Annotated in this window: 56 protein-coding genes and 1 tRNA gene (1 of these 57 cut by a window edge); 20 read left to right on the top strand and 37 right to left on the bottom strand. The window is 59.3% G+C overall.

The features are described from left to right. Nucleotides 1-197 precede the first annotated feature (197 nt). From arsH to QRN60_RS07270, 13 genes are all read right to left on the bottom strand, one after another. Nucleotides 198-923 (bottom strand): arsenical resistance protein ArsH, encoded by a 726-nt coding sequence (gene arsH, locus QRN60_RS07210; RefSeq protein WP_003502708.1) that lies wholly within the window; start codon nt 921-923, stop codon nt 198-200. Beyond that, on the bottom strand, nt 901-1,323 hold the full coding sequence (arsC, locus tag QRN60_RS07215) for an arsenate reductase (glutaredoxin) (protein WP_112590445.1): 423 nt from the start codon (nt 1,321-1,323) through the stop codon (nt 901-903). The genes arsH and arsC overlap by 23 nt, the downstream gene beginning before the upstream one ends. A gap of 2 nt (nt 1,324-1,325) precedes the next feature. Next, entirely contained in the window at nt 1,326-2,384 is a 1,059-nt protein-coding gene (gene arsB, locus QRN60_RS07220) for an ACR3 family arsenite efflux transporter (protein ID WP_111792850.1), read from the bottom strand. Next, entirely contained in the window at nt 2,384-2,911 is a 528-nt protein-coding gene (locus QRN60_RS07225; protein WP_129565179.1) for an arsenate reductase ArsC, read from the bottom strand. The genes arsB and QRN60_RS07225 overlap by 1 nt, the downstream gene beginning before the upstream one ends. A 29-nt stretch (nt 2,912-2,940) precedes the next feature. Then, nucleotides 2,941-3,303 carry an ArsR/SmtB family transcription factor gene (locus tag QRN60_RS07230; protein ID WP_035212424.1) on the bottom strand — a complete coding sequence of 121 codons (363 nt, stop codon included), beginning with the start codon at nt 3,301-3,303 and terminating at the stop codon, nt 2,941-2,943. 109 nt (nt 3,304-3,412) lie between these two features. Further along, nucleotides 3,413-5,194: a chloride channel protein gene (locus tag QRN60_RS07235; RefSeq protein ID WP_087743908.1), complete on the bottom strand. Its 1,782-nt coding sequence runs from the start codon at nt 5,192-5,194 to the stop codon at nt 3,413-3,415. 21 nt (nt 5,195-5,215) lie between these two features. After that, a complete protein-coding gene (locus tag QRN60_RS07240) occupies nt 5,216-6,040 on the bottom strand; it encodes an MBL fold metallo-hydrolase (RefSeq protein WP_060726205.1) in 825 nt (274 codons plus the stop codon). 2 nt (nt 6,041-6,042) lie between these two features. Beyond that, entirely contained in the window at nt 6,043-6,825 is a 783-nt protein-coding gene (locus tag QRN60_RS07245) for a TatD family hydrolase (RefSeq protein WP_112277808.1), read from the bottom strand. A gap of 11 nt (nt 6,826-6,836) precedes the next feature. Then, nucleotides 6,837-8,387 (bottom strand): methionine--tRNA ligase, encoded by a 1,551-nt coding sequence (metG, locus tag QRN60_RS07250; protein WP_129567337.1) that lies wholly within the window; start codon nt 8,385-8,387, stop codon nt 6,837-6,839. A gap of 112 nt (nt 8,388-8,499) precedes the next feature. Beyond that, the gene (locus tag QRN60_RS07255; RefSeq protein WP_129565180.1) at nt 8,500-9,525 is read right to left on the bottom strand and encodes a DNA polymerase III subunit delta'; all 1,026 of its coding nucleotides are present in this window, start codon (nt 9,523-9,525) and stop codon (nt 8,500-8,502) included. Then, the gene (tmk, locus tag QRN60_RS07260; protein ID WP_129565181.1) at nt 9,518-10,192 is read right to left on the bottom strand and encodes a dTMP kinase; all 675 of its coding nucleotides are present in this window, start codon (nt 10,190-10,192) and stop codon (nt 9,518-9,520) included. The genes QRN60_RS07255 and tmk overlap by 8 nt, the downstream gene beginning before the upstream one ends. 137 nt (nt 10,193-10,329) lie before the next feature. Then, nucleotides 10,330-11,502, bottom strand: coding sequence for a D-alanyl-D-alanine carboxypeptidase family protein (locus QRN60_RS07265; RefSeq protein ID WP_080866135.1), 1,173 nt, complete (start codon nt 11,500-11,502; stop codon nt 10,330-10,332). Nucleotides 11,503-11,577: 75 nt separating this feature from the next. Then, nucleotides 11,578-12,666: a septal ring lytic transglycosylase RlpA family protein gene (locus QRN60_RS07270; protein ID WP_099085419.1), complete on the bottom strand. Its 1,089-nt coding sequence runs from the start codon at nt 12,664-12,666 to the stop codon at nt 11,578-11,580. Nucleotides 12,667-12,981: 315 nt separating this feature from the next. On the opposite strand from QRN60_RS07270, the gene QRN60_RS07275 reads away from it, so the two are divergent. After that, nucleotides 12,982-13,320 carry a hypothetical protein gene (locus tag QRN60_RS07275; protein ID WP_020012516.1) on the top strand — a complete coding sequence of 113 codons (339 nt, stop codon included), beginning with the start codon at nt 12,982-12,984 and terminating at the stop codon, nt 13,318-13,320. A gap of 131 nt (nt 13,321-13,451) precedes the next feature. Here the strand turns inward: QRN60_RS07275 and QRN60_RS07280 are convergent. The 4 genes from QRN60_RS07280 to QRN60_RS07295 all read right to left on the bottom strand — a co-directional run bounded on the left by QRN60_RS07280 (nt 13,452) and on the right by QRN60_RS07295 (nt 14,630). Beyond that, nucleotides 13,452-13,541: transfer RNA gene (locus QRN60_RS07280), tRNA-Ser, on the bottom strand. 88 nt (nt 13,542-13,629) lie between these two features. Further along, a complete protein-coding gene (locus QRN60_RS07285) occupies nt 13,630-13,782 on the bottom strand; it encodes a hypothetical protein (protein ID WP_003502736.1) in 153 nt (50 codons plus the stop codon). Between the two features lie 341 nt (nt 13,783-14,123). Next, the gene (locus QRN60_RS07290; RefSeq protein ID WP_284765208.1) at nt 14,124-14,351 is read right to left on the bottom strand and encodes a hypothetical protein; all 228 of its coding nucleotides are present in this window, start codon (nt 14,349-14,351) and stop codon (nt 14,124-14,126) included. A gap of 15 nt (nt 14,352-14,366) precedes the next feature. Continuing rightward, nucleotides 14,367-14,630, bottom strand: coding sequence for a hypothetical protein (locus QRN60_RS07295; RefSeq protein WP_129565182.1), 264 nt, complete (start codon nt 14,628-14,630; stop codon nt 14,367-14,369). A 137-nt stretch (nt 14,631-14,767) separates the two neighbouring features. Between QRN60_RS07295 and QRN60_RS07300 the strand changes: the two genes are divergently transcribed. The 3 genes from QRN60_RS07300 to QRN60_RS07310 all read left to right on the top strand — a co-directional run bounded on the left by QRN60_RS07300 (nt 14,768) and on the right by QRN60_RS07310 (nt 17,451). After that, entirely contained in the window at nt 14,768-15,487 is a 720-nt protein-coding gene (locus QRN60_RS07300) for a hypothetical protein (RefSeq protein ID WP_129565183.1), read from the top strand. 138 nt (nt 15,488-15,625) lie between these two features. Next, nucleotides 15,626-17,107, top strand: coding sequence for a D-alanyl-D-alanine carboxypeptidase family protein (locus QRN60_RS07305; protein WP_080570138.1), 1,482 nt, complete (start codon nt 15,626-15,628; stop codon nt 17,105-17,107). 83 nt (nt 17,108-17,190) lie between these two features. Next, entirely contained in the window at nt 17,191-17,451 is a 261-nt protein-coding gene (locus tag QRN60_RS07310) for a hypothetical protein (RefSeq protein WP_003502750.1), read from the top strand. A 95-nt stretch (nt 17,452-17,546) separates the two neighbouring features. Here the strand turns inward: QRN60_RS07310 and gyrA are convergent, their stop codons facing one another. Next, nucleotides 17,547-20,339 carry a DNA gyrase subunit A gene (gene gyrA / locus QRN60_RS07315; protein WP_060724999.1) on the bottom strand — a complete coding sequence of 931 codons (2,793 nt, stop codon included), beginning with the start codon at nt 20,337-20,339 and terminating at the stop codon, nt 17,547-17,549. Nucleotides 20,340-20,556: 217 nt separating this feature from the next. Here gyrA and QRN60_RS07320 point away from each other — a divergent pair, with 217 nt between their 5' ends. After that, complete coding sequence (locus tag QRN60_RS07320; RefSeq protein ID WP_003502754.1) at nt 20,557-21,186, top strand: MarC family protein; 630 nt, start codon at nt 20,557-20,559, stop codon at nt 21,184-21,186. 126 nt (nt 21,187-21,312) lie between these two features. After that, nucleotides 21,313-22,461, top strand: a complete 1,149-nt coding sequence (locus tag QRN60_RS07325) for an HPP family protein (RefSeq protein WP_129565184.1) — start codon at nt 21,313-21,315, stop codon at nt 22,459-22,461. A gap of 54 nt (nt 22,462-22,515) precedes the next feature. On the opposite strand, the gene QRN60_RS07330 is transcribed toward QRN60_RS07325, so the two are convergent. Both QRN60_RS07330 and QRN60_RS07335 read right to left on the bottom strand, forming a co-directional pair. Next, nucleotides 22,516-22,779, bottom strand: a complete 264-nt coding sequence (locus QRN60_RS07330) for a hypothetical protein (RefSeq protein ID WP_223564850.1) — start codon at nt 22,777-22,779, stop codon at nt 22,516-22,518. Between the two features lie 33 nt (nt 22,780-22,812). After that, a complete protein-coding gene (locus QRN60_RS07335) occupies nt 22,813-23,397 on the bottom strand; it encodes a single-stranded DNA-binding protein (protein WP_003502762.1) in 585 nt (194 codons plus the stop codon). Between the two features lie 264 nt (nt 23,398-23,661). Here QRN60_RS07335 and uvrA point away from each other — a divergent pair, with 264 nt between their 5' ends. Further along, entirely contained in the window at nt 23,662-26,583 is a 2,922-nt protein-coding gene (uvrA, locus tag QRN60_RS07340) for an excinuclease ABC subunit UvrA (RefSeq protein WP_099085416.1), read from the top strand. A gap of 56 nt (nt 26,584-26,639) precedes the next feature. Further along, nucleotides 26,640-27,440, top strand: coding sequence for a DUF72 domain-containing protein (locus QRN60_RS07345; RefSeq protein WP_060724997.1), 801 nt, complete (start codon nt 26,640-26,642; stop codon nt 27,438-27,440). A gap of 6 nt (nt 27,441-27,446) precedes the next feature. Here QRN60_RS07345 and dusA read toward each other — a convergent pair whose 3' ends face one another. Continuing rightward, entirely contained in the window at nt 27,447-28,457 is a 1,011-nt protein-coding gene (dusA, locus tag QRN60_RS07350) for a tRNA dihydrouridine(20/20a) synthase DusA (protein ID WP_111784471.1), read from the bottom strand. Nucleotides 28,458-28,595: 138 nt separating this feature from the next. Between dusA and QRN60_RS07355 the strand changes: the two genes are divergently transcribed. Then, nucleotides 28,596-29,285: a fumarylacetoacetate hydrolase family protein gene (locus tag QRN60_RS07355; RefSeq protein ID WP_107675552.1), complete on the top strand. Its 690-nt coding sequence runs from the start codon at nt 28,596-28,598 to the stop codon at nt 29,283-29,285. Between the two features lie 36 nt (nt 29,286-29,321). Further along, the gene (locus QRN60_RS07360; RefSeq protein WP_087744026.1) at nt 29,322-29,855 is read left to right on the top strand and encodes a gamma carbonic anhydrase family protein; all 534 of its coding nucleotides are present in this window, start codon (nt 29,322-29,324) and stop codon (nt 29,853-29,855) included. Nucleotides 29,856-29,891: 36 nt separating this feature from the next. Here the strand turns inward: QRN60_RS07360 and zur are convergent, their stop codons facing one another. From zur to znuC, 3 genes are read right to left on the bottom strand one after another with little or no spacing between them, the layout of a single operon-like run. Next, nucleotides 29,892-30,305, bottom strand: a complete 414-nt coding sequence (zur, locus tag QRN60_RS07365) for a zinc uptake transcriptional repressor Zur (RefSeq protein WP_003502775.1) — start codon at nt 30,303-30,305, stop codon at nt 29,892-29,894. Further along, nucleotides 30,302-31,120, bottom strand: coding sequence for a zinc ABC transporter permease subunit ZnuB (gene znuB, locus QRN60_RS07370; RefSeq protein ID WP_060725818.1), 819 nt, complete (start codon nt 31,118-31,120; stop codon nt 30,302-30,304). Before znuB ends, zur begins: the two co-directional genes overlap by 4 nt. Beyond that, the gene (znuC, locus tag QRN60_RS07375) at nt 31,113-32,039 is read right to left on the bottom strand and encodes a zinc ABC transporter ATP-binding protein ZnuC (RefSeq protein ID WP_129565185.1); all 927 of its coding nucleotides are present in this window, start codon (nt 32,037-32,039) and stop codon (nt 31,113-31,115) included. Before znuC ends, znuB begins: the two co-directional genes overlap by 8 nt. Nucleotides 32,040-32,143: 104 nt before the next feature. Between znuC and znuA the strand changes: the two genes are divergently transcribed. Further along, nucleotides 32,144-33,136 (top strand): zinc ABC transporter substrate-binding protein ZnuA, encoded by a 993-nt coding sequence (gene znuA, locus QRN60_RS07380; RefSeq protein WP_112977605.1) that lies wholly within the window; start codon nt 32,144-32,146, stop codon nt 33,134-33,136. Nucleotides 33,137-33,318: 182 nt separating this feature from the next. Here the strand turns inward: znuA and QRN60_RS07385 are convergent, their stop codons facing one another. After that, the gene (locus QRN60_RS07385; RefSeq protein ID WP_111784468.1) at nt 33,319-34,371 is read right to left on the bottom strand and encodes a LacI family transcriptional regulator; all 1,053 of its coding nucleotides are present in this window, start codon (nt 34,369-34,371) and stop codon (nt 33,319-33,321) included. A 488-nt stretch (nt 34,372-34,859) separates the two neighbouring features. Between QRN60_RS07385 and QRN60_RS07390 the strand changes: the two genes are divergently transcribed. The 3 genes from QRN60_RS07390 (at nt 34,860) to QRN60_RS07400 (ending at nt 38,985) form a co-directional block, all read left to right on the top strand. Further along, on the top strand, nt 34,860-37,325 hold the full coding sequence (locus QRN60_RS07390; protein WP_129565427.1) for a beta-mannosidase: 2,466 nt from the start codon (nt 34,860-34,862) through the stop codon (nt 37,323-37,325). Nucleotides 37,326-37,450: 125 nt separating this feature from the next. After that, nucleotides 37,451-38,482 carry an L-glyceraldehyde 3-phosphate reductase gene (gene mgrA / locus QRN60_RS07395; RefSeq protein WP_020812819.1) on the top strand — a complete coding sequence of 344 codons (1,032 nt, stop codon included), beginning with the start codon at nt 37,451-37,453 and terminating at the stop codon, nt 38,480-38,482. Between the two features lie 176 nt (nt 38,483-38,658). Beyond that, nucleotides 38,659-38,985 carry an RcnB family protein gene (locus tag QRN60_RS07400; protein WP_003502789.1) on the top strand — a complete coding sequence of 109 codons (327 nt, stop codon included), beginning with the start codon at nt 38,659-38,661 and terminating at the stop codon, nt 38,983-38,985. Nucleotides 38,986-39,219: 234 nt separating this feature from the next. Here QRN60_RS07400 and gnd read toward each other — a convergent pair whose 3' ends face one another. From gnd to ccoG, 5 genes are all read right to left on the bottom strand, one after another. Further along, nucleotides 39,220-40,650, bottom strand: a complete 1,431-nt coding sequence (gnd, locus tag QRN60_RS07405; protein ID WP_003502791.1) for an NADP-dependent phosphogluconate dehydrogenase — start codon at nt 40,648-40,650, stop codon at nt 39,220-39,222. Nucleotides 40,651-40,814: 164 nt separating this feature from the next. Next, entirely contained in the window at nt 40,815-40,973 is a 159-nt protein-coding gene (ccoS, locus tag QRN60_RS07410) for a cbb3-type cytochrome oxidase assembly protein CcoS (protein WP_003502794.1), read from the bottom strand. Further along, nucleotides 40,970-43,264: a cation-translocating P-type ATPase gene (locus QRN60_RS07415; RefSeq protein WP_129565187.1), complete on the bottom strand. Its 2,295-nt coding sequence runs from the start codon at nt 43,262-43,264 to the stop codon at nt 40,970-40,972. Before QRN60_RS07415 ends, ccoS begins: the two co-directional genes overlap by 4 nt. After that, entirely contained in the window at nt 43,261-43,761 is a 501-nt protein-coding gene (locus tag QRN60_RS07420; protein WP_020012542.1) for a FixH family protein, read from the bottom strand. The genes QRN60_RS07415 and QRN60_RS07420 overlap by 4 nt, the downstream gene beginning before the upstream one ends. Then, nucleotides 43,758-45,341, bottom strand: a complete 1,584-nt coding sequence (gene ccoG / locus QRN60_RS07425; RefSeq protein WP_113076297.1) for a cytochrome c oxidase accessory protein CcoG — start codon at nt 45,339-45,341, stop codon at nt 43,758-43,760. The genes QRN60_RS07420 and ccoG overlap by 4 nt, the downstream gene beginning before the upstream one ends. A 120-nt stretch (nt 45,342-45,461) precedes the next feature. Between ccoG and QRN60_RS07430 the strand changes: the two genes are divergently transcribed. Genes QRN60_RS07430 through QRN60_RS07440 form a run of 3 tightly spaced genes read left to right on the top strand, consistent with a single transcriptional unit; the run spans nt 45,462 to nt 46,696 of the window. Further along, a complete protein-coding gene (locus QRN60_RS07430; RefSeq protein WP_003502802.1) occupies nt 45,462-45,866 on the top strand; it encodes an SRPBCC family protein in 405 nt (134 codons plus the stop codon). Nucleotides 45,867-45,876: 10 nt separating this feature from the next. Beyond that, nucleotides 45,877-46,233, top strand: a complete 357-nt coding sequence (locus QRN60_RS07435; RefSeq protein ID WP_003502804.1) for a VOC family protein — start codon at nt 45,877-45,879, stop codon at nt 46,231-46,233. A gap of 16 nt (nt 46,234-46,249) precedes the next feature. Then, nucleotides 46,250-46,696, top strand: a complete 447-nt coding sequence (locus QRN60_RS07440; RefSeq protein WP_003502805.1) for a VOC family protein — start codon at nt 46,250-46,252, stop codon at nt 46,694-46,696. A gap of 56 nt (nt 46,697-46,752) precedes the next feature. On the opposite strand, the gene ccoP is transcribed toward QRN60_RS07440, so the two are convergent. From ccoP to cobU, 5 genes are all read right to left on the bottom strand, one after another. After that, nucleotides 46,753-47,616, bottom strand: a complete 864-nt coding sequence (ccoP, locus tag QRN60_RS07445) for a cytochrome-c oxidase, cbb3-type subunit III (protein ID WP_003502808.1) — start codon at nt 47,614-47,616, stop codon at nt 46,753-46,755. Between the two features lie 3 nt (nt 47,617-47,619). Continuing rightward, the gene (locus QRN60_RS07450) at nt 47,620-47,772 is read right to left on the bottom strand and encodes a CcoQ/FixQ family Cbb3-type cytochrome c oxidase assembly chaperone (protein WP_003502810.1); all 153 of its coding nucleotides are present in this window, start codon (nt 47,770-47,772) and stop codon (nt 47,620-47,622) included. Between the two features lie 13 nt (nt 47,773-47,785). Further along, entirely contained in the window at nt 47,786-48,517 is a 732-nt protein-coding gene (ccoO, locus tag QRN60_RS07455; RefSeq protein WP_003502812.1) for a cytochrome-c oxidase, cbb3-type subunit II, read from the bottom strand. 10 nt (nt 48,518-48,527) lie between these two features. Beyond that, complete coding sequence (gene ccoN / locus QRN60_RS07460) at nt 48,528-50,150, bottom strand: cytochrome-c oxidase, cbb3-type subunit I (protein WP_003502814.1); 1,623 nt, start codon at nt 50,148-50,150, stop codon at nt 48,528-48,530. A gap of 239 nt (nt 50,151-50,389) precedes the next feature. Then, nucleotides 50,390-50,911, bottom strand: coding sequence for a bifunctional adenosylcobinamide kinase/adenosylcobinamide-phosphate guanylyltransferase (gene cobU / locus QRN60_RS07465; protein WP_003502816.1), 522 nt, complete (start codon nt 50,909-50,911; stop codon nt 50,390-50,392). Nucleotides 50,912-51,412: 501 nt separating this feature from the next. Here cobU and QRN60_RS07470 point away from each other — a divergent pair. Together QRN60_RS07470 and QRN60_RS07475 are read left to right on the top strand one after the other, a co-directional pair. Then, nucleotides 51,413-52,105 (top strand): DUF599 domain-containing protein, encoded by a 693-nt coding sequence (locus QRN60_RS07470; protein ID WP_003502819.1) that lies wholly within the window; start codon nt 51,413-51,415, stop codon nt 52,103-52,105. Nucleotides 52,106-52,198: 93 nt separating this feature from the next. Beyond that, nucleotides 52,199-53,164, top strand: a complete 966-nt coding sequence (locus tag QRN60_RS07475; RefSeq protein ID WP_111792310.1) for an acetyltransferase domain-containing protein — start codon at nt 52,199-52,201, stop codon at nt 53,162-53,164. A gap of 155 nt (nt 53,165-53,319) precedes the next feature. Here QRN60_RS07475 and QRN60_RS07480 read toward each other — a convergent pair whose 3' ends face one another. Together QRN60_RS07480 and mgtE are read right to left on the bottom strand one after the other, a co-directional pair. After that, nucleotides 53,320-53,706, bottom strand: coding sequence for a MerR family transcriptional regulator (locus tag QRN60_RS07480; protein ID WP_003495942.1), 387 nt, complete (start codon nt 53,704-53,706; stop codon nt 53,320-53,322). A 71-nt stretch (nt 53,707-53,777) separates the two neighbouring features. Next, the gene (mgtE, locus tag QRN60_RS07485) at nt 53,778-55,205 is read right to left on the bottom strand and encodes a magnesium transporter (protein ID WP_003502821.1); all 1,428 of its coding nucleotides are present in this window, start codon (nt 55,203-55,205) and stop codon (nt 53,778-53,780) included. A gap of 393 nt (nt 55,206-55,598) precedes the next feature. Between mgtE and QRN60_RS07490 the strand changes: the two genes are divergently transcribed. Next, nucleotides 55,599-56,221, top strand: partial view of an FdhF/YdeP family oxidoreductase gene (locus QRN60_RS07490; RefSeq protein WP_165000625.1) — the 5' end (the start) only. Its footprint extends 1,678 nt past the window's final position; the window shows 623 of its 2,301 coding nt (coding positions 1-623); it begins with the start codon at nt 55,599-55,601; its stop codon lies off the right edge, out of view.

Here is a 56,221-nt window from a genome sequence, read left to right on the forward strand (position 1 = left end):
GGGAGTGTGACATTCCAACTTTGCAGAAACACGACACTTTAACTTTGCGGCTACACACAATAATCGCATAACATATATTATGGAACTTATTTGGTGGTGTGGCTTTGGATTTGTGCGGTTGTTGCTCGCTACAGATGCCACTGCGCGATCGATGTGATCATATCTGAAAAGCACGAAACACCACCAGCGCCAACCGATCAGATCGATTTTAGCGAGACTCGTTTTTCAAGCTCCTCTGCCTGCTCTTTGCGTTCACTGTAGCGATCTGTCAGATAGCTGGAAGCGTCACGTGTCAGTAGCGTGAATTTCACCAGTTCCTCGCAGACATCCACGACCCGGTCATAATAGGATGATGGCTTCATCCGGCCTTCAGCATCGAATTCCTGATAGGCCCTTGCCACCGAGGACTGGTTTGGGATGGTGATCATCCGCATCCATCTGCCGAGAATTCGCATCTGGTTCACCGCGTTGAAGGACTGGCTTCCGCCGGAAACCTCCATGATGGCGAGCGTCTTGCCCTGTGTTGGCCGGACCGATCCGACCGCGAGAGGAATCCAGTCGATCTGCGACTTCATGATGCCGGTCATCGCGCCGTGGCGTTCGGGACTTACCCAGACCTGTCCCTCCGACCATTGGGAGAGTTCACGCAACTCCTTCACCTTCGGGTGGCTGGCCGGCGCTTCATCGGGCAAAGGCAGGCCTTTCGGATCGAATATCCGAACCTCGCAACCGAGCCGTTCGAGCAGCCGCCCGGCTTCGAATGCAAGCAGACGGCTATACGAAACCTCGCGCAGCGAGCCGTAAAGGATCAGGATGCGCGGCTTGTGGGTCGAAAACGTCGGATGCAGTGCATCCGGGTCAATGTTGTGCAGGTGTTGCGCCTGCAACGCGGGAAATGTCTCAGGCAATGCGCTTTCCTTCATTGTCGAGGACCTGCTCACCATCCTCCTTGAAGAACGGTCCGTTGAAAGTCTTTGGCAGAATATCCAGCACGACTTCCGATGGACGGGCGAGCCTGGTGCCGAGTGGTGTCACCACGAAAGGGCGATTGATGAGGATCGGTGTTTCTATCATCGCATCAAGCAGCTGATCGTCGGTCAGATCGGGATTGTCGAGACCGAGTTCGGTATAGGGTGCCCCCTTCTCGCGCATGGCTTCGCGCACCGTCATGCCCGCATCCGCAATCATTTTTGCGAGCCGTTCGCGCGTCGGCGGTTCCCGCAGATATTCGACCACGGTCGGCTCGATCCCTGCCGCGCGGATCAGCGCCAGCGTGTTGCGAGACGTTCCGCAGGACGGATTGTGAAAAATCGTGGCATCCATGGTCATTGCCTTTCAGTCATTATCGTTCGGGAAACGGCGGGGGCAGCCTCATACCAATCCTTCGAGCGGTTCACGATCCAGACGACCGAAAGCATGACCGGGACTTCGATGAGAACACCGACAACGGTTGCGAGTGCCGCGCCTGATTGAAAGCCGAACAGGCTGATGGCGGCCGCGACGGCCAGCTCGAAGAAATTGCTGGCGCCGATGAGGGCCGAAGGCCCGGCGACGCAATGTCGCTCACCCGTCATCCGGTTCAGGAGGTAGGCAAGCCCCGAATTCAGATAGACCTGGATGAGGATCGGGATGGCAAGCAGACCGATGACGGCTGGCTGGGCGATGATTTGCTCGCCCTGGAAGGCGAAGAGAAGAACCAGCGTCGTAAGCAAAGCCACCAGCGAAATCGGCTGCAGCCTTGCAAGAACGCGATCCAGCATTCGTGACGTTCCGTCAGTCATGAGCCACCGCCTGATCAGCTGCGCGAGGATGACGGGAACGACAATATAGAGCGCGACAGAGAGAACGAGCGTATCCCAGGGCACGGTGATGGCCGAAAGGCCTAGCAGCAACCCGACAATGGGAGCAAAGGCCACGACCATGATCGCATCGTTGAGCGCGACCTGCGACAATGTAAACAGCGGTTCACCCCGTGTCAGGTTGCTCCAGACGAAGACCATGGCGGTGCATGGAGCGGCGGCAAGGATGATCAACCCGGCAATATAGGAGTCGATCTCACCAGCCGGAAGATAAGGACGGAATAGCCAGCCGATGAAAAACCAGCCGAGCAGCGCCATCGAGAACGGCTTGACGGCCCAGTTGATGAACAACGTCACGCCAATGCCGCGCCAGAATGTGCCGACCTGCGAGAGGGAGCGGAAATCGATTCTGAGCAGCATCGGGATGATCATCAGCCAGATCAGGACCGCAACCGGGATATTCACCCTGGCGATCTCGGCAGCAGCGATGAGCTGAAAGACGCCGGGCATCCAATGGCCGAGCGCGACACCGACAACGATGCACAGGAACACCCAGACGGTCAGATAACGTTCGAAGACGGACATCAGGCCGATTTTCCTTCACAATTGGTGGTTCCTTCCAAAGCGCCGATCTGCCGGAGCTTGGTTTCCAGCGCCATTCGATCGATCGATTGCAGGGGCAGGCTGACGAAAGCCGCGATCCTGTTCTTGAGGAAACGGGCAGCCTGCGCAAAGGCGCGTTGAACCTCGGCCTCAGAGCCGACCACGGCGGCGGGGTCCTCTATACCCCAATGGGCCGTCATCGGATGGCCGATCCAGACGGGACAGGCTTCACCTGCGGCGCTGTCGCAGACCGTGAAGATGAAATCCATCTGGGGCGCATCAGGCCCGGCAAAAACATCCCAGCTTTTCGAGGTGAAACCAGCAGCAGGATAACCCAGCACCGCCAGTTCCTTCAGGGCGTGAGGGTTCACCTCCCCCTTCGGCTGGCTGCCGGCCGAATAGGCGTTGAACCTCCCCTCACCTTCCCTGGCGAGAATGGATTCGGCAAGAATGGAACGAGCGGAATTGCCCGTGCACAGAAAGAGCACGTTATAAATCTTGTCGGTCATGGTTTCGGTCCGTGGTTAGATCGGTGGTCTTACAGGCCCGGCGATGGTGTCGCCTCCGGGCTGCAGCAGGGTGTCAGCTCGGCAATCAGCGGTGCACAAAGTTCGGTCGAACCACCGCAGCAATCCTTCAGCAGAAACAGGGTCAACAGGCGCAACCCGTCAAGATCGGCGCGATAGATGATAGACCGGCTTTGCCGCTCGCTCTTGACCAGACCCGCCCGCGAAAGCGTGGCGAGATGCGCCGACATCGTGTTCTGTGGAACATCGATAAGGCGCGCAAGTTCCCCAGCGGGAACACCGTCCGGCTCGTGCCGCACGAGTATCCGGAATGTCTCCAGGCGGGTGGATTGAGCCAAAGCGCCAAGCGCTGTTATTGCGGTTAAATTATCCATATATCCAGAATAACGGATACAAAAGGATTGTCAAGAAAACAAACGAGGCAGAAGAAATGAATATAAAAATTAATCTTATCAACAAGATGAATAGATTTCCTAATGTATATTATAATTCACCGGACGCCTCGCGACGCCTAAGATCCAGCTCTTCGCTATAACGTCTCAATGTATGGCTTTCCGTGAGCAGGCCCACCGGCCGATTTTCGATCTTGTCGTTGACGACCACCAGCGCCTCGCTCTCCGCCGCATCGAAGGCCGCCGCCGCCTGACGGGCATTCATGGTCGGCAGCAGCACGTCGTTCTTGTAGTGCAGATAGGTTTCGAGGCTGATCTTGCTGGGGTCGCGATCCATCGGGTCGGCATAGATTTCCGGGACAAGGACGACGCCAGCATAACGCCCGTCATCATGGGTCATGATTACCCGTTGCGTTGAACCGAGCGGGAACTTCTCCCTGAAGGCCGGAAGCCCCATGCTGACATTGGCCTTGCGGATATCGGCGCGCATCATCTTGCCGACCGTCAGGTCGCGGATCCAGCCGATATCGTGGGCGCTGCGAATGCTCTCGCCACGCAGGTGAAAACGCCAGGTGGCGAAAGAGTAACCGAACGTGGTGCGTACCACGAGCGAGGTGGTGATGACGGCGGCAAGCACCAGAGCCGTGATCTGGAAGTCACCGGTCAGTTCCAGCGCCAGAAACGTCATGGTCAGCGGGCCACCGATGATGGCGGCGGCAAAGGCGCTCATGCCGATCACGGCATAAACGATGGGTGCTGTCGAACCATAACCGATATAGGGGGCGCAAAGCGCGAAAATCTTGCCGAGCAGCGATCCCATGAACAGCGAGGCGAAAAACAGGCCGCCGCGGAAATTCGAACCGATGGAAATGGCGCTGGCCGCCGCCTTCAGCAGGAACAGTCCGGCCAGCCCGTATATCGTCAGTTCTGCGTCGATATTGAGATGCAGCGCGCCGTGGCCGCTCGACAGCACCTGCGGTGAAATCAGCGCAAGCCCACCCACCGCCACGCCGCCAATTGCAGGGCGTAGCCAGCCGGGAATGGCGCTTTTGCGGGCCGTCTCCTCGATGAAGGACACCGCCTGCATCAGCGTGATGCCGATGGCCGCGCACACGACGCCGAGAAAGATGGCAGGCACATAATCCGCCGGCGTCACGCGGCTGGCATCGACAATATCGATGGAGAGGCCATGGCCGCCGATAACACCGATAACGGTCGTCGCCACCAGCGCCGAAACGATGAGCGGCGCAAGCGTTACGACGGTATAAGTGCCGATGATGAGTTCAATGGCGTAGAACGCCCCGGTCAGAGGCGCATTGAACGCTGCTGCAATCGCCCCTGCGGCGCCGCAGCCGACGAGGATGCGCATGTCCCCTCGCCTCAGTTTCAGCTTGATGCCGATCTTCGAGGCAACGCCGCTGGCGATCTGGGTGTAACCGGCCTCGAGCCCGACGGAGGCGCCGAAACCGTTGGAGACGATATTCTGCACGCAGACAATGATACTGTCCGTCAGCGACAGGCGGCCGCCATGCAGCGCATTTGCCTCGATGGGGTCGACCATGGGTTTCTTGCGGGTCTTCGATAGAATGAAGATGATCAGGCCAAGTACTATGCCGCCGATGATAGGACCGGCGAGCACGATCCGCCCGGAAAGATCGCTGCTACTCAGCCGCTCGACGCCGAAGACCAGCACATGCAGCGCCGTGCTAAGAGCGCCGATCAGCGCCACCAGGAGACCCGCGGCGATGCCGATGAAAACGGCGAGGATCACCAGCCCCAGTTCGCCGCGGCGGAACATGGCCCGCAACCGGCTGGCGCGCAGATTGTCGAAGAAGCTCGCCATACTGGGTGCACGGAAAGGCTTGGTCGACATGCTGTTCCTTTTCAGGCGGCGTCAGGCTGCTTCGATCTCGATCTCGAAACGCATCTGATCATAAGCCGGTTCAACATTATCAGGCGTTTCACGCATCACCGTGTCATAATCGAGCGGAATATGCATGTGGGTCAAGATCGCCCGTCTGGGTGCGAATTTCTCGATCCAGCCGAGCGCCTGCTCCAGCGAAAGATGGCTTGGGTGGTAACGGTGCTGCAGCGCGTCGATGACGAGGACATCGAGACCCGCAAGCTTCGGTAGGCTCTCGGCCGGAAAATCGCTGACATCGGTACAATAGGCAACGTCACCAATGCGGAATCCCAGCGAATGCACATCGCCATGCTGCTGCATATGCACGCCAAAAGGTATCGGCCCGCCTGCCCCGTCGATGATAACAGGCGCGTCGATATCCGCGATGATCCGGGGTTCGACGATGGGCGGATAGCTGCTGCCCGGCGGCGTCTCCAGGCAATAGGCGAAACCGTCCCATATGCGCGCCATGGTGACGGGATCGGCATAGATCGGAATGCGGTTTTGCTGAATGGCGAAATAGATGCGCAGATCGTCGATGCCGTGCAGATGGTCGGCATGGGCGTGGGTGTAAAGCACCGCATCGACCGCCTCCACCTTCGCCGCGATCATCTGCTCACGAAAATCCGGGCCGGTATCGATGACGACAGTTGTCCTGCCGCCATCCGGGCCGATCTGCTCCACCATGAAGGCGGTGCGCGTGCGCCTGTTCCTGGGGTTGTCAGGGTCGCAGGCACCCCAGTCGCCGTTGATGCGCGGCACGCCGGGCGACGACGCGCATCCGAGAACCGTGAAGCGGCGACGGTAGATTGCCACGCCTACACCCTTGTCATCTTCGAAAAGCAGCGGAAGGCGTTTTCGGTGGTGATTTCGGCCATGCGCTCATAGGAAACGCCATGCACCTCGGCCAGAACCTCCGCGGTGTTGACCACGTAGGAAGGTTCGTTGCGTTTGCCGCGCCAGCGCTTCGGCGCAAGATAAGGCGCGTCCGTCTCCACCAGCAGCCGGTCCAGCGGCACGGTGGCGGCGATATCGCGGATATCCTGCGATTTCGGGAAAGTCAGAATGCCGGAGAAGGAAACATAACCGCCAAGTTCGACACCGGCTTTCGCCAGCTCAGGACCAGCGGAGAAGCAGTGCAGAATGAAGGGGAATGCTCCCTTTTCGCTCTCGGCGCGCAAAATAGCGGCCATGTCGTCATCGGCACTGCGGCTGTGAATAACGAGCGGCAGCTTCGTTCTCCTTGCCGCCTCGATATGGCGAAGGAGGCCGGTCTTCTGGTCTTCCGGCTTCTGCGTGTCGTAGAAATAATCCAGACCCGCCTCGCCGATCGCCACGATCTTGTCGTGGCTCTCCGCCAGCCGCACCAGATCATCAGCAGAGATATCCAGTTCCTCGGCTGCGCTGTTGGGATGCGTGCCGACCGAGCAGAAGACCGACGGATATTTTTCCGTGATCTTCAAAAGTTCGGGCAACCGGCGCACCCGGGTCGAGATCGTCACCATCTGGCTGACACCCGAAGCATGGGCGCGGGCGATGATATCGTCGCGCTCAGCCTCGAAATCGGGAAAATCCAGATGGCAATGCGTATCGATCAGCATGGTTGTCGCCTTCACGCTTCCGGCGCGACGTAACGCGGGAAAACCGGCTTCGGCGCTTCGAGCGGCGTGCCCGGAACCAGACGGCCGGCTTCGCCCAATACAGCGAAATCACGCTTGTCGGCGGGAGCGGCAACGAGATCGAGCAGCTTGTCGCAGGATTCTGGCATGAAGGGCTGCAAGAGAATGCCGATCTGGCGCACCACTTCCGCCGTCACGTAAAGCACGGTTCCCATGCGCTCGGGATCGGTCTTCTTAAGCGCCCAAGGCTCTTGCGACGCGAAATAACGGTCGGTTTCCGAGACGACGGCGATAATGGCCGCAAGCGCGCGGTGGATGAGCTGCTTGCCCATCTCCTCACGGCAAATCGCCAGCAACCCGTCGGCGGAGGCGAGCATCGCTTTGTCTTCATCGGTGAACTCACCGGGTGTCGGTATCTGGCCGTCGCAATTCTTGACGATCATCGACAGCGAACGGCTGGCGAGATTGCCGATGCCATTGGCGAGATCGGCATTGATGCGGGTGGCGATACCCTCTTCGCTATAGCTGCCGTCCTGGCCGAAGGAGACTTCGCGCAGGAAGAAATAACGGACCTGATCGAGACCGAAATGGTTCACCAGATTGGCCGGATCGACGACATTGCCGAGCGACTTCGACATCTTCTCGCCCTTGTTGAGCAGGAAGCCATGGGCATAGACCCGCTTGGGCAGCGGCAACTTGGCGCTCATCAGGAAGGCTGGCCAGTAGACCGCGTGGAAGCGGATGATGTCCTTGCCGATGATATGCACGTCGGCAGGCCAATATTTGGCGCGCGGACCGTTCTTGTCTTCGATGTAACCGGTGGCGGTGATGTAGTTGGTCAGCGCATCGACCCAGACATACATGACGTGCTTCGGGTCGTTCGGAACCTTGATGCCCCAGTCGAAGGTGGTGCGGGAAATCGACAGATCCTTGAGGCCGGATTTCACGAAGGAGATGATTTCGTTGCGTCGTTCCGACGGACCGATGAATTCAGGGTTTTCCTCGTAAAGCTTCAGCAGCTTGTCCTGATATTCGGAGAGCTTGAAGAAGTAGCTTTCCTCTTCCACCCACTCGACCGGCGTGCCCTGCGGCCCGTAACGAACGCCGTCCGCGCGCACTTCCGTCTCGTCCTCGCCGTAATAGGCCTCGTCGCGCACGGAATACCAGCCGGCATAGCTGCCCTTGTAGATATCGCCGCTATCGGCCATCAGGTTCCAGATATTGCGCGAGGTCTCGTGGTGACGCTCTTCCGTGGTACGGATGAAATCATCGTTCGAGGCGTTGAGCAGCTTGCCCATCTCGCGGAACTGATCGGAATTGCGCTGCGCCAGCTCTTCCGGCGAAATACCTTCCGCCCGCGCTGTCTGCTGCATCTTCTGGCCGTGTTCGTCGGTGCCGGTCAGGAAGAAAACATCCATTCCATCCAGGCGCTGAAAGCGTGCCATGGCGTCCGTCGCAATCAACTCATAGGCATGGCCGATATGCGGCTTGCCGTTAGGATAGGAGATCGCGGTGGTGATGTAGAATGGTGTCTTGTCTGTCATGACGGTCTATCGACTTTACAGGCTGTTTTTTGGATAGACCGCTCTTAAACCATTGTGCGCAGCAGCGAAACAACAACTTCCCCATTTCGGGTATGATTCCTGATCCCGGCACCTAAACCGAACGGATATCTTCCAGAATGGAAAGCACCATCTGCTTCTTGTCGAGATTATAGGCCTGCGCCACGGTGATGCGTTCCGAAAGCGCCGAGGAAAGCCGCGCATGTCTTTCCGCCGCCGCGATATCGCCCTCCATCGCCGCCGCCCTTGCGCGCTCCATCAGCTCTTCCGTCACATGCTCCATGAAGAAGCCGAGGACGATGTCTCCGTCCTTCTGCGCGAGAATCTCCGCAAGCTTGTGCATCTGCTTGCGCGCGCCCGGCCCTTCGGCTCCCATGACCTCGGCAAAGGCCTCGACGATGTCCGAGCCGCCGTAATTCAGCAGCTTGAGCGCCTGCGCGACGCTGCCCTTGGAGGCGGCAAGCAGGGCATCTCGTTTTTCGCCGGATGGGCTGATACCGAGATAATCGAGCGATTGCACCATGGCCGCGTCGGAAAGCGGCAGGAGCCTGAGCGGCATGCAGCGCGAGCGGATGGTCGGCAGCAATTTTCCGGGCGCGTGCGACAGGACGAGAAACATCGCCCGCTTTGGCGGTTCCTCCAGTATTTTGAGGATCGCATTCGCGGCATTGCGGTTGAGATCGTCGGCGGGATCGATGATGACGATGCGCCAGTTGCCGGTGCCAGACGTCTGCGAGAAAAAGTGCCCTGCCCGCCGCACCTCGTCCACGGTGATGGCTGATTTCACACGGCCGGTCTTTTCGTCCACCGGACGGGTGAGATGCAGCAGATTATGCGAGGCGCCTGCGGTGATCTGCCGGCTGACCAGCGATTGCGGATCGGGATCGGCAAGAAAATCCGGCGCCAGCGACGGATCGGGATGGCTGAGCACATGATTGGCAAAACGGAAGGCGAGCGTCGCCTTGCCGATCCCCTCCGGCCCCTCGATCAGAATGGCGTGATGGCCCTTACCTGAGCGATAGGATTGCGCGAGGAACGCTTCCGCCTCTTCATGGCCAAAAAGCTTCGTGTTCTGCTGTGGCGCAATCGCGCCGTCGAGAACGCCCTGAACCTCACTCATGCGCCGCGCCCGCTGCTATTCCCAGCTGTTCAAGCAAAGGCTCGACGAAGGACAGGACATCCTCCGCCACCTTTCCTTCCGGCTGGTCGGCATTGACGATCCGGCAGCGACGCGGTTCGGCGAGCGCAATATCCAGATAGGCTTCCCGCCGCTTCTCGTGGGTTTCGATTTCCTCTTTCTCGAACCGATCAGGCGCAGCGCCCTCATCCGCACGCTTTCTGGCGCGGGCGAGCCCCTTTTCGGCGGCGATATCGAAAATCAGTGTCAGTTCGGGCACGACGCCGTCAATCGCGATGCGTTGCAGGGTTTCGATGAAGTCCGGCTCCAGATTGCCGGTCGTGCCCTGATAAACGCGAGAAGAATCGAGAAACCGGTCGCAGAGGACGATCTCGCCGCGCGCGAGCGCCGGGCGAATGACCTCTTCGACATGGTCGTTGCGGGCAGCCGCAAACAGGATTGCTTCCATGCGCACGCCGAAGGATTCGGCCGCACCCGACAGGATCACATGCCGGACAGCCTCCGCACCCGGCGAGCCACCCGGCTCGCGCGTCACGACCACCTCGAAACCACGGCCGCGAAGCGCCTCGGCAAGGGTGCGAATCTGCGTCGACTTGCCGGCGCCTTCGCCGCCTTCGAAGCTGATGAACAATCCGGTCTTTTCGGCCAATGTCACGTCCTGCGAGGAATTCACGTAAATGTTGAATTGCCTGTTTACAGCATCGAACCGAAATGTGTGAAGCGCTTTTCAGAAAAACCGGTGCCTGAACAAAAGCATAGGAACAAGGCGATGCGTGGAACAGGCTTTCAGAGCCAGAACAGCAGCAGTTCCTTCAGCGCACCCGTTGCATTCTGGGTAAGCGATCCCTTGCCGACCGCCGCCTTCGTATAAAGCGGAACCTCCCGCAACAGGCGCTCACCCGAAAAAATCCTGAGCGTTCCGGCATTTGCGCCAACGTCCAAAGGTGCATTCAGCGGCCAGCGATAGACGATTCGTCCGGAAATACGCTCCGGATTATTGACTGGCACCAGCACGCTGACATCTTCCTTCGGCGAAAGATCGATATGCGCGACATCGCCGCCATAGACGCTGACCGACCCGACAGCCTCGTCCTTGCTGAAAAGATGGCGTTTCTCAAAGGCCGTCAGGCCCCAGTCCACCACCCGGCGGGCTTCCTCCTGCCGCGTCTTGTCGTCCACGATGCCTGAAAGCGCCAGATAGACCCGGCGGCCTTCCCTCTCGGCCGAGACGACGGCGGCAAAACCGCTGCCTTCGGCAAAACCAAGCCCGAGACCATCGATACCGCTGCCCGGCATCAACAGCGTGTTTTTATTGCGCTGGAAAATCCGGTTCCATTCGAAATCCGGCTTGGTGAAAAGCCCGTAACGGTCGGGATAGGTGTCATGCAGATGCTGGGCAAGGCGCACCATGTCCCTGGCCGTCGTCTGGTTGCCGGGATCGGGAAGCCCCGTGGAATTGGTAAAGGTGCTGCGGCTCATGCCAAGTTCGCCCGCCCGCGCCGTCATGCGCTTGGCAAAGGCGGCATCCGAGCCCGTCATGCCTTCGGCGATGACAATGCAGCCATCATTGGCGTTCTGGACGATGATGCCGGTCAAGAGATCATTGATGCTGACGGAGGATTTCAGCGCCGCGAACATGGTCGAGGTGCGCGACGGCGCACCGCCCGTGCGCCAGGCATATTCCGAGACGGGATAAGCGGTCTCAGGCGTCACCTGACCCTTGGACAGCGCATCCAGCACCACCTCCACCGTCATCAGCTTGGCGAGCGATGCAGGTGGAAAAGGCTGATTCTCATTCTGCGAAAGAAGCACCGTTCCCGTTTCGGCATCGACCATATAGGCCTGTTCGGCCTTGGCGATGAAGGGGGCTGTCTGTGATTGCGCCGGGCCTGCACTGAAAAACGCAAGCGCAGCCGCCGTGACGACCGAACAATAGGAGCGATGAATGGCCTTGCGCATGAAACCGCCCAGTCCTGCCTGCCGCAACCGGCTGCCCGCGATAAAGGCGAGAGGCCGGCCGTATCCTTCAATCCGTCAGCGCGACTTCGCCTGCTGACGCTTCACATGGGCGAGTATCGATTGCTCATTGAGCGCGCCACGATCGACGAGCACGCTGTCAAAGGCGCTCGCGGTCCTGGAAACCGTAGCAGATTCTTCGGAATAGGCCGCGGCAAATTTGGAAGACGGCGTCGGCACGCGCAGATAATTGCCGCCGGGGGCAGCCGGCTCACGCATGAAATTGCCTTCCGGACGCTCGGCCAGGATAGGGCCGATTTCCGGCAGGATCGCGAATTGTTCGAAAACCGGCGCCGGGCCATTGACCAGCGGCATGGCCTGAAGCGCCGCATTCTTCTTGGAACCGACGAGCGCCGTCTGGGTAGAGCCGCCATAATTCGGGTTGGAGGTGGGCGCGGGAACGAAATTCGGAGAGGCCGAAGCCACCATCACGCCCGTTGCGATCTGCCCTTCCGGTGCTACACCCGGCGAACGCGATCCCTTCGGAATGTAAGATGCCATCAGATAGGGCATGTCGTGACCGTCAAGCGGTGCGCGGCCGGCATATTGCACCCGCACATTCGCCGTTCCAGTGGCCTTCATGTCCAGAAGATCGGCCGTCTTGCTGGAAACGTCGATCAGGCGGCCTTCATGGAACGGTCCGCGATCGTTGACGCGCACGAGAACCGAAGCGCCATTCTCCATGTTGGTGATGCGCGCGTAGCTCGGCAGGGGAAATGTCGGATGTGCGGCAGAAAGATGTTCTTTGTCGTAGACTTCGCCATTGGCGGTCAGGCGACCATGAAAGGCGGAACCGTACCAGGAAGCAAGACCGGTCTTGTTGTAACCCGGCTCTTCCTTCGGGAAATAACGGCGGCCCTTGACGGTATAGGCATTGCCGACCAGCTCGCGCCCGCCGCCCTTGGGAATGCTTTTGCCATCGGCCACACGCGGGCTGGCTTTGACGCCATATTCGGATTCGGAAAAATATTCCTTGCTGCGCTTGGGTTTAGGCTTGGTCTCGGACGTCGTGGAACACGATGCAGTCGCAGCGCAAAGCACGGAAATTGCGAGCCACTTCACGCCCGACCTGGCGTTGATGCCGAGTTTCTTGACCGAAGAATTCAAATCGTCTGCCCCACGCTGCTATTGGCTCGGAGAACCGCACCCTCACTTGCCTCGATAATTGCCCCTGCCATCGAAGCACCTAACAGTCGTTTAATCTTGTGCATAACGTGGCGAAAATGCGAACGACTTCTGCAAATTCGATAAAATTGTAACGAACGTGGTTAATGATTTCTATCTTTTAAGCCGATCTGTCGGGCCCAATCTACCCACCTCGGCCTCCCTTCCCGACCGCATGCTCAAGGAACAAATGGACGACGACCGCGTTTTCTCCCCGCAAACAACGAGCTTCCGCCGGTTTCGGCTGAGGGAGGAAACATGATCAAGTTTATGAAAACCACAGGTCTGGCGATTGGCATCGCCCTCGTATCCTTCGCCGCACCAATCCCTGCAGGTGCACAGGACATGGAGCTCAGAATCGGCCCTGACGGCGTTCGCCCCGTCATCCGAGATCGTGACCGGGATGTGGACCGCCGTGGCCCGCCCCGCATGCGCGGTTGCAGCGAACGCGAAGCCCGTGCCGCTGCCCGTGAGGCAGGTTTACGCGATCCCGAGGTCGTACGCGTCACGCCGGGTCGTGTCGTCGTTGAAGGCTTCACGCGCCGGGGACCGGATCGCATCACCTTCGCGAATGAACGGGGTTGTCCGGAAATCTGATCAAATTAGCCGCTCGGAACCCGCCGAAAGGCGGGTTTCCCATTCACGCCGATCTCCAGCCATTCCAAAGCAAAGCAACGCGATCGAAGCATCCTTCGTCGCTGCTCTTTTAGAATCATTTTCGGACTGAATGGCAGATGGGGTGGGATTCGAACCCACGGTACGCTCTCACGCACGCCGGTTTTCAAGACCGGTTCCTTAAACCACTCGGACACCCATCCATCGGTGGTGAGGCTTTATAGCGGTTTGAAAAAGGCCGTCAATCCCGCCCGGGCGAGCGGCGCCGTCCTTCTCTTTATGGTTGGCAGATCATTGCCCCGGGGTCGTTGCCGGCGGCAGCAGGGATCCGTCGCCTGAAGGTATCGACGGCACCTGCTGGGCCGAATCGAATAGCGTCAGGCTCAAAACAATTGCGATCAGCACCAGCAAAAGCGCTACGAAGAAAATTCCGGATTTATCCATGCGTCTGCTCATGTCACGTTATGTTAAAGGCGAATATGTGCAATTCGAGGCAATGCAAAGAATAAAGGGAAAGTCTGTCAAGTTGTCTTACAGATTTACCGAGCTCATCTTTTAAAAATCTGCTGATTGAACAAAATTTATGCGCGGGCGTACTGTTTGGGTCGGAAGTGGCCTATCGCGTCAGCACTCTTGTCACTTATATCAAGCCATCGCTCCCGGGCATTGCCCAACTTTCCCCGAGCGATCAACCTGCCCCGCCTATTTGCGGGGCTTTTTTTTATTTGCGATCACAGAGGCTGAAGCACGCCCGAGGGGCCGGCTACGCGCCAGACGTCCTCCCTTCAGACGCCGATGCCCGGTCCGCCATTGCCATGCCGGCCGTCGCCGCGAAGAATATCCTCGAACAGCTTCAGCAGAGCGGGCGGCAAGGTGTCTGACAATTCCGCGATGATTTCATTGGCGCGATTATAGGAATAGATGGCGCAGAGCGTCAGTACCAGGAGCAGGATCCACGGCCAGATCGGTTTGCGCCTTTGCGGCGCTCCATCAGGTTGTTGCGGTAAAGTCATGCGGGCACCTCCCGTTCAGGCCTTCACGCGCGGCTCGCCTCCCGGCGCATAGGCGGTTTTCTGCAGGAAACGGAATATATTGCCGCACTGGGCGCAACGGATCATGAAATCCGTCGGATCGCCCGAGACGCGCTCAGCGCGAAATCCCCCAGGCATTTCATCGATGCGAAAATCGACGTCACGGCGGCTCTTGTCATCCGATTCCGACGCTTCGGCAAAACCCTGATGACCACATTTGGAACATTCGAGCTTCCGGGAATATCTGTCGCGCGCTGCCATATGCCGTCCTTTGCTTGGTGGTTATCAGGTAGCAGCGGCAAAACATCATTTCAATGCCGATCGCCTCAGGTTAAAGCTTTGCACGGCTATTTCCCGTCCCGGAGAATCATCCGGCGGCCAACCGCATATGGAAGTCCATGAAAGACCAGAAACCCCTGCTTTCATCGTCAGTCATGCTCCGGACCGCCCTCATCGCCGGAATTCTTCTCATCTTTCTCGGCGCGCTCAATGTCGGCATCAAATGGTACGGCGAGCGGATTCTCCAGGCGGGCCATACGGCGGCCACCGAGGACGTGGAGATCGTCATCGGCAACGACCGGCTGAAGCTTGCGAAAAACACCCTGCGAGCGCCTTCCGAGCGCCTCAGCGGAGAACGCGAACGCATCGATCTTTATCTAAGCTGGCCGGACCTCAGGGGCTATGAGGATGCGAATCGCTCTGTTTTCGATGATCCGACGCAGGCGGCGGGGTTGATTTTCATCCAGCTTTCGCAAAGCACCATGTCGGAGGATATGTCCGGTCGCTTCGCGCCGATCTATTCACGCCTGACAGAGGGAGAGCCGGTGCCGCTGAAGCACGGCCTCGTGCTGCACCGTCTGCGCGCCGATTCCGGCTACGGCAAGGAAGTCATATTGACGGGCGAGCGTGAGGGCGGCAACGCCTATGTGGTGCGCTGCCTCCTGCCGCAACCGCCGCAGGAGGCCACTGACAGCGATTGCCAGAGGGATATTCACACCGGACAGGATCTCAGCCTGTTCTATCGTTTCTCCTCCGCCCTGCTGCCACAATGGCAAAAGCTGGATGCGAATGTGAAAAACTATATCGAGCGACGCCTCGTAAAAGACGGAAATCCGTGACACGGCACGGCACAGATTGTGTGCGAAAAGTCGCATTTTATGGGAGGCAGATACCTTTCATAAACCACTTGGTAACGCCATCCCGATAAAGTTTCGTCTCGGAGCATCGGGCGGGGCGTGTCCGAGCGGAACATAAATATGCGATTGAAGAGTTCAGCAGTGTTGAAAAGTCTATCTGGAGCACATTCGCGCAAAGCGGGTGCAACGTCTTTCGTGAGGTTTATTGCGTTAACCCTTGCTGCGGCGTTCATAACCGCAACATCCGTTCAGACCGCAAAGGCCGACCCGAAATATGCGGGTATCGTCATCGACGCCAAGACCGGCAAGGTCCTCTATGGTGAGGATCCTGACGGCCTGCGTTATCCAGCCTCGCTGACGAAGATGATGACGCTTTACCTGACGTTCGAAGCACTCAATACCGGACGCATCTCGCTTGATTCCAAGGTGCCGGTTTCCGCCAATGCCGCCAAGGAGCCACCATCCAAGCTCGGCGTGCGCGCCGGCGGCAGCATCACCGTGGAACAGGCTATCCTTGCGCTCGTCACCCGTTCTGCAAATGACATGGCAACCGCGCTCGGCGAATATATCGGCGGCTCGGAAGACCGCTTTGCCAGAATGATGACCGCCAAAGCCCGTGCACTCGGCATGACCCGCACGACCTATCGCAACGCCAACGGCCTGCCCAACACGGCGCAGATGACGACGGCGCGCGACCAGGCCCGCCTCGGCGTGGCGCTTCGCCAGCATTTTCCGCAATATTACGGCTATTTCTCCACCCGCACCTTCAACTTCGGCAAGCAGGTTATCGGCAACCATAACCGCCTCGTCGGAACCGTGAAGGGCGTGGATGGCATCAAGACGGGCTACACCCGCGCAGCCGGCAGCAACCTTGCCACGTCGGCGCAGATCGACGGTCGCTCGATCGTCGCTGTCGTTCTCGGCGGCCGTTCGAGTGCTGCCCGTGACGCGACCATGCGCAAGCTTGTTGCTACTTACCTGCCGCAGGCATCGCGCGGCGGCAACAGCAACCTGATCGCCCAGACGCGTTCTGCTCCGGTCGAAGAACCCGTTGCCGTGGCTGCAGCTGTGCCTTCCGTGGCCGTCGCAGCGACCGATTCCGGTCTTCCGCATGCAGGTCCCGTTCCGCAAACCCGTTACGAGGAAGCGCCGGTCACCGCCTTTGCGGGCTCCTCTTCCAATGCAGCCGTCAAGGCCATGGAAGCCGCCACCTGGCAGAAGGGCAAGGATCCGATTGCTCAGGCACCCGCTGCACCGGACCGCAAGTTGATCACCAACTCGACCAAGGTGGACAATATTACCACGGCGTCTGTCGCCTCCGCCCCTTCTGTTTCGGCTCGATCCGAGGCTCCGCAAGGCGGCTGGGTAATCCAGATCGGCGCATCACCGGACGAAAATTCCGCCCGCGGCCTGTTGCAGAACGCGCAGGAAAAAGGCGGCGCGGCATTGCGCTCCGCAAAACCCTTCACGGTCGCCTTCAGCAAGGACGGCTCCCAGATCTACCGCGCCCGTTTCGGCGGCTTTGATGGCCAGAACGCTGCGGTGAATGCATGTAATGTACTGAAAAAGAAAGGCGTCAGCTGCTGGGCGTCACTCCAGTAACTGATGTTTCCGCAGGCGGTGCTTCATTGTCGAAACATCGCCTGTCTCCTCGAATTGTGTAATGAGTAGCGAGGCTTTCCAAGATGGCAGTCAACGAGAATTATTCGGACATTGCGTCTGGCAATGGGCATGGCAGCCTGTCGGTTCTGCATCCCATTCACGAGGCGGCAATGCGTATCGCCGATCTCGGTCTCAACCGTTCCAAGGCAAAAACACGCGATCTCGTGGCGCTGCTTCTGTCGCATGGCGCCCGCGCCTGGCGCTCCAATCAGCCGGAAGCAAACATCCACCTTCATGTCGCGAGCCGTTCGGGTCGCGCTCCGGTCCATATTCGGATTCGCTGAAAATCAAACGTAGCTGATACGACAAAAGAAAAACCCCGCGGAGCCTGAGCACCGCGGGGTTTTTCTTGATTGGTACCCGAAGATGACGAGGCGGCTTACGCCTCGTTCTCCGGTGCCTCCGGCGTATCCGGCAGATCGTCGGCGGCATCTTCGCCATTACCGTTCTCTGCTTCGTCGTCGCCTTCCGGCTCGTTGATGCGCTCCACGGAAACCACCTTCTCATCCTTCGCGGTAGAGAAGATCGTCACACCCTTGGTGGCGCGGCTGGCGATGCGGATGCCGTTGACCGGCACGCGGATGAGCTGCCCGCCATCGGACACCAGCATGATCTGGTCGCCTTCGTCCACGGGGAAGGCCGCAACCAGTTCGCCGATCTCGTTGGTCTTCGAGGTGTCAGTGGCGCGGATACCCTTGCCGCCGCGGCCCGAGGTGCGGAAGTCGTAAGAGGAGGAGCGCTTGCCGAAGCCCTTCACGGAAACCGTCAGCACGAATTCTTCACGTGCCTTCAGTTCCTGATAACGCTCTTCGCTCAGTTCACCCTCTTCCGTCACTTCCTCGCCAACGAGTGCGATATCGTCCTCATCGACGCCTGCGGCACGCCGCTCAGCAGCCGAGCGCTTCAGATAGGCTGCACGCTCCCACGGCTCCGCTTCCACATGCCCGACAATGGTCATGGAGATGATGCGGTCGCCTTCGGCCATGTTGATGCCGCGCACGCCGACGGAGTTGCGGCCGGCAAAGACGCGCACATCGTCCACGGGGAAGCGGATGCACTGGCCGAGCGCGGTCGTCAGCAGCACGTCATCGCGGTCCGTACAGGTTTCGACGGAGAGGATTTCATCGCCCTCCTCGTCCAGCTTCATGGCGATCTTGCCATTGCGGTTGACCTGCACGAAATCGCCGAGCTTGTTGCGGCGAACCGTGCCGCGTGTCGTCGAGAACATCACGTCAAGCGTTTCCCAGGTGGTCTCATCCTCGGGCAACGGCATGATGGTGGTGATGCGCTCTCCGGGCTCCAGCGGCAACATGTTGATCAGGGCCTTGCCCTTGGACTGCGGCGTGCCGATCGGCAGACGCCAGACCTTTTCCTTGTAGACGATGCCACGCGAGGAGAAGAACAGTACCGGCGTATGGGTATTGGCAACGAAGAGGCGATTGACGAAATCCTCGTCGCGCGTCGCCATGCCAGAACGGCCCTTGCCGCCGCGACGCTGCGCCCGGTAGGTGGTCAGCGGCACACGCTTGATGTAGCCGAGATGCGAAACGGTGACGACCATGTCTTCGCGGGCGATGAGGTCCTCATCGTCCATGTCGGGGCCGCCCTCGACGATCTCGGAACGGCGCGGCGTGCCGAACTCGTTGCGGATCGCGATGAGCTCTTCCGTGACGATCTGCATGATGCGCAGGCGTGACGACAGGATCTCAAGATATTCGCTGATTTCCGCGCCGATCTTGTTCAGCTCGTCGCCGATTTCATCGCGACCAAGTGCGGTGAGGCGGGCAAGGCGCAATTCGAGAATGGCGCGCGCCTGCTCTTCGGAGAGATTGTAGGTGCCGTCTTCATTGATGCGGTGACGCGGATCGTCGATCAGACGGATCAGGCTTTCCACTTCCTGCGCCGGCCAGCGCCGGGTCATCAACTCCTCGCGGGCCGAAGCCGGATCGGGAGCGTGACGGATGACGCGGATGACCTCATCGATATTGGCGACGGAAATCGCCAGACCGACCAACACATGCGCACGCTCGCGCGCCTTGCGCAGCAGGTACTTCGTGCGGCGGCTGACGACATCCTCGCGGAAGGAGACGAAAGCGCGCAGCATGTCGAGCAGCGTCATCTGTTCCGGCTTGCCGCCGTTCAGCGCCACCATGTTGCAGCCGAAGGAGGTCTGCAGCGGTGTGTAGCGATAAAGCTGGTTCAGGATGACATCGGCATTGGCGTCGCGCTTCAGCTCGATGACGACGCGATAACCCTGGCGGTCGGATTCGTCGCGCAGGTCGGAAATGCCCTCGATGCGCTTTTCCTTGACCAGTTCGGCCATCTTCTCGATCATCGACGACTTGTTCACCTGATAGGGAACCTCGGTGATGATGATCTGCTCGCGGTCGCCACGCATCGGTTCGATGGTCGCGCGGCCGCGCATGATGACCGAACCGCGGCCCGTCTCGTAAGCTGAGCGGATGCCGGAGCGGCCCATGATCAGAGCACCGGTCGGGAAATCCGGGCCGGGAATGATCTGCATCAGTTCGGGCAGTTCGATCGCCGGATTTTCGATCAGCGCGATACAGCCGTCGATGACTTCGGACAGATTGTGCGGCGGAATATTGGTGGCCATGCCGACGGCGATGCCGCCTGCCCCGTTGACCAGGAGGTTCGGGAACTTGGCCGGAATGACGACCGGTTCCTGCAAGGTGCCGTCATAGTTGTCGCGGAAATCGACCGTTTCCTTGTCGAGATCGTCGAGCAGCGAATGGGCGGCCTTTTCCAGACGGCATTCGGTATAACGTTCGGCCGCCGGCGGATCCCCGTCGATGGAGCCGAAGTTACCCTGCCCGTCAATCAGCGGCAGGCGGAGCGACCAGTCCTGCGCCATACGCGCCAGCGCGTCATAAATCGCCGAATTGCCGTGCGGATGGAATTTACCCATCACGTCACCGGTAACGCGGGCGCATTTGACGTATTTCTTGTTCCAGTCGATGCCGAGTTCGGACATGCCGTAAAGAATACGGCGATGAACCGGCTTCAGGCCGTCTCGCACATCGGGAAGCGCGCGGGAAACGATAACGCTCATGGCGTAATCGAGATACGACCGCTGCATTTCCTCCATGATGGAAATCGGTTCAATGCCTGGCGGAAGTTTTCCGCCGCCGGGGGGGCTCTGGTCAGTCAAAACGGATCACATTCTCTGTTAAGAATCGGATGGATTTTTATAGCGGAAACAGCCACGTTAAGCCAATTTCCCGGCGAGTTTTGAACAGTCTTTTGCGTCATTTGCAAGACATACACCGCTTTTCGCCATTTAGGTCAGCAAAAGCGTCGCCACTCCCTTTTAAAGCGATTGCGACTTGCGTAGTCTCACGCGCAAAAAGGCAATAAGCGGGGAAAAAATGGCCAGCAGCGAAACGCTCATCAACGCGCTTACCACACTTCTGGTCACACTCGATCCGCCGGGTCTCGCCCCCGTCTTCCTGGCGCTCACCGCCGGCATGAACCGCGACCAGCGCAGCCAGGTGGCGCTGCGCGGTTCCATCATCGCCTTCGGCATTCTCGCCGTCTTCGCGCTCTTCGGCCTTGCGATCCTCAACCTGCTCGGCATTTCGCTGGGCGCCTTCCGCATCGCCGGCGGCCTTCTGCTGTTCTGGATCTCCTTCGAGATGATTTTCGAGAAGCGCCAGGAACGCAAGGAAAAGACTTCCGAAATCGCCATCACCAAGGACCACCTCCACAATCTGGCGGTCTTTCCGCTGGCGCTGCCCCTGATCGCCGGACCGGGCGCCATTTCCGCCACCGTGCTGCTTGCCGGCTCAATGAAGACCACCGTCGAGATGGTGGTGCTCATCCTGATCCTCGCTTTCGCCATGGCCCTTGTTTATGCCGCGCTCATCGTTTCGGAGCGGATGGACCGCTTTCTCGGCAATACCGGCCGCGCGATCCTTACCCGACTGCTCGGCGTTCTGCTTGCGGCGCTTTCCGTGCAATTCGTGGTCGATGGCATAAAATCGGCCTTCGCGTTCTGAGCCGCTTCGCGACACTAGCGCAATAAATTCCCGCCAACCGCTGAAATGCCGGAAAATCCTCCCTTTAAATCCGCCCTCTGCTTCGGCTAAAAGACGCATGTTTTTTCGGATTCGAAAGTTATCTCCATGCGTTCCACGCTGCGCCGCCTCATCCCGGATGCCGCACCCGTCAGCAACAGGGAAAGGCTACGCTCCGCAACCGGCGCCTTTGTCGGCATCCTGCTGACCGGCCTTTTGGGAAGTCTTGCTCTCCGTTTCGATCCCACCCTGCCAGCCATGATCGCGCCGATGGGCGCTTCGGCCGTGCTTTTGTTTGCCGTGCCCTCCAGCCCGCTGGCGCAGCCATGGTCGATCCTCTGCGGCAACCTCGTTTCGGCTTTCGTTGGTGTGACCGTGGCGCTGCTGGTTCCGGATTTGTTTCTTGCCAGCGCGCTCGCCATCAGCCTCGCCATCGCCGCCATGATAGCGCTGCGCTGCCTGCACCCGCCAAGCGGTGCTGTCGCACTGACTGCCGTCCTCGGCGGCCCTGCCGTGCACAGCCTCGGCTATGGTTTCCTGCTGTGGCCGGTCGCCGGAAATTCGCTGATCCTTCTTGCTTTGGCCCTCGCCTATAACAATGCCACCGGTCGCGCCTATCCGCACGGCCTGAAGCTCGGCAAGGCCGCCCACGGTACCACGGATCCGACACCCATCCAGAAAATCGGCTTTTCCTCCACCGATCTCGACGAAGTGCTGAAGGAATATGACGAGTTCATCGATATCGACCGCGATGCGCTGGAAACCATCCTGCGCAGGACCGAGTTGCGTTCCTACCGGCGTCGCGCGCTGCATCTCGATTGCGAAAGCGTCATGTCACGCGACGTGGTCGGTGTTGCTCCTGACGACAGCCTGCGCCACGCCCATGCGCTGATGCACAGCCATCATTTCAAGGCGCTGCCCGTCACCAATGACAGGGCCGAAATCGTCGGCATCGTCACCCAGACGGACTTTCTGGAAAAGGCGAGCTGGAGAAACGGTCGTCCCTCCATCGGTTTCCTGCAGCGGCTGCGCCTCATCCTCTCAGGCGCAAGCGCACCCAATGATACGGTCAAGGACATCATGACATCACCGGTGAAAACCGTGCGACCGGAAACCTCCATCGAGGAAGCCATCATCCGCTTTGCGGAGGAAGGGCTGCATTATCTGCCGGTGATCGATGCCAGGGGCAAGATGGTGGGCATCGTGTCGCAATCCGATGTCATGGTCGCGATGCTGGCGGACAAAGTCGCGGCATAGCTTGCCGCGACGTGGAAGTATCCTCCTCTCAGGAGGAACCGGCAAAGCCTGAAGTCAGCGTCTCGCCTTCAGGAGGCGCTGCCACAGCGTACCGCCGAAGAACCGACCGAGTACGACAAAATAGGCGATGATCAGCGCGAAGGCGATAAAGGCGGGCGCGCCGTTGAGGGCAAAACCTTCGGGCGTTCGCCCACCCGCGACCGTCGCGACCAGAAATCCGGCGGCGAAAAACGCCGTCCAGAAATCGAGGAAAAAAGCGAGAATGATGCGCCAGGTGGCGGGCTGTTTCGGCTGCACGGTTTCGTCAGTCAAGCTCACCTCCTGTCACGCGTTTCTTGATCCACCGTCCGATCAGAACGGGATGTCGTCGTCCATGTCATTGGAGAAGCCGCCGGCGGGCTGGCTGCCGCCACGGGCAGAGCCGCCGCGCGACGAGGACTGCTGGTCGTAACCGCCGCCATAGCTGGAGCCGCCGCCGCTGCCATAATCGTTGCCGCCGCCGAAATCGCCACCGCCGCTGCGGGCAGCACCGCCGCCCTCGCCGCGACCGTCAAGCATGGTCAGCGTGGAGTTGAAGCCCTGCAGCACGATTTCGGTGGAGTAACGGTCGTTACCGGTCTGGTCCTGCCATTTGCGGGTCTGCAGCTGGCCTTCGATATAGAGCTTGGCGCCCTTCTTGACATATTGCTCGACGACCTTGCACAGGCCTTCGTTGAAAACCACGACGGTGTGCCATTCGGTCTTTTCCTTGCGCTCGCCGCTATTGCGGTCACGCCAGGTCTCCGAGGTGGCGATGCGCAGGTTGGCGATGGGGCGGCCATCCTGCGTCCGGCGGATTTCGGGATCAGCGCCCACGTTCCCGATCAGAATTACCTTGTTTACGCTACCAGCCATCTCGTCATCCTGTCCGCCGGCCATCATGACCGGCAATTGCATTTCAAAAAATTTGCCACACAATAGCTGCCGCCGCCCGCAAAGGGCACCGCAAGCATGGAACTATCCACAAAGAATAATCTTAAGCTGCGGGAGCGGACATTCGCGCTTGCATTTCGTTCCTTTTTTGTTCTATTAAATCGCAGATTTCGAGTCAAGCTTTCCGAAAAGCTGCGACCGAGAGGGAATAGACCTCGACACACCCGGCTGCGTCACTACATAAGGACGCGCTGCCATCAAGCCTGTTATTTTTGTCCGAGCCTTGTCATGAGTGAACTGAAGACGATTTCCATCCGTGGCGCCCGCGAGCATAACCTCAAGGGCATCGATCTGGATTTGCCGCGCAACAAGCTGATCGTCATGACCGGCCTTTCCGGCTCGGGCAAGTCTTCGCTTGCCTTCGATACGATCTATGCCGAAGGCCAGCGCCGTTATGTCGAAAGCCTCTCGGCCTATGCGCGCCAGTTCCTGGAGATGATGCAGAAGCCGGATGTCGACCAGATCGACGGCCTGTCGCCGGCAATCTCCATCGAGCAAAAGACCACCTCGCGCAACCCGCGCTCCACGGTCGGCACGGTCACCGAGATCTACGATTATATGCGCCTTCTCTTCGCGCGTGTCGGTGTCCCCTATTCGCCAGCCACCGGCCTGCCGATCGAAAGCCAGACTGTCAGCCAGATGGTCGATCGCATTCTCGCTTTCGAGGAAGGTACGCGTCTTTATATTCTTGCGCCGATAGTCCGCGGCCGCAAAGGCGAATATAAGAAGGAACTCGCCGATCTGATGAAGAAGGGCTTCCAGCGCGTCAAGGTGGATGGCCAGTTCTACGAAATCGCCGACGTTCCTGCTCTCGACAAGAAATACAAGCACGACATCGACGTGGTGGTCGATCGCGCCGTCGTGCGCCCGGACATGGCAGCACGCCTTGCCGACAGTCTCGAGACCTGCCTCAAGCTCGCCGACGGGCTGGCGATTGCGGAATTTGCTGACAAGCCTTTGCCACCGGAAGAAACCGCCGCTGGCGGCTCCGCCAACAAGTCGCTCAACGAGACTCATGAGCGGGTGCTGTTTTCGGAAAAATTCGCCTGCCCCGTTTCCGGCTTCACCATTCCGGAAATCGAGCCCCGGCTGTTCTCCTTCAACAACCCCTTCGGCGCCTGCCCGAGCTGCGATGGCCTTGGCTCGCAGCAGAAGGTGGATGAAAACCTGATCGTTCCGGAACCGGCACGAACGCTGCGGGACGGCGCGATAGCTCCCTGGGCCAAATCCTCCTCGCCCTATTATAACCAGACGCTGGAAGCGCTCGGCAAGGCCTTCGGCTTCAAGCTCTCCAGCAAATGGTCCGATCTTTCGAAGGACGCACAGCACGCCATCCTGCAGGGCACCGAGGAAAAGATCGAATTCAACTACCAGGACGGCGCCCGCTCCTACAAGACGGTGAAGAATTTCGAAGGCATCGTGCCCAATCTGGAGCGTCGCTGGAAAGAGACCGACAGCGCCTGGGCGCGTGAGGAAATCGAACGCTACATGTCGGCGGCCCCCTGCCCGGCCTGCGCCGGTTATCGCCTGAAGCCGGAAGCGCTCGCCGTCAAGATCAACAAGCTGCATATTGGTGAAGTCACCGAAATGTCGATCCGCACGGCGCGCGACTGGTTTGAAGTGCTGCCGGAAAACCTCAACGCCAAGCAGAACGAAATCGCAGTCCGCATCCTCAAGGAAATCCGCGAGCGCCTGCGCTTCCTCAATGATGTCGGACTGGATTATCTCAGCCTGTCGCGCAATTCCGGCACGCTTTCCGGCGGTGAAAGCCAGCGTATCCGTCTGGCCTCGCAGATCGGCTCGGGCCTGACAGGCGTTCTCTATGTTCTCGACGAGCCGTCAATCGGCCTGCACCAGCGCGACAACGCCCGCCTGCTCGATACGCTGAAACATCTGCGCGATATCGGCAATACTGTCATCGTGGTCGAACATGACGAAGACGCCATTCTGACGGCCGATTATGTCGTCGATATCGGCCCGGCCGCCGGCATTCATGGCGGTCAGGTGATTGCCGAAGGATCACCGCAGGAGGTGATGGCCAATCCGAAATCGCTGACCGGCAAATATCTTTCGGGCGAACTCGGCGTCGCCGTGCCGGCTGAGCGTCGCAAGCCCAAGAAAGGCCGCGAAATCAAGGTGTTTGGCGCGCGCGGCAACAACCTGAAGAATGTCACGGCAGCTGTGCCGCTCGGTGTTTTCACTGCCGTAACCGGCGTTTCGGGCGGCGGCAAATCCACATTCCTGATCGAGACGCTTTATAAATCGGCGGCGCGCCGGGTGATGGGTGCGCGCGAAATCCCGGCCGAGCACGACCGCATCGATGGTTTCGAATTCATCGACAAGGTGATCGATATCGACCAGTCGCCGATTGGCCGCACGCCGCGTTCCAACCCGGCCACCTATACCGGTGCGTTCACGCCGATCCGCGACTGGTTCGCCGGTCTGCCGGAAGCCAAGGCGCGCGGTTACGCGCCGGGCCGTTTCTCCTTCAACGTCAAGGGCGGCCGCTGCGAGGCCTGCCAGGGCGATGGCGTCATCAAGATCGAGATGCACTTCCTGCCTGACGTTTACGTCACCTGCGATGTCTGCCACGGCAAGCGTTATAATCGCGAGACGCTTGACGTCACCTTCAAGGGCAAATCCATCGCCGACGTGCTGGATATGACGGTGGAGGAAGGCGTGGAATTCTTCGCCGCCGTGCCGGCTGTGCGCGACAAGCTGCAATCGCTTTTCGATGTCGGCCTCGGTTATATCAAGGTCGGCCAGCAGGCCAATACGCTCTCCGGCGGCGAAGCGCAGCGCGTCAAGCTCGCCAAGGAACTGTCCAAGCGCTCCACCGGTCGCACGCTCTACATTCTCGACGAGCCGACGACCGGCCTGCATTTCCACGATGTCAACAAGCTGCTCGAAATGCTGCATGCGCTTGTGGAACAGGGTAATTCCGTCGTGGTGATCGAGCACAATCTCGAAGTCATCAAGACGGCGGACTGGATCATCGATATCGGGCCTGAAGGCGGCACGGGCGGCGGCGAAGTGGTGGCGACCGGTACGCCGGAAGACATCGTGAAAGTCGAGCGTTCCTATACCGGTCACTTCCTGAAGGAGCTTCTGGAGCGCCGGCCGGCCGGAAAACGGGAGGCTGCGGAGTAATCCGCAGCTTTCGTCGCAAAGGTTCGAAAGGCCGAAGGCCGGAGGAGGAACAGCATATGTCGACATCAGGCACGATCCGCACCGGTATCGGCGGCTGGACCTTCGAGCCCTGGGAAGGCACGTTTTACCCCGAAAAATTGCCGAAGAAGCGCCAATTGGAGCACGCCAGCCGGCAGCTCACGGCCATTGAGGTGAACGGCACCTATTACAGCAGCCAGAAACCGGAGACCTTCGCCAAATGGGCTTCCGAAGTGCCCGAGGATTTCGTCTTCTCGCTAAAGGCAAGCCGCTTTGTCACCAACCGCAGGGTTCTGGCCGAAGCCGGTGAATCGATGATGAAGTTCCTGACGCAGGGGCTGACCGAACTCGGATCCCATCTCGGTCCCATCCTCTGGCAATTCGCACCGACGAAAAAATTCGACGCGGAGGATTTCGGCGCATTTTTGTCCCTGTTACCTGAGAAGCAGGACGGTATTCGTCTTCGCCATGTCGTCGAGGTGCGCAACCCGACATTTCAGGTTCCGGAATTCATCGATCTTCTCGCCAAGCACAAGGTCGCCGTCGTCTGCGCCGACCATCATGACTATCCGATGCTGCCTGACGTGACGGCCGATTTCGTCTATTGCCGCCTGCAGAAGGGCGAGGACGACATCAAGACCTGTTATCCGAAAAAAGAAATCGACCACTGGGCCGAGCGGGTAAAGACCTATGCCAAGGGCGGCATGCCGGACGATCTACCGCTGATCGCCGCCGAGCGAAAAGTCGAAAAGACACCGCGCGACGTCTTCGCCTTCTTCATCACCGGCGGCAAGGTCAATGCGCCCAATGGTGCGCAGGAACTGCAAAAGGCGGTCTGAGCGCTTTCAGCCCGCCATTTCTTTCGTCGGGCTGAAATCGATTGTCGCAAAAGCGGCCTCGATCACTTCCGGCCCTGCCCCCGGCCGGGTGGCGTCGCTGGAGAGGATTTGCCGAAAACGACGCGCGCCGGGCATGCCCTGAAACAGTCCGACCATGTGGCGGGTGACGTGGTTGAGACGTCCGCCTGCGGCGATATAGTCGGCGGCATAGGCCATCATCGCGTCTCGCAGCGCCATCCAGTCCGGCTGCCGAGCCTCTTCGTCATAGATGCGATGGTCGACATCGGCAAGAATGGACGTATTGTGATAGGCGGCCCGGCCGAGCATCACGCCATCCATATGCTGGAGATGTTCGCTCGCCTGATCCAGATCGGCGATACCGCCATTGATGCCGATAAAGACGTCAGGGTTCTCCCGCTTCATGCGATAGACGAGATCATAATCGAGCGGTGGCACTTCGCGGTTTTCCTTCGGCGAAAGCCCTTGCAGCCAGGCTTTTCGCGCATGAACCCAGACGGCGTCCGCGCCTGCCGCAACAACCCGCTTCAGAAAATCCGGCAAAACCGCTTCCGGCTGCTGATCATCCACGCCGATCCGGCATTTCACCGTAACCGGCACGCGGGCGACAGCCTTCATTGCGGCGACACATTGCGCCACCACATCAGGCTCGCGCATCAGGCACGCACCGAAAGTGCCGGATTGCACCCGATCCGAGGGACAGCCGACATTGAGATTGATCTCATCATAGGCGTAGTCCCCGGCGATCCGCACGGCTTCGGCAAGCTTGGCCGGATCAGACCCGCCAAGCTGCAGGGCGACGGGATGTTCCTGAGGATGATAGCCGAGCAGCCTGTCACGCTGACCATGGATGATGGCGTCGGCGACGATCATTTCGGTGTAAAGCAGCGCGCGCTTCGACAATTGCCGGTGCAGAAATCTGCACCTCGTGTCGGTCCAGTCGATCATCGGGGCCACGGCGAAGATTTTTTCGCCGCTTGCAAGCGCTTGTCTGTACATGGATTAACCTCTTTGCGCCGGCTTCTACAGCAAAGGACCGCAAAAAGCCAGTTTTGCAGGCAGGGTCATTTTGAACTGGAAATCGCCCCGGAATCGCGGGACAAGAATTGCACCCAAAAAAGACGACAGGAAATCCACATGGCCGCCACCGTCATCCCCGCTCCAAAACCCGTTCTCCTGCCCGTTGAAGGCACGGGCGACCTGTTTCCCGTACGGCGGGTCTATTGTGTCGGCCGCAATTATGCCGATCACGCCATAGAGATGGGCCACGATCCTTCGCGCGAGCCGCCCTTTTATTTCCAGAAAAACCCGGACAATCTGCTGCCATCAGGACGGGATTTCCCCTATCCGCCGCTGTCATCCAACGTACATTACGAAGTCGAATGCGTCGTGGTGCTGAAAAGCGGCGGTTCCGATATTCCGGCGGCCGAGGCGCTGAACCATGTCTGGGGTTATGCCGTCGGAATAGACATGACCCGTCGGGACCTTCAGGACGGTCTTAAGAAGATGGGGCGTTCCTGGGAAGGCGCGAAGGCTTTCGAATATTCCGCGCCGATTTCGGCCATCGTCCCCGCAGACAAGATCGGCCATCCCGCGACGGGTGCGATCTGGCTCGACGTCAATGGCGAACGCAAGCAGACGGGCGACCTCGCCCAGATGATCTGGAAAGTGCCGGAAGTGATTGCCGAGCTTTCCAAGCTGTTCACGCTTGCCGCCGGTGACGTCATCATGACCGGCACGCCGGCCGGCGTCGGCCCCATCGTGCGCGGCGACCGGATCGAATGCGGCGTCGAGGGTGTCGGCACGCTTGCCGTGACGGTTGCCTGAAGGCAGTCAGAAAAAACCAAAAGGGAGGACACCACCATGCCGCTTTACCGCCTTGCCGACCGGGTGCCGCAGACCCCTGCCCCGGATAGCTACTGGGTAGCGCCCGACGCCAATGTCATCGGCTCGGTCACGCTCGGCGAGGATGTCGGCATCTGGTTCGGCGCAACGCTGCGCGGCGATAACGAGCCGATCAGCGTCGGGCGCGGCACCAATATTCAGGAAGGCGTGATGGTGCACAGTGATCCCGGCTTTGCCGCTGTCATCGGCGAAATGTGCACCATCGGCCACCACGCCATCGTACATGGCTGCACCATCGGCGATAATTCGCTCATCGGCATGGGGGCGACGATCCTGAACGGCGCAAAGATCGGCCGCAACTGCCTCGTTGGCGCCAATGCGCTGGTGACGGAGGGCAAGGAATTCCCGGACAATTCCCTGATTGTCGGCTCGCCGGCGCGCGCCATCCGGACGCTGGACGATGAAGCCGTCGCAGGGCTCCGCCGCTCGGCGGAAAAATACATCGAAAACTGGAAGCGTTTTTCGAAGGATCTGGCGATCGTCGAGGGATAGGAAACGGCGGGCATCCACGCCCGCCCCGCCTCGAGACTAAGCCGAGCAGGCGGCGCAGAGACCGCGAATTTCAATGGTTGTCTTTTCCGCCTTGAACTTGCTGTCCTTTACCCAGCGCTCAAGGCGGTGGTCGATCTCATGATCGTGAAACTCCGTCACCTGCCCGCAGGATTCGCAGATGGCGAAAGCGACAGTCCCATGGTGGTGCGAGCAGCACTCCGCCTGCGTATGGGTGCAGGCAACAAAGGCGTTGAGGCTCTCAAGCCGGTGCACGAGACCAAATTCCACCAGCTTTTCCAGCGCCCGATAAACCTGCAGCGGCGCGCGAAAACCATCGTCCCGCAGCTTGTCGAGGATCATATAGGCGCTGAGCGGCTGATGCGCGTTTGAGAGAGCATTCATGACCAGCGACTGGTTTTTGGTGAGGTTCTGCTGGGTCTGCACATTCATGACTTGCCTCCTTCATCCGCGGCGCGGGAAAAACCCGGCGCCGGCAACAGGCTTATAACGAAGAGGATCATCGCGGCAACCACGATGGAAGGGCCGGACGGCGTATCGTAAGTGAGCGATCCGAACAAGCCGCCAACAACGGCAACAGCACCGATCAGCGAAGCCACCACCGCCATCACCTCTGGCGTCGCGGAAAAACGTCTGGCGGTCGCCGCCGGTATGATGAGCAGCGAGGTGATGAGCATGATGCCGACCACCTTCATGGCAATGGCGATCACCAGCGCCATCAAGAGCGTAAAGATCAGCTTTGCACGCTCCGGGTTCAACCCCTCGGCCTCGGCCAATTCTGTATTCACGGTGGAGGCGAGCAGCGACCGCCACAGGAAGACCATGGAGACGATGACCACCAGCCCACCGCCCCAGATCAGGGCGATATCGCTGCGGGTAACAGCGAGAATATCGCCAAACAGGAACGAGACGAGGTCGATACGCACCCAACTCATGAAAGCGACGATGACAAGACCGATCGCCAGCGCCGAATGGGACAATATGCCAAGCAGTGCATCGGAGGAGAGCGCCTGCCGGCGTTGCAAGAAGAGCAGCAGGATCGACACGGCCGACGCGACCAGAAAGACGCTGACGATGAGGTTGAGCTGCAACAGCAGCGAGAGCGCGACGCCGAGCAGCGCCGAATGGGCCATCGTATCACCGAAATAGGCCATGCGCCGCCAGACGACGAAACAGCCGAGAGGACCGGCAGTGAGCGCGACGCCGATACCGGCGACCATGGCGCGAATGAAGAAATCGTCAAACATGGCGCTCTCCCTGCCGCTGGCTGGAGGAAATATGATCCTCATGCTCATGCTCATGCTGATGGCCGCAGCCGCATTCGCCATGGTCGCCATGATGGTGGCCATGGTCATGCATATGGTGGTGGCCATCCTCGGGGTGGCAATGATCGGTCACTGAACCATCCGCGTGCTGCACCCGGCCATCGGGCAAATGGGTATGATCGTGATGGTGGCTATAGACGGCAAGCGCCTTGGCTGCCGAGCCGCCGAACAGCCGCATATATTCCGGGCTCTGGCTCACCGCCTGTGGCGTGCCCCGGCAGCAGACATGGCCGTTCAGGCATATGACGGTGTCGGTTTCCGCCATCACCACATGCAGGTCATGCGAGATTAACAGAATTCCGCAATTATTTGAATTTCTGATATTTTTTATCAGATCATAGAGAGCAATCTCACCGGAGAAATCGACACCCTGCACGGGCTCGTCAAGAACCAGCAGATCGGGCTTACGGGCGATGGCGCGGGCCAGAAGCGCGCGCTGGAACTCGCCGCCGGAAAGGTGCTGGACCTCGGCGTTGGCGAGATGCGCAATGCCAGTCGCATTCAGCGCCGCGTCGATTTCACGGGCTGGCAGCGGCCCGGTCAGCGTCATCAGCCGGCGCACCGAAAGCGGCATGGTCCAATCAACGGAGAGCTTCTGCGGCACATAACCAACCCTCAGACCGGCAATGCGCGAGACCTCGCCCTCGGTCGGCTTCACCACACCGATCGCCATTTTTGCGCTCGTTGATTTGCCGGAACCGTTCGGCCCGATCAGCGTGACGATCTCGCCTTTGCTGACGGAAAACTCCACGCCGCGCACCAGCCAGCGGCCATTGCGCTGCACGCCGGCATTGGCAAGGGAAACCAGTATCTCGTTGCCCCGATGGGCGGAATGAAGCATGGGATTGTCCGTTCGGCGATGTTGCTTACCGCTATTGCATACGTTATAGAGTAACGCAATAAATGTAATAACATAACTATACTTCTTCAAGTGGAGTGCATTTCATGAAATCGTTCCTGATCCCGCTCATGGCATCGGTGGCAATAGCGGCCGCCGCTTCCGGCGCCACCGCCGCGCCCGATGTCGTGGTCTCGATCAAGCCCATCCATTCCCTCGTCGCCGCAATCATGCGGGGCGTCGGCGAACCCCAGCTCATCGTCGACGGCGCGGCCTCTCCGCACACCTATAATCTCAGACCGTCCAATGCGCGCAAGCTGGAAAAGGCGGATGTGGTCTTCTGGGTTGGGCCGGGCCTTGAAGCATTTCTGGAAAAGCCGCTGGAAGCGCTTGCCAGCAAGGCAACCGTGGTGGAACTGGAAGACGCCAAGGGGCTGGAGAAGCTGCCCTTCCGCGAAGGCGGCCCCTTTGAAGCACACGACCATGGCGACGAAGGCCATGATGCGCATGACGACCACGCCGAAGAGGAAGGCGCACACGATCATGGACACGACCATGCGGAGGGTCACGGGGACCACGACCATGGCGCATACGACACCCATCTCTGGCTCGATCCCGCCAACGCCAAGGCCATGGCGCAGACGATCGAAACCGCGCTGATCGCCGCCGATGCCGGCAATGCCGCGACCTATCAGGCCAATACCAAAAAACTGATCGACGATCTCGATGCGCTCGATGCCGAACTCAAGGAAACGGTCAAGCCGGTGAAGGACAAGCCCTTCATCGTCTTCCACGATGCCTATCAGTATTTCGAGCATCGTTACGGCGTGAAGACGGCGGGATCGATCACCGTCAGCCCCGAAACCCTGCCAGGTGCTGACCGTGTCAAACAGATGCAGGAAAAGGTTCGCCAGCTCGGCGCAACCTGCGTCTTCGCTGAACCGCAATTCGAGCCGAAGCTGATTTCGGTCATCACCGAGGGTACTGCAGCAAAATCGGCAACGCTCGACCCGGAGGCAGCGACGCTGGAGCCCGGTCCCGATCTCTACTTCAAGCTGATGCGCGGCATTGCGGGCTCTCTGAAGGATTGCCTGTCCTGATGCGTATTATCGTGCGCTGACGCCCCGGCTGTCATTCCGGGCCTTCAGCCGAAAGCCAGTCAGAGCACGATAAAAATATAATTTATACCAACATCTTACGCTAACAGATTAAAGTCAAACTTTAAAAAAGTCGCGAACGCAACGGGGTCAAGACTTGCAGCACCTATTGCGAAGCGAGCCATCTACGGCTTCGGCGCCATCGAAGACCAGACCGGGCTGCTGATGCTCTGCAAGGTTTCCGGCGGCGCGCCGTTGATGCGCGCCAGAAGGGCCTTTGCAAGCTCCCTGCCCGCCAGCTTGATATCCTCATTGACGGTGTGGATCTGCGGTTTGATCCAGTTCAGGAACTCCGCGGACTGTTTCGAGACGATATCGATATCCTCACCGATCCTCACACCCGCCGCCTCGAAGCCGGCCACCAGCGCGATGGTGCTGCTACCGCTGATCGAAACGATACCGTCGGGGCGGTCATCCGACTGCATCAGCCGCTGACCGAAATCGCGGATTTTCTCAAGCGGCGTTTCGATGGTGATGGCGTCCAGCGGAAATTCGGTGAGACCAAAATCCCTGATCCCCCTGTTGAACCCCTTGCGGGCGTGATCGTGGAACGAAAACCGCGATGGCGGCACGATGACGGCGATCCTTTTGCGTCCGCATTGCGCCAGCCGCTCGACCGCCTCATAGGCATAGGCCTCATTGTCGAAATCATGAAAGGCGTGTTCGATACCCATGTCCGACCGCCCATGGGTGACGAAGGGCATGTTACGCTCAGTCATGAAACGGACGCGTGGATCGTTAGGCTCGATCTTCGAAATAATGACCCCATCCGCAGAACCGGTATCGAGAATATAGCGGATCGGCACCATGGAATCCTTGGCATGGATGTGGGGCGTCACGACCAGATGATATTGTGTCGTGGAAAGAACCTCGGTGATACCAAATACCATCTGGCTGGTGAAACCCATAAGCTCTTCATCGACGCTCAGAACAAGGGCAATCACATTGGTCTTGCCGGTGCGAAGGCGCACGCCCGCGCGGTTTGGCTGGTAGCCGATCTGCCGGGCAATCAGCCGCACGCGCTCCTTGGTTTCAGCACCGATGTCAGGCGCATCCTTCAGCGCGCGCGAGACGGTGGTGATGCCGAGACCCGTCATATAGGCGATTGTCTTCAAGGTCGGGCGCTCGCCCGTCGTTGCAGGGGTTTCGCCCCCGCCGGTTTTGCCAGTATCGTTCATGTCATTTCGCCACGCTTTACCGAACGATAATCATAGATAGCTTTTTCTCTGTTGCAAAGGCAAAGGTCCGCGTTCAACGGCTGGTCTTGTCCGACTATCCGCCAATTCAGCTAAAACGATATAGGTCCGGAAAATATTTCCCGATACTTCCCCCTTCTTCCGGCACAGAATTTCCAGAAATCCACGGACACACATCTTAACTGACGAGATTAATATCTTGATGCAAATCACTGATATAAAAATACAAAGTTTATAATTTTTTTTAGGATGTGACCTGGTCATCCCGACGCAGATGTGCCCGTCATTATTCATGTCGCTCGTTGTCACTCAAAGGAATGACGGAACGATTGTTTTACGGTAACGTTGCCGGAGGGAGGAAATAGCAAAGCCGGATAAGCGTGTCGCAGCCGCTTTGCGGGCATCCATTCCCCCAGATTCTGACACAAGCCTGCACCATAATGCCGGCCAGTCTTCTTCGAATTCATACTATGCAGGGTCCGATTATGATTTCTTCTTCCTCGCCCGAAACTGTCATTGATCTGGCTGGGCCCTGGCGCCTGACCTCGGTGGAAGGAGACCATACCACCCAGCTTTCCGTACCGGGCGATATTCACAGCGCGCTCAAAAATGCGGGCATCATTCCCGATCCCTATCACGGCGCCAATGAAAAGGTGGTACAATGGGTGGCTGAGCGCGACTGGGTCATCGAGCGCACATTCATTCTCGATGAGGCGGATGCCAGCTGGTATCTCGATATCGACTACCTCGACACCGTCGCCATCGTCTTCGTCAACGACGTCCCGGTATTGACCGCCGACAATTGCTTCCGCCGCTACCGCCCGGATATTTCCCGCGCTGTCCGTCCGGGTGAAAACACCATCCGCATCCATTTCCATTCCAACATCGTGGCCGGTGCGGAGCGGCAGGCGCGACAGCCTTTTTACATTCCCTATCACCCCGGCAATTCACCCATTGCCAATGGCAACATGCTGCGCAAGCCGCAATGCCATTTCGGCTGGGACTGGAACATCGCGATTGCGCCGCTCGGCCTTTACGGCAAAATCCTGCTGAAGCGCCTCGATACGGCCCGCATTGAACATGTCGTCACCTCGCAGCACCATGTCGAAGGCGGAGTCGAGCTGCATGTGGCCGTCACGCTGTTTGCCGAGGGACCGGCGAGCCTGCCGGTCTACCTGTCCCTCAACGATGAAAGGCTGAGACTCGATTGCGGCGTCGGTGCCGGCGAGACGGTGGTGCGCCACGTCTTCTTTGTGGAGAATCCGGAGCTCTGGTGGCCGGCCGGCAGTGGCGAACAGACGCTCTACAAGCTGACGGTGGAACTGCCTGATGAGACCGTCACCCGCCAGATCGGCTTGAGGACGATCGAGCTTCTGACGGACAAGGACGAAGCCGGAAGCCGCTTCGCCTTCCGCATCAACGGCCGCGAGATCTTCTGCCGCGGCGCCAACTGGATCCCCGCAGATGCACTTTATTCGCTCGCCAGCCGGGAAAAGACCGAAGATCTCCTCTGCTCTGCGGTGGAGGCCAATATGAACATGATCCGCGTCTGGGGCGGCGGTTTTTATGAGGAGGACTGGTTCTACGATCTCTGCGACCGGCTCGGCCTGCTGGTCTGGCAGGACTTCATGTTTGCCTGCAATCTCTATCCCTGCAGCGAGGACTTTCTCGACAATGTCGAACATGAGGTCGACTACCAGGTGAAACGCCTCTCCTCGCATCCGTCCATCGCGCTCTGGTGCGGCGACAACGAGCTGGTGGGTGCGCTGACCTGGTTCGATGAATCCCGCAACAATCGCGACCGTTATCTCGTGGCTTACGACCGCCTGAACCGCACGATCGAAAGAGCCCTGAAAAAAGCAGCACCGGAAGCGCTCTGGTGGCCCTCCAGCCCGGCCTCCGGTTATCTCGATTATGGTGACGCCTGGCACGCGGATGGTTCCGGTGACATGCACTACTGGTCCGTCTGGCACGAAAACAAGTCGTTCGACAATTACCGCTCGGTCAAGCCGCGTTTCTGCTCCGAATTCGGTTTCCAGTCCTACACATCCATGCCCGTCATCCGCACCTATGCGGAAGAAAAGGACATGAACATCGCCTCCCCGGTCATTGAGCTGCACCAGAAGAATGTCGGCGGCAATGAGCGGATCGCCGGCACCATGTTCCGCTATTTCCGTTTCCCGAAGGATTTCGAGAATTTCGTTTATCTGAGCCAGGTCCAGCAGGCGCTCGCCATCCGCACGGCTGTGGACTACTGGCGTTCGCTGAAGCCCCATTGCATGGGCACGCTTTATTGGCAGCTCAACGACACCTGGCCGGTAGCCTCATGGTCCAGCCTCGATTATGGCGGCGGCTGGAAAGCGTTGCATTATGCCGCCCGCCGCTTCTTCCAGGCGGTGACCGTCTCGGCCATTCCCTCCGAGGATGGGCGCCGGGTGAGCTTCTCCATGGTCAACGACACGGCGGAAGACGTCGAAATCGACATGAACATCGTTGCGCTGACCATGGACGGCAACCGCGTGCCGCTGAAATCCGCCAACGGCACCTGCGCAACGGACAGGGCCGCAACGCTGACCGAGATAGACATGGATAGCCTGCCCGACGGCGCCATCCTCGCCTGGAGCTTCATCGCTTCCAACGGTATGACCGGCGAAGGCCACCATGTGCGCGACACCTACAAGGCGCTGGAGCTTCAGCCTGCAGGGCTCGAATTTTCCGTCGGCCCGTTGAAAAACGGCCAGTACGAAATCGATGTCACCGCTGCAGGTCTCGCGCTCTTCGTCATGCTGGAGGCAGATCAGCCCGGCCGTTATTCCGACAATCTCTTCGATCTGGCCGCCGGCGAAACGCGCCGTATCATCTTCACGCCGAAGGCGGGCGGCCCCCAGCCGCATTTCCGCATCTTCGATCTTCATACCTGCCAATCCTCGCATTGAAACCATGCGGAGAAAGGCATAACCATCCCTCTCGGGAATGACAGGTGAACCTGCGCCTGTTTTCATCGCTTCAAAAAGTTGCCGGGTTCTCCGGCAGCCAGTCATCAGCAAGTGGAGGAAGACCCATGGTTTGGCAACCGGCCGAAAACCGATACGCATCCATGAAATATAATCATTGCGGCAAGACCGGCCTGAAACTGCCGGCGATTTCGCTCGGCCTCTGGCACAATTTCGGCAACGACACGCCGCACCAGACGAAACAGGCCATCTGCCGCCGCGCCTTTGATCTCGGCATCACCCATTTCGATCTCGCCAATAATTACGGCCCGCCGCCCGGCAGCGCCGAAACCGCCTTCGGTGAAATCCTGAAGACGGATTTCAGAGGTTATCGCGACGAGATGATCATCTCCTCCAAGGCCGGTTACAACATGTGGCCCGGCCCCTATGGCGAATGGGGCAGCCGCAAATACGTAATCGCCTCCTGCGACCAGAGCCTGAAGCGCATGGGTCTGGATTACGTCGATATCTTCTATTCCCACCGTTTCGACCCCAACACGCCGCTTGAGGAAACCTGTGGCGCGCTGGACCAGATCGTGCGCTCGGGCAAGGCGCTTTATGTCGGCATCTCGTCCTACAACTCGAAGCGCACCCGTGAGGCCGCCGCCATCCTGAAGGACCTCGGCACGCCCTGCATCATCCACCAGCCGAGCTATTCGATGATCAACCGCTGGATCGAGGAGGATGGTCTCGTCGATACGCTGGAAGAACTGGGCATCGGCTCCATCGTCTTCTCGCCGCTGGCGCAAGGCATGCTGACGACGAAATATCTCGGCGGCGTGCCTGATGGCAGCCGCGCGGCGCAGCGCAAGTCGCTGAACCCGGCCTTCCTCAACGAACGCAACGTCGAGAACATCCGGGCGCTCAACAGCATTGCCGAGCGGCGCGGCCAGACGCTGGCGCAGATGGCGATTGCCTGGGTTCTGCGCGGCGGCCGCATCACCTCGGCGCTGATCGGGGCAAGCCGCGTCGAACAGGTTGAGGATTGCGTGAAGGCACTCGACCGGCCGGATTTCACGGCCGAAGAGCTTGCGGAAATCGACGGTTACGCCAAGGAAGCGGATATCAATCTCTGGGCAAAATCCGCCGAACGCGTCTGATGCAGAAGAGACCGCCCGGTTCCGCCGGGCGGTCTGGCTACCCCGAAAAACTCAAAATAAAAGATTAACTCACGCTCCTAACCATTAACAACCATTACATAAATGTAATTTTAAATTCAGTTTCCGTTCATTCGTTTATTCGTAAGTTCTCCTCATCGAAACACGAGGAAACATTCATGAAAAAGTTCATCACCATTCTTCTGGCTGCCACCGTTCTCGCTGCTCCGATGGCGCAGGCACAGAGCCGTCATGACGATCGCCACCGTGGCGTTACAGTCGAGCGCCAGATCACCACGAAAAAGGTCATCGTCAAGAAGCACCGCTGGGATCGCGGCCAGCGCCTGTCTGCAGGCGAACGCCGCCACACGGTCGACCGCCGCGACTATCGCCGCTACCGTCTTGCCGAGCCGCGCCGTGACCAGCGCTGGGTGCGCGTCGACAACCAGTTCCTGCTCATCAACGCCGTCACCGGCTTGATCGTCGGCCTCTCTGCCGCACGCTGAGTGAAATCATCGGATGCCGTGGAAAAGGCCCGCTTATGCGGGCCTGATAATTCTTGCGAATATCGCTCCAAATTCGACGTCATCCCCGGGCTTGACCCGAGGATCCATTGATCGCAATGGGCTGTGGATTCTCGGGTCAAGCCCGGGGATGACGAAGAAGAGGTTTGGACATATCCACCAAGCAAAAAGGGTCGGCTCAAAGCCGACCCTTTTGTCGTTTATCGTTTCAGCCGATCAGAAGATATCGGCGCCGCTGCCCCACGGGCCATGCGGCTTGTCGACGCCGTCGGTGCGTTCGAAACCATGCGCGCCAAAGAAGTCGCGCTGCGCCTGGATGAGATTGGCGCTGCCGCGGCCACGACGATAGGCGTCGAAATAGCCAAGCGCCGAAGCCAGTGCCGAAACCGGCAGGCCGGAGAGAACGGCATAGGAAACAACACGGCGCAGCGGCGCATCGGTATCCTTAACGATACCGGAGAAGGCAGGCGTCACGATGAGGTTCGCCACATGCGGGTCCTTGGTGAAGGCCGAGGTGATCTCATCGAGGAACTCCGAGCGGATGATGCAGCCGGCGCGCCAGATGCGGGCGATCGTCGGCATCGGCAGGTTCCAGTTGAACTCCTTCGATGCGGCCGACATGATGGCGAAGCCCTGCGCATAGGCGCCGACTTTGGCGGCCAGAAGCGCGCTTTCGAGATCGGCGATGAAGGCCTTTTTGTCAGCGGGTGCCGGTGCAACGGTCGGTAGACCGAAGATCTTCTCGGCAGCTTCGCGCTCGTCCTTCTGCGAGGAGAGAATACGGGCAGCCACGGCCGCCTCGATAGCGGTTGCGGCGACGCCCATGTTCTGCGCCTCGATGACCGACCACTTGCCGGTGCCCTTCTGGCCGGCCTTGTCGAGGATCAGATCGACCATCGGCTTACCGGTGATCGGATCGGCGGCGCGCAGAACCTTCTCGGTGATTTCGATCAGGTAGGAGTTCAGGCGGCCCTTGTTCCATTCGGCGAACACGTCGGCGATTTCGACTGCGCTCATGCCAAGACCGTCACGCAGAATGCCGTAGATTTCGGCGATCATCTGCATGTCGGCATATTCGATGCCGTTATGGATCGTCTTGACGAAATGGCCGGCGCCGTCATTGCCGAGCCATGCCACGCACGGATCATCGTTGTACTTGGCGGAAATGGAGGTCAGCACCTTCTCGACGCGCTTCCAGCTATCCTCGGTGCCGCCAACCATGATCGACGGTCCATGACGGGCACCTTCTTCGCCGCCGGAAACGCCCATGCCGATAAAGGTCAGGCCGCTGTCCTTCAGATTGTCGAAACGGCGGATCGTATCGCGGAAATTCGCATTGCCCGCATCGATCATGATGTCGCCGTTAGAAAGATGGGGTTTAAGGATTTCCATCTGCTGGTCGACAGGGTCACCAGCCTTGATCATGATGATGATCGGGCGCGGAGGACGAATGGCGGCGACGAATTCCTCGATGGTTTCGCAAGGGATCAGCTGTCCCTGCAAGTCCCCGGCTTCAGCGTAGAATTTTTTCGTCGCTTCAGGGGTTCGGTTGAATACGGCAATCTTGTTGCCCTTTTCCGCGATGTTCAACGCCAGGTTCGAGCCCATGACGCCGAGACCGATCAAACCGATTTCTGCCTGTTCCACGGATGTGCCTCCATCTTGCTTTTAGGTGGTCGTGTTGTGGCACTGTAATGAACAAACGGCAAGGCTAGCCGCGACTGAAACGATTAAATTTTGATGACGCAAATCAGCTTTGCATATTTGCGACAGGTCAGGGCCGGCTCGAAACGACAAGCTCACTTCGCCTCTTATGATCGCCGGGGTCGGTCGTCACCGTCATCCAGTGCACGCCAGGCGGCCCCGTCCATATCCTCATACTGGCCAGAGCGCACCGACCAGAGGAAGGCGAAAAGGCCGAGCGCACCTAGAAACAGCGCGACGGGAATGAGATAGATCAGCATGTTCATGCCAGTTGCGCCCCCTCTCCCGCAAATCCTGTTTTAACGTCGTTCCGAGAGCGCACGGTTTCAGCCGTGCCGGCAAGACGCAACGCATTGGCGACGACGATCAGCGAGGATGTCGACATGGCGATGGCCGCGATCATCGGCGTCGCATAACCGGCAATCGCAATCGGCACGGCGATGACATTGTAGCCGATGGCGAGAGCGAAGTTCTGCCGGATGAGCCTTCCTGCCCGCTGCGACGTCTCGATCGCAAAGGGCACGGCATCGAGATCCTCCTGCATGAACACGAAATCGGCAGCCTGCCGGCCGATATCGGCGGCGGTGGCGGGCGCCATGGAAACATGGGCGGCGGCAAGCGCCGGCGCATCGTTGATGCCGTCTCCCACCATCAGCACCCTGCGACCCTCGCCGGCGAGCTCAGCGCAGCGGGCCGCCTTGTCCCTCGGCGAAAGGTCTGCACTCCAGTTGCCGATCCCCAGTCGCTGCGCCATGGCGCTGACAGCCGCCGCCCGGTCACCCGAGACGATTTCCTGCACGAGGCCCCGCACTGAGAGGCTGCGCAATGCCGCAACCGCACCCGCGCGCGGATTGTCCTCGAAGCCGAAGCTCGCCAGATGCCGGCCGTCAAGGGACAGCACGACTTCCGACCGCGCATCGCCATTGTCGACGCCCGCTTCGTCATCCGGGCAGGCGAAACGGCGATTGCCGAGCCGGTAGGTTCCGGCTTCCGTCTCAGCCTCAACGCCGGAGCCGGGAATTTCCCGCACTGTCTCATAGGTCGGCATGGCACCGTTACAGGCGGCATGCAGGGCTTTCGAGAGGGGGTGGCGCGAATGGGCGGCAAGCCCCGCAGCAATCGCCATGGTGGCCGGCTTCACGTCACCTGTCTCGACCAGTCTCGGCTTTCCAACGGTCAGGGTGCCGGTCTTGTCGAACAGCACGGTATCGATTTCGGCCAGCCGCTCCATGGCCGAGCCTTCCTTGACCATGATGCCGTGCCGGAAGAGCCTTCCTGCGGCCACCACCTGCACGACGGGAACGGCAAGGCCAAGCGCACAGGGGCAGGTTATGATGAGAACCGCAATGGCGATCAGCATCGCCTGTTTCCAGTCGCCGCCGAAAAAGCCCCAGCCAAGAAATGTCACCAGCGCGAGAAGATGCACGACGGGCGAATAATAGCTCGCGGCGCGATCTGCGATACGCCGATACCGCGCCCGGCCGCCTTCGGCCGCCTCCATAAGCCCGATCACCTCCGACAGGAAGGACTCCTTTGCCGAGGCGGTTACCCGCGCGATCAGCGAACCGGTGAGGTTGAGCGTACCGGCCTGCAGGCTGTCACCTGCCGTAACGCGGCGCGGTGCGCTTTCGCCGTTGACGATGGACATGTCGAGATCGCTGCTGCCGGAGACGACCACGGCATCCACCGCCACACGGTCCCCGGCGGCGATCGCAATCGACATTCCGGGTTGGACGTCCGCAAGCTGGCGGTATTCCCGCGTTCCATCCTCACCGATCACGGTCGCGCCGCGCGGTGACAATCGAGCCAGTCCGGCAATCGCCGAACGCGCCTTGTCGCGCATGATATGGTCAAGCGTGCGGCCGATCAGCAGGAAGAACAGCAGCGACACGGTCGCGTCGAACCACGCATGTTCACCGTGATGGATCGTTTCCCACAGCGAGACGGCATAGGAGAGCGTGATGGCGAGCGCAATCGGCACATCCATATTGGTGCGGCCGTGTTTCAGCGCATTCCAGGCCGACTGGTAAAAGAAGCGGCCACCATAGATCAGCGCCGGCGCGGCGATCATCGCCGAAATCCAGTGGAACATGTCGCGCGTCGCCGCATCCGCGCCTGACCAGACAGAGACGGAAAGGAGCATGATATTGGCGGAGGCAAAACCGCACAGCGCCACCGCCCTGATCAATTGCGAACGCAAGGCGTCGGAAGCATCCTGACCGCTGGCGAAAAGATGCGTGCGATATCCGGTCGAAAGAATGGCGCGGGCGAGATCAGAAGGATCGGTCCTGACGCCATCGACCTCTTCCTTCCAGACGATTGCGACGCGTTTGGACGACAGGTTCACGCGCGCCCGCTCCACTTGGCGGAGACGGCTAAGCGCGGTTTCGATGGTGGTGATGCAGGCGCCGCAATAGACATCCGGCACGCTGAGATCAGTCTGCCGCAACCCCTGCCCCAGATCGCGGCTCGCCAGCAGCAATTCCTCCGACGATGGTGGATTGACCGGTTCGCCAAGCTGAAGCGAACCTTCCGTTCCCGGTGCGCAGCAGCTCATTTGCGCCCCCTGATGACGGCGATCCGCGTCCCCTCATGCACGATGATCCGGCCATCCTTGACGGCGGTGACCTCGACGATCCATTGCCCCGGCAGCATGTCATGCGCGCCGGTGAAGACGCCGGTGGAAAGCGGGGTGAGCTCCATGTCAAAATTCTGGCTTTCACCGACCGGCCGGCGGAAATGCGCCGTCACCGTATCCGTATCGACGGGGCCGGTGTCGGGATGGAAAACCTCGTAGCGTACGGTCTGTTCGTCCACCACGAGCTTGCCCTTGATGCCGGTCGCAGCCCGTGCCTTGGCGGCTTCCGCCTTGGCGTTGAACTGCTGGCTGGCGACGTAGGTATTGGGCACTACAAGCCCGCTCCAGCTGTTCACCGCATTCCAGGCCATGATCATGTTGACCGTGATGATGGTGCCGAAGAACAGCAGCATGACGCCGAGCATGTGCCAGCCGGTAAAAGTGAAGCCGGATGTCTGGCGATTATTCACGGTCATTTTTTCACTCCCGGAGCGTTGAAAACAGCATCGTAACGGGCCGTCTCATGGCCGCCCGTATCGCTGACGATGAACTCGAAATTTTCAGCCGTTCGCGCGACATCCTTGCCAGGCAGGGTGACGAAGACCTTCAGCGTCGTCGCCTCATCCGGCTCGACCGTGACGTCGAAAGTGCGCGAGGCCGTATCCGGCATGCCGTTTATCTTCATCACCGCATTCGGGATGCCCTCGATCGTGACGCTCATCGTGCGCGGCTGCGGCACCATGTTGAGAATGCGCACGGTATAGCCGTTGCGGATCGAACCGTTCGATTCCAGCACATATTGCGGATTGCGGTCGTGCAGGACGTTGAGCGCCAGCCGCTCGCGCGTCACCAGCGCAAACAGCATGCCGATGCCGACCGCCGACCAGATGGCCGTATAAAGCAGCGTGCGCGGCCGGAAGACGATGCGCCAGTTGAAGTGGCGGATGCTCTTCCTGAAGCTGCCATCCTCCTCGCGCACATTGGCAGGCCGGATGGCGTGCGCACCGTTGCCGGTCGCCAGCGCCATGTTGGACTGGTATTCCGCAAGCGTCGCATAGGCGATCAGCCCGCGCGGTTTGCCGATCTTGTCCATCACCCCGTCGCAGGCGTCGATGCAGAGCGCGCAGGTGATGCATTCCAGCTGTTGCCCGTCCCTGATGTCGATGCCCATGGGACAGACGGCGACACAGGCGTTGCAATCGACGCAATCGCCGATGCTCTCGCCCGCCGCAGCGGCTTTTTTGGCGTGCCGCGAGCGCGGTTCGCCGCGCCAGTCATTATAGGTGACAACAAGCGAATTCTCATCCAGCATCGCCGCCTGGATGCGTGGCCAGGGACACATGTAGGTACAGACCTGCTCCCGCATCAGCCCACCGAAAACATAGGTGGTGGCGGTAAGCGTGGCGACGGTCGAATAGGCGATCATCGGCGCCTGCCCCGTCATGAACTGCATCGCCAGCGTCGGCGCATCGGCGAAATAGAAAATCCAGGCGCCGCCGGTCAGAACGCCAATCACCAGCCAGATCGCATGTTTCAGCACGCGCTTGCGCAATTTGCCGAATGTAAGGGGCGCGGCGTCCAGTTTCATGCGGGCGTTCCTGTCTCCCTCTATCGCCCGTTCAACCACCAGAAACAGATCGACCCAGACGGTTTGTGGACAGGTATAACCGCACCATGCGCGCCCCACGGCTGAGGTGACGAGAAACAGCCCCAGCCCCGCCATGACCAGCAATCCCGCAACGAAAAAGAACTCCTGCGGCCAGATTTCGATGAAGAAGAAATAAAAGCGCCGGTTGGCGATATCGATCAGCACAGCCTGATCGGGTGCATAAGGGCCCCTGTCCCAGCGCAGGAACGGCGTCAGATAATAGATGCCGAGGGTGACGAGCATCACCAGCCATTTGAACCGCCGGAACCGACCTTCCGCGCGCTTGGGAAAAATCTTCTTGCGGGCTTCGTAGAGCGGTTTGCGCGTTTTTGCGGAATTGACGGCTTCCGCCTCCAGCCTTTCGACGGGCTGTTGCGGGCTGTCCTGTCCGGCGCGATAGATGTTCATGGTAAGATGTCCGTTTTTATCTCCTTGCTTTCTCCCATCTCCCCGGTGAAACATCCTTGACTTACATCAAGTGACGACAAAGTGGCGCAGTATGGGAACGCGCCGCCAAGGGAGGATGAAATGCCTGTCATGCAGTCGAGAATCATTCATCTGTCGATCGAAAAACCCTGGGCCCAGGTCTACGACTTCGCCTCAGACCCGCAGAACATGCCCAGCTGGGCCGCAGGCCTTGCGGGCGGCCTCAAATCCGATGGCGAGGACTGGATCGCCGAGGGCGGACCGCTTGGCGAGGTGCGCGTCAATTTTGCGCCCGCAAACGAATTCGGCGTCATCGACCATGTCGTGACATTGCCGGATGGCATCAAGGTTTATAACGCGCTACGGGTGACGCCGAACGGCAGCGGTACGGAGGTGAGTTTCACCCTCCTTCGCCTTCAGGATATGACGGATGAGGATTTCGAGCAGGATGCAAGAGCGATCACGGCCGATCTCGAAACGCTGAAGGCGCTGCTCGAAAAGGACTGATGGAGGAACGATGACCACGAATACAAACGACCGGCGGATCGACTATGTCGAATTCAACGTCACCGATATCGAGCGCAGCAAGGAATTTTACGGCGGCGCCTTTGGCTGGTCCTTCAAGGATTACGGTCCGCAATATTGCGAATTTTCCGACGGCCGGCTGACCGGCGGGTTCACCACCACGGCACCCGTCTCGGCCAAAGGCGGGCCGCTCGTGATTCTCTACGCCGCCGATATCGAGGATGCCCAGCGCCGCGTCGAGGCCGCCGGCGGCCAGATCAGCGTCGCGCTTTTCGAGTTTCCCGGCGGACGCCGTTTTCATTTCACCGATCCGGATGGATACGAACTGGCCGTCTGGTCGAAAAACTGATTGGCAGGAGCCCGTCATGACTTTGACAACGCCGCCTTTTTCGTTGGTCGGTATCGATCATATCGTCTTCATCGTCGACGACATGATGCGGGCGCTCGATTTTTACCGGAATGTGCTGGGTTGTAGGGATGGTTACTCTTACCCTGCTCTCGGGATGGAACAAGTCTGGTGCGGAAATGCCTTGATCGTGCTGTGGGATGTCACGCATCCCGGTGGCACAAAGGCTGCTCCGCCCGTCGCCGGAGGACGTAATGTCGATCACATCTGCATAGCGACCGGCCCTCTGAACCATGATGCGCTTCGCGCACATCTGGCGAAATTTAACGTCACGATAGAACAGGAAGCCTTTCACGGCGGCGCGAGAGGAATGGGACATTCGTTCTATTTCCGTGATCCCTTCGGCAACAAGATCGAGTTGAAGGGACCAGCCGAATATCCGGATGGACGGGCGGAAAACGCCTGATCTAAACAATAAAAAAGGGCGCCTCCCCGGCGCCCCTTCTTTACATTCCGCTTGCTTCACTCGCCCCCACCAAGCGAATGCACGAAGATCGCCAACTGCTTGACCGTCGTATCGCCAAGACGCTCACCCCAGGCGGGCATGACGCCATGCTTGGGCGAACGGATCTGCGCGACGATGCCCTCTTCTCCATGCGCCTTCAGCCAGATCGCATCGGCGAGGTTCGGTGCGCCAAACTCGCGGTTACCCTTGGCATCCTCGCCGTGGCACGAAGCGCAATTGTCGGCAAAGACCTGCTTGCCGGGTTCCACCAGCGCCGGGTTGGCGGGCTTTCCCGTCAGGCTGACGACGTAAGCCGCAACCTCGCGGATTTCGTCCGACTTGAGAATGTCGCCGAAGGCCGGCATTTCCGACGCGCGCGTGTCAGCATCATCTGCAAAACGGATGCCGTGCTTCACCGTCGTGTAGATGTCGTCAACGCTGCCGCCCCACATCCAGTCGTCATCATTGAGGTTGGGATAACCCTGCCCGCCTTCCGCTCCGGAACCGTGACACTGAATGCAATTGACCTTGAAAGCGGCTGCACCGCCGGAAAGGGCAAATTGCATCAGGGTCGGATCGGCCTGAATATCGGCAAGCGACGACTTGGCGATCTTGTCGACAAAAACGCTCTGCGACTGTTTTGCATCGGCGATTTCGGCGGCGATCTCACCACGGCTGCTCCAACCGAGCAGCCCTTGCGTCGCCCCGTTGATCAGCGGCCATGCCGGATAGGCGATGGTATAGCCGATGGCCCAGAGGATCGTGAAGTAGAAGGTCCAGACCCACCAGCGCGGCATGGGATTGTTCAGCTCACGGATACCGTCCCATTCATGGCCGGTGGTTTCGACGCCGCTGATGTCATCAATGTGTTTTTCGGACATATCCTAGTCCTCCTTGAGCGGAATGCTGGCGGCATCGTCCGCGGCCTTCTTCGAGCCGGGGCGAAGGGTGAAAACGACGACGCCGGCGAAGAACAGGGTCATGGCAAGCAGGCCCCAGCTGTCGGCGAAATGGCGCATGGCCGTGTAGGTTTCCATGGCTTACACCTCCTCACCGGTATCCGGCGGCATCGTCATAGGTCGAAAAATCGACCAGCGTGCCGAGCATCTGCAGATAGGCGACCAGCGCATCCATTTCGGTGAGCTTGGCTGGATCGCCGTCGAAATCGCCCACCTTCGCCTTGGGATACCGCGCCAGGAGTTCCGACGAATCCGCATTCGGGTCGGCCTGGGCGGCAAGATCGGCCGTGGATTTCTCGATCATCTCGTCGCTATAGGGCACACCAACGGCGCGGTTGGCCTTCAGCTCCATGGAGACGTCGGTGATCTTCAGCGGCGTGGTCTTGAGGAACGCATAGGACGGCATGATCGATTCCGGCACCACCGAGCGCGGATCGGCCAGATGCTGCACGTGCCATTCGTTCGAATAGCGGTCACCGACGCGCGCGAGGTCCGGCCCCGTGCGCTTCGAACCCCACTGGAACGGATGGTCATACATGGATTCCGCCGCCAGGCTATAGTGCCCGTAACGCTCCACCTCGTCGCGGAACGGACGGATCATCTGGCTGTGGCAGACATAACATCCCTCGCGGATGTAGATGTTGCGCCCGGCCAACTCCAGCGGCGTGTAGGGCCGCATGCCCTCCACCTTCTCGATGGTGTTTTCGAGATAGAAGAGCGGTGCGATTTCCACGATGCCGCCGATAGAGACGACCAGCAGGGAGCCGACCAGAAGCAGCGTGGCGTTGCGTTCGATGACGCCGTGTTTGTCGAGTATGGACATCGGCCTCTCCTTATTCAGCGGGCTGCAGCGAAGGAGCCGCGTCCTCGCGGACGCCCTCCTCGCGTTGATGACCGAGGATGGTCATCGTGACGTTGTAAGCCATGATCAGCGCGCCGCTGAGGAACATCAGGCCGCCCAATGCACGCATCACATAATAGGGGAACAGCGCTGCGACCGATTCCGCGAAGGAATAGACGAGGAAGCCCTGGCTATCATATTCGCGCCACATCAGCGCCTGCTGGATGCCGGCCACCCACATGACGGCGGCGTAGACGACGATGCCGAGCGTGGCGAGCCAGAAGTGCCAGTTGACCAGCTGCAGGCTGTAGAGACGCTCCCTGCCCCACAGTTTCGGCGTCAGGTAATAGATCGCGCCGAAGGTGATCATGCCGTTCCAGCCGAGTGCGCCGGAATGAACATGGCCAATGGTCCAGTCGGTATAGTGGCTGAGCGAGTTGACGGCCTTGATCGACATCATCGGACCCTCGAAGGTCGCCATGCCGTAGAAGGCAACGGCCATCACCATCATGCGCACGACAGGGTCCGTGCGGATCTTGTCCCATGCGCCCGAAAGCGTCATCAGACCGTTGATCATGCCGCCCCACGAGGGCATCCACAGCATGACCGAGAACACCATGCCGAGCGTCTGCGCCCAGTCCGGCAGCGCGGTATAATGCAGATGGTGGGGGCCGGCCCAGATATACATGAAGATCAGCGCCCAGAAGTGGATGATCGACAGGCGGTAGGAATAGACCGGACGGTTCACCTGCTTCGGAATGAAATAATACATCATGCCGAGGAAGCCGGCGGTGAGGAAGAAGCCGACGGCATTGTGGCCATACCACCATTGCGTCAGCGCATCCTGCACGCCCGAAAAGGCCGAGTAGCTCTTGACGCCAAGGAACGAGACCGGAATGGCGAGATTATTGACGATATGCAGCATGGCAATCGTTACGATGAATCCCAGGTAGAACCAGTTCGCCACATAGATATGCGGCTCCTTGCGCATGAAGATCGTGCCAAGGAAGGCGACGAGATAGGCAACCCAGACGATGGTCAGCCAGATATCGACATACCATTCCGGCTCCGCATATTCGCGACCCTGGGTAATACCGAGCAGGTAGCCGGTGGCGGCCATGACGATGAAGAGATTATATCCCCAGAACACGAACCAGCCGAGATTGCCGCCGAAGAGGCGCGCGCGACAGGTTCTCTGCACCACGTAAAAAGACGTGGCAATCAGCGCATTTCCCCCGAAAGCGAAGATCACCGCTGATGTGTGCAGCGGCCGCATGCGGCCGAAATTGAAATAGGGCGCGATGTTGAGATCGGGAAAGGCGAGTTGCAGCGCCACCACGACACCCACCAGAAAACCGACGACACCCCAGAACACGGTGGCGATGACGCCGTATTTCACCACCTCATCGAAATATTCCGACTTGAGGCGCGCACGCGCCGCCTGATCGACAGGCGCAAAGGAGACACGGCGCAGCAGAAGCACCGTGCTGACCAGAAGTGTAAAGAACAGCACCCACATATGGGCAGCGAAAAGACTGTCATGGGCAAAGGCTGCCCCGAGCAACGCGAGAAAGGCCCCGAGGGCCACGATCGCGGTTTCTAACGTGTAATTCATTGTTGGTTTCCCCCAACGTGCAAGCCGACCGACGAAAGGCACGGCACGCGCCTGGGAGAGCGGGAACGCGCCTTTGCGTCGGTTGGAGCATTGCCACCGCGCGGGAAAGCCCACCTTGATCCAGATCAAGAATGCAAAGCTGTCGCAGCCCCGGCAAAACAGGGCGCGGCTTTACGAGGGGAATTTGCGTAAAAGCAAAAAACGCAGGGCGATATCGACCAGCCTAGACGGGTGTCGTCTCAGCCCTTCATCTTCAGGGGCAGCCCGGCGGCGACAAAATAGACCTCGCCGGCAATGGCTGCGATTCGCTGATGCAGGCGGCCGGCGTGATCACGGAATTCGCGCGCCATGCGGTTTTCGGGCACGATGCCGAGACCCACTTCATTGGAGACGAATATCAGCGTCGCCTGCGACGATATGATCGCCGCCTCAACTGCGGTGAAGGCAGCCTCGATATCGGCATTCTCCATCATCAGATTGGTGAGCCACAGGGTGAGGCAGTCGATGAGAATGACATTTCCCGCGTCGTCGAGCCGCTGCAGAACGGCGGCGATATCGACCGGCGCTTCATGGGTGGTCCATTCCCCGCCGCGCCGCTCCTGATGATGGCTGATGCGGTCGCGCATCTCGTCATCCCATGCTCGCCCTGTGGCGAGGTAATGCAGGCGTCCGCCGGATTTTCCCGCAAATTCCTCGGCAAAACGCGATTTGCCGGAGCGCGCGCCGCCAAGAATGAAAACGGAGCGGTTTTTATCTGTCATGGGAAACCTGAAGGAAAAGAATGAATCGGACCGGCATCTTTGCGGTGACGCAAGCCAGGGACGGGCGGTCATGAAGGGAACGATTCGTAGAAAAAGGCGTCCCCCGGTTGTTCATGCCGGACTGCCGCTGATACCGGACCGGAGAAACAAGACCTGCCCGCAGGATGCGGGACATGAAAAGCCCTGATTACCCCGGATACCGGAAACACCGGTCCTGATGAAAGGCTAGGTGCGAAATGCCATCCTGTCAATCGGCGGGTGACCGTGCCGGGATTTACGCGGAACCGGTACGCAAAACCTTACCCGGAACCGGCAGACCTGTCGTCCGCAAGTGGATTGATAAAGCGACTTGGTTACCGGAAAGTTAGCGAAAAACCGAATGATGAAACCGCAACGCCGAAGGAGAATATCGAGTGACGGCAGTCACCGCCATTGCCTTGCCATGGCCTTCAAATCAATATGCTTTCGAAGATTCGCAAACAGCAAGGTGGCCTGCCCGTGATGACCGTCATGGACTATATCTCGATCGTCGTTTTCATCCTGCTATGGGCCATCTATACCCATGTAACGACGGGAACGAGGCTGTTTTCGAGAGCCAGCCTCAATCAGGCCATGGCCGAGCGCCGTCGCCACTGGATCATGAATTCGCTGAAGCGCGACCTGAAGATGATCGACACGCAGATCATGGCCGGCCTGCAGAACGGCACTGCCTTTTTCGCCTCCACCTCCATCTTCGCCATCGGTGGATGTTTCGCTCTTCTGGGCGCGACCGAACAGGTCGAATCGGTGTTTCGCGACATGCCTTTCGTGCATTATGCCGGGCGCACGGCCTTCGAACTGAAGGTCATAGGGCTCACCTGTCTTTTCGGTTACTCCTTCTTCAAATTCGGCTGGTCCTACCGCCTGTTCAACTATTGCACGATTCTTTTCGGCGCCATCCCCATGGTCCACGATGTCAACGCGGATCGCGAGGCAGCGGAGCGGGCGGCCGAAAACGTCATAAAGATGAACATCATCGCTGCTAAGAACTTCAATGACGGCCTGCGGACGATCTTTCTGTCCATCGGTTATCTCGGCTGGTTCATCAGCCCCTATGTCTTCATTGCCAGTACGGTCATCATCATCGTGGCGCTGTTGCGCCGCCAGTTCTTTTCCGAGGCCCGGCGCGCGATCATGGAAGAAAACCAGCCTTGAAATAGCCGCACTTCAAGGGCCAAGCCCTCGGGTCATTTCGAGCGAATCCAAGTGAATGTCAGCTCCCTCGAAAAGCTGAAAAAAGCGGGAAACATGGACACAGACGCAGCCGCAAACGAAAACCGCCGCAAAGGCCGCATCGGCGGTCTCGACACCCTGCGCGGGCTGGCCCTCATCGCCATGGCATCCTATCACTTCACATGGAACCTGGAATATTTCGGCTATCTCGAACCCGGCACGGCGACGACAGGCCTGTGGAAACTCTATGCGCGCGGCATCGCCAGCTCGTTCCTGTTCCTGGCCGGTTTCAGCCTGTTTCTCGCCCATGGCAAGGGCGTGAACTGGCCGTCTTTCGGCAAACGTTTTGCGATGGTGGCCGGTTCGGCGCTGCTCATTACCGTCGCGACCTATTTCGCCTTTCCGGACAGTTTCATCTTCTTCGGCATATTGCACAATATCGCCGCCGCAAGCCTCGTGGGGCTGCTGTTCCTGCGAGCCCCTGCAGTCGTGACGCTGCTTTTTGCGGTGATCGCTTTCATCCTGCCGCAATATCTGCAATCCGAACTGTTCAACGCAAAATGGCTGACCTGGATCGGTTTTTCCACCATGCCGCCCCGCTCGAACGATTATGTTCCACTGCTGCCCTGGCTTGCACCCTTCCTCTCCGGGCTTGCGGTTTCGCAATTCGTCACGCCACGCGATTGGCTCGATCGCTTTCGAAGCCCGAGTTCACCTCGTAACCTGATCGCCAGCGCCGGCCGCCACAGCCTCGCCTTTTACCTTATCCACCAGCCGGTGCTGATCGGCCTCGTTTACACCCTGTCGCTCATCGCTCCGCCTCCGCCTGTCGATCAGGTCGAGCTGTACAAATCGAGCTGTGAAAAAAGCTGCGTCGAGCAGGCAAACGGGTTGGAACTATGCCAGCGTTTCTGCGGCTGCACGCTGGAGAAGCTGCAGGCCGAAAACCTGTTCGATATGATGATGGAAGGCAAACTCAGCGCGGATCAGCAGACGAAGGTCAGCGAAGTGGCGCAGCAGTGTACGGCTGAGGCGCAATAGGGATAAACGTCAGGGCTTACGATCCATTTCTTCTCCCCGCCGGGGAGAAGAAATGAGCGAAACCCGCTCGTTCCATATGCAGCAAAGTGGAAAGGCTTCTGAGCCTTTCTCGACAGTTACGTTAACGGAATAGCCAAACCGCTACAGGACGGGGTTCAGGTCCCCACGCCGATTTCGGCAAGCCGCGTCAGACAGGCTTCTTCGACATTGTCGAGTTCCGCCAGCGTCTCTTCGATGTCCTTACGTTTTTGCCTGAGATCGGCGCGCTTTTCATCGACCTTCTTCATCAGAAGCACCAGTTGGCCCGATTCGCCCGGCGGCTCCTTGTAGACGTGAATGATTTCGCGAATTTCGGAGATGGTGAAACCGATACGGCGGCCGCGCAGGATTTCCTGAATGAGGCGGCGGTCCGCAGCCCTGAAAAGCCGGGTGCGCCCACGACGCTCAGGGTGAATAAGCCCCTCGTCCTCATAAAATCTCAAGGTACGGGTGGAAACACCGAATTCGCGTGTCAGTTCGGTTATGCTATAATACTTGTCCAAGGGCCTATCCGATTCATAACCGGATAATATTATTTGACCTTCACGTAAAAGTCAATTTTTGCCCGCTTCCCCTATCCGGAAATACCGTACCACCAGGTCGCGATCCCCAGAAAGGCGAAAAAGCCGACAATATCGGTCACCGCCGTGACGAAGACTGCCGAGGAGACGGCCGGGTCCGCTCCGAACTTGTCGAGCACCAGCGGAATGAGAATGCCCGCCAGCGCCGCCGCCAGCATGTTGAGACACATGGCCGTGGCGATGATGCCACCGATATGGATATCCTGAAACCAGACACCGGCGACAATGCCGATGGCGCAACCGAACAGCATGCCGTTCAGGATACCCACACCCGCCTCGCGCCTGATGATGCGGGCGGCGTTGTGAATATCGAGGCTTTTGGTGGCGAGCGCCCGCACCGACACCGTCATGGTCTGCGATCCGGCATTGCCGCCCATACCGGCCACCGCCGGCATCAGGATCGCCAGAGCGATAATCTGCTGGATCGTCGCATCGAACAGGCTGATGACCGAGGCGGACAGAAAGGCGGTAAGGAGATTGACGGCAAGCCAGGGCACACGCGAGCGCGAGGTGCTGACAATGCTATCAGACAGCTCTTCGTCACCGACACCGCCAAGGCGCAGCAGATCCTCTTCGGCCTCTTCCTGAATGACGTCCACCACGTCATCGATGGTCAGCACGCCCACCAGCCGGCCGTTGTCATCGACTACGGCTGCGGAGAGAAGGTCGTATTGCTCAAAAAGCTGCGCGGCCTCTTCCTGGTCCATCTCGGCCGGAATGGAGTGGTTGGTCTCGTGCATGATCGTTTCGATCTTCACCTGACGCTTAGCGCGCAGCACGCGATCGAGATCAAGCGCACCGACCAGCTTGAACGTGGGATCGATAACGAAAATTTGCGAAAACGATTCCGGCAGTTCTTCTTCTTCGCGCAGATAATCGATGGTCTGCCCCACGGTCCAGAACGGCGGCACGGCCACGAATTCCGTCTGCATGCGGCGGCCGGCCGAACTTTCCGGATAATCCAGCGCCCGCATCAACCGCACGCGTTCGGTGAACGGCAGTTGCGAGAGAATATCCTCGCGGTCTTCGTCGTCGAGGTCCTCGAGAATATAGACGGCGTCGTCCGAATCCAGCTCGCCGATACCGGCGGCGATCTGCTCGTTCGACATCTGGTCGACGATATCGAGACGGATGCCCTCATCCACCTCGGTCAGCGCCGTCATGTCGAAATCGGAACCAAGAAGCCGCACCAGCGCATGGCGCTGTTCAGGCAGGATGGATTCCAGGAGGTCGCCGAGTTCCGATTCGTGCAGCCGCGCCACATTCTTGCGCAGGAAAAGCAGATCGCGGTCAGCGATCGCCGCACCCACCATCGTCAGAAAGTCGGAGCGCACAGACCCATCTTCGGCGTAAATATCGGAGGGCGCTTCCGTCGGCTTCACGTCCTCGGGCGCGACAGGATCGTCGTCACGGTCTGTCATCTGGCGTCCCCTCGTATTCAAATGCCGCAGTGCACGGATGCGCAGGCAGAATGGCGTTAAAAGGTATATTGTCAACAACCGGATAGCGGCAAATGAACAAGCTTTCCGACTGCGGCGCAAAATCCATTCAACATTCCTCTTCCTATTGGCCGGCAGGGTCTCAGCCAGCGGCCATAAGCATGTTTAGCCAATCTTTGCGGCTTGCTTTGCGACAACGTCCACCCCCTTTACGCCGTTCCCATTTCAAATGTCGAACGGGCAAATAAGGGTTTCACCGCAATGCACAATTAAGACATTGACAGGCGGTGTGGATCAGCGCTTTTGAAGTTGCTTTTGACAAACGGCAAGCGCCGGCAGGCGGGCGCGAGAAGACATATCCCGGGAATCACAACCATGAGCAAGACGGATTTCATAGGCAAGGCATCCTCCGCCGCAGGTGGCTGGGGCGCACTCAAAAGCGTCGGCAAACGCCTTCTGGAATCCGGCGCACCGATTTCCGGCGCCCGCACACTTTTGAAGACCAACCAGCCGGATGGTTTCGACTGCCCGGGCTGCGCCTGGGGTGACCCAGAACACGGCTCCTCTTTCGAATTCTGCGAAAACGGCGTCAAGGCAGTGTCATGGGAGGCGACGGAAGCCCGGGTGCCACCGGATTTCTTCGCCAGCCGCACCGTCTCCGAACTGCGCAGCTGGTCCGACTACGATCTGGAAAAACAGGGCCGCCTCACCCATCCCATGCGTTATGACCGGGCAAGCGACAGATATCTGCCCGTTTCCTGGGACGATGCCTTCGCCGAAATCGGTGACATCCTCAACAGTCTCGACAGCCCGGACCGGGCGGAGTTCTATACCTCCGGCCGCGCCTCCAACGAGGCCGCCTTCCTCTATCAGTTGATGGTCCGGCTCTACGGCACCAATAATTTCCCCGACTGCTCCAACATGTGCCACGAAGCGAGCGGCGTCGGCCTGAAGGAATCAATCGGCGTCGGCAAGGGCACCGTGCTGCTTGAGGATTT

The sequence above is a fragment of the Agrobacterium sp. CFBP2214 genome (genome assembly GCF_030209895.1).
GTDB lineage: Bacteria > Pseudomonadota > Alphaproteobacteria > Rhizobiales > Rhizobiaceae > Agrobacterium > Agrobacterium radiobacter.

What these genes read in the sequence shown, in the direction of transcription:
- arsH (WP_003502708.1), bottom strand. Translation starts at nt 923, where the DNA reads ATGAAGGAAAGCGCATTGCCTGAGACATTTCCCGCGTTGCAGGCGCAA.
- arsC (WP_112590445.1), bottom strand. Translation starts at nt 1,323, where the DNA reads ATGGATGCCACGATTTTTCACAATCCGTCCTGCGGAACGTCTCGCAAC.
- arsB (WP_111792850.1), bottom strand. Translation starts at nt 2,384, where the DNA reads ATGTCCGTCTTCGAACGTTATCTGACCGTCTGGGTGTTCCTGTGCATC.
- QRN60_RS07225 (WP_129565179.1), bottom strand. Translation starts at nt 2,911, where the DNA reads ATGACCGACAAGATTTATAACGTGCTCTTTCTGTGCACGGGCAATTCC.
- QRN60_RS07230 (WP_035212424.1), bottom strand. Translation starts at nt 3,303, where the DNA reads ATGGATAATTTAACCGCAATAACAGCGCTTGGCGCTTTGGCTCAATCC.
- QRN60_RS07235 (WP_087743908.1), bottom strand. Translation starts at nt 5,194, where the DNA reads ATGTCGACCAAGCCTTTCCGTGCACCCAGTATGGCGAGCTTCTTCGAC.
- QRN60_RS07245 (WP_112277808.1), bottom strand. Translation starts at nt 6,825, where the DNA reads ATGCTGATCGATACGCATTGCCATCTGGATTTTCCCGATTTCGAGGCT.
- metG (WP_129567337.1), bottom strand. Translation starts at nt 8,387, where the DNA reads ATGACAGACAAGACACCATTCTACATCACCACCGCGATCTCCTATCCT.
- QRN60_RS07255 (WP_129565180.1), bottom strand. Translation starts at nt 9,525, where the DNA reads ATGAGTGAGGTTCAGGGCGTTCTCGACGGCGCGATTGCGCCACAGCAG.
- QRN60_RS07265 (WP_080866135.1), bottom strand. Translation starts at nt 11,502, where the DNA reads ATGCGCAAGGCCATTCATCGCTCCTATTGTTCGGTCGTCACGGCGGCT.
- QRN60_RS07275 (WP_020012516.1), top strand. Translation starts at nt 12,982, where the DNA reads ATGATCAAGTTTATGAAAACCACAGGTCTGGCGATTGGCATCGCCCTC.
- QRN60_RS07285 (WP_003502736.1), bottom strand. Translation starts at nt 13,782, where the DNA reads ATGGATAAATCCGGAATTTTCTTCGTAGCGCTTTTGCTGGTGCTGATC.
- QRN60_RS07290 (WP_284765208.1), bottom strand. Translation starts at nt 14,351, where the DNA reads ATGACTTTACCGCAACAACCTGATGGAGCGCCGCAAAGGCGCAAACCG.
- QRN60_RS07295 (WP_129565182.1), bottom strand. Translation starts at nt 14,630, where the DNA reads ATGGCAGCGCGCGACAGATATTCCCGGAAGCTCGAATGTTCCAAATGT.
- QRN60_RS07300 (WP_129565183.1), top strand. Translation starts at nt 14,768, where the DNA reads ATGAAAGACCAGAAACCCCTGCTTTCATCGTCAGTCATGCTCCGGACC.
- QRN60_RS07305 (WP_080570138.1), top strand. Translation starts at nt 15,626, where the DNA reads ATGCGATTGAAGAGTTCAGCAGTGTTGAAAAGTCTATCTGGAGCACAT.
- QRN60_RS07310 (WP_003502750.1), top strand. Translation starts at nt 17,191, where the DNA reads ATGGCAGTCAACGAGAATTATTCGGACATTGCGTCTGGCAATGGGCAT.
- QRN60_RS07320 (WP_003502754.1), top strand. Translation starts at nt 20,557, where the DNA reads ATGGCCAGCAGCGAAACGCTCATCAACGCGCTTACCACACTTCTGGTC.
- QRN60_RS07325 (WP_129565184.1), top strand. Translation starts at nt 21,313, where the DNA reads ATGCGTTCCACGCTGCGCCGCCTCATCCCGGATGCCGCACCCGTCAGC.
- QRN60_RS07335 (WP_003502762.1), bottom strand. Translation starts at nt 23,397, where the DNA reads ATGCAATTGCCGGTCATGATGGCCGGCGGACAGGATGACGAGATGGCT.
- uvrA (WP_099085416.1), top strand. Translation starts at nt 23,662, where the DNA reads ATGAGTGAACTGAAGACGATTTCCATCCGTGGCGCCCGCGAGCATAAC.
- QRN60_RS07345 (WP_060724997.1), top strand. Translation starts at nt 26,640, where the DNA reads ATGTCGACATCAGGCACGATCCGCACCGGTATCGGCGGCTGGACCTTC.
- dusA (WP_111784471.1), bottom strand. Translation starts at nt 28,457, where the DNA reads ATGTACAGACAAGCGCTTGCAAGCGGCGAAAAAATCTTCGCCGTGGCC.
- QRN60_RS07355 (WP_107675552.1), top strand. Translation starts at nt 28,596, where the DNA reads ATGGCCGCCACCGTCATCCCCGCTCCAAAACCCGTTCTCCTGCCCGTT.
- QRN60_RS07360 (WP_087744026.1), top strand. Translation starts at nt 29,322, where the DNA reads ATGCCGCTTTACCGCCTTGCCGACCGGGTGCCGCAGACCCCTGCCCCG.
- zur (WP_003502775.1), bottom strand. Translation starts at nt 30,305, where the DNA reads ATGAATGTGCAGACCCAGCAGAACCTCACCAAAAACCAGTCGCTGGTC.
- znuB (WP_060725818.1), bottom strand. Translation starts at nt 31,120, where the DNA reads ATGTTTGACGATTTCTTCATTCGCGCCATGGTCGCCGGTATCGGCGTC.
- znuC (WP_129565185.1), bottom strand. Translation starts at nt 32,039, where the DNA reads ATGCTTCATTCCGCCCATCGGGGCAACGAGATACTGGTTTCCCTTGCC.
- znuA (WP_112977605.1), top strand. Translation starts at nt 32,144, where the DNA reads ATGAAATCGTTCCTGATCCCGCTCATGGCATCGGTGGCAATAGCGGCC.
- QRN60_RS07385 (WP_111784468.1), bottom strand. Translation starts at nt 34,371, where the DNA reads ATGAACGATACTGGCAAAACCGGCGGGGGCGAAACCCCTGCAACGACG.
- QRN60_RS07390 (WP_129565427.1), top strand. Translation starts at nt 34,860, where the DNA reads ATGCAGGGTCCGATTATGATTTCTTCTTCCTCGCCCGAAACTGTCATT.
- mgrA (WP_020812819.1), top strand. Translation starts at nt 37,451, where the DNA reads ATGGTTTGGCAACCGGCCGAAAACCGATACGCATCCATGAAATATAAT.
- QRN60_RS07400 (WP_003502789.1), top strand. Translation starts at nt 38,659, where the DNA reads ATGAAAAAGTTCATCACCATTCTTCTGGCTGCCACCGTTCTCGCTGCT.
- ccoS (WP_003502794.1), bottom strand. Translation starts at nt 40,973, where the DNA reads ATGAACATGCTGATCTATCTCATTCCCGTCGCGCTGTTTCTAGGTGCG.
- QRN60_RS07415 (WP_129565187.1), bottom strand. Translation starts at nt 43,264, where the DNA reads ATGAGCTGCTGCGCACCGGGAACGGAAGGTTCGCTTCAGCTTGGCGAA.
- QRN60_RS07420 (WP_020012542.1), bottom strand. Translation starts at nt 43,761, where the DNA reads ATGACCGTGAATAATCGCCAGACATCCGGCTTCACTTTTACCGGCTGG.
- ccoG (WP_113076297.1), bottom strand. Translation starts at nt 45,341, where the DNA reads ATGAACATCTATCGCGCCGGACAGGACAGCCCGCAACAGCCCGTCGAA.
- QRN60_RS07430 (WP_003502802.1), top strand. Translation starts at nt 45,462, where the DNA reads ATGCCTGTCATGCAGTCGAGAATCATTCATCTGTCGATCGAAAAACCC.
- QRN60_RS07435 (WP_003502804.1), top strand. Translation starts at nt 45,877, where the DNA reads ATGACCACGAATACAAACGACCGGCGGATCGACTATGTCGAATTCAAC.
- QRN60_RS07440 (WP_003502805.1), top strand. Translation starts at nt 46,250, where the DNA reads ATGACTTTGACAACGCCGCCTTTTTCGTTGGTCGGTATCGATCATATC.
- ccoP (WP_003502808.1), bottom strand. Translation starts at nt 47,616, where the DNA reads ATGTCCGAAAAACACATTGATGACATCAGCGGCGTCGAAACCACCGGC.
- QRN60_RS07450 (WP_003502810.1), bottom strand. Translation starts at nt 47,772, where the DNA reads ATGGAAACCTACACGGCCATGCGCCATTTCGCCGACAGCTGGGGCCTG.
- ccoO (WP_003502812.1), bottom strand. Translation starts at nt 48,517, where the DNA reads ATGTCCATACTCGACAAACACGGCGTCATCGAACGCAACGCCACGCTG.
- ccoN (WP_003502814.1), bottom strand. Translation starts at nt 50,150, where the DNA reads ATGAATTACACGTTAGAAACCGCGATCGTGGCCCTCGGGGCCTTTCTC.
- cobU (WP_003502816.1), bottom strand. Translation starts at nt 50,911, where the DNA reads ATGACAGATAAAAACCGCTCCGTTTTCATTCTTGGCGGCGCGCGCTCC.
- QRN60_RS07470 (WP_003502819.1), top strand. Translation starts at nt 51,413, where the DNA reads ATGACCGTCATGGACTATATCTCGATCGTCGTTTTCATCCTGCTATGG.
- QRN60_RS07475 (WP_111792310.1), top strand. Translation starts at nt 52,199, where the DNA reads ATGGACACAGACGCAGCCGCAAACGAAAACCGCCGCAAAGGCCGCATC.
- mgtE (WP_003502821.1), bottom strand. Translation starts at nt 55,205, where the DNA reads ATGACAGACCGTGACGACGATCCTGTCGCGCCCGAGGACGTGAAGCCG.